50 protein-coding genes (1 of these 50 running past the window's edge) are annotated in these 57,671 nt (G+C 59.6%); 20 read left to right on the top strand and 30 right to left on the bottom strand.

Annotation, left to right across the window (positions count from 1 at the left end):
* The first annotated feature begins 71 nt into the window (after positions 1–71).
* The gene (locus C0V76_RS15910; protein ID WP_101943720.1) at positions 72–524 is read left to right on the top strand and encodes an aminotransferase class I/II-fold pyridoxal phosphate-dependent enzyme; all 453 of its coding nucleotides are present in this window, start codon (positions 72–74) and stop codon (positions 522–524) included.
* A gap of 52 nt (positions 525–576) precedes the next feature.
* On the opposite strand, the gene C0V76_RS15915 is transcribed toward C0V76_RS15910, so the two are convergent.
* Positions 577–882: a DUF2325 domain-containing protein gene (locus C0V76_RS15915; protein WP_101943721.1), complete on the bottom strand. Its 306-nt coding sequence runs from the start codon at positions 880–882 to the stop codon at positions 577–579.
* A 768-nt stretch (positions 883–1,650) separates the two neighbouring features.
* Between C0V76_RS15915 and kdpF the strand changes: the two genes are divergently transcribed.
* From kdpF to kdpE, 6 genes are read left to right on the top strand one after another with little or no spacing between them, the layout of a single operon-like run.
* Positions 1,651–1,743, top strand: a complete 93-nt coding sequence (gene kdpF, locus C0V76_RS15920) for a K(+)-transporting ATPase subunit F (protein WP_101943722.1) — start codon at positions 1,651–1,653, stop codon at positions 1,741–1,743.
* On the top strand, positions 1,740–3,524 hold the full coding sequence (gene kdpA / locus C0V76_RS15925) for a potassium-transporting ATPase subunit KdpA (protein WP_101943724.1): 1,785 nt from the start codon (positions 1,740–1,742) through the stop codon (positions 3,522–3,524). The genes kdpF and kdpA overlap by 4 nt, the downstream gene beginning before the upstream one ends.
* Positions 3,525–3,537: 13 nt before the next feature.
* Complete coding sequence (gene kdpB, locus C0V76_RS15930) at positions 3,538–5,625, top strand: potassium-transporting ATPase subunit KdpB (RefSeq protein WP_101943725.1); 2,088 nt, start codon at positions 3,538–3,540, stop codon at positions 5,623–5,625.
* On the top strand, positions 5,625–6,236 hold the full coding sequence (gene kdpC / locus C0V76_RS15935) for a potassium-transporting ATPase subunit KdpC (RefSeq protein WP_101943727.1): 612 nt from the start codon (positions 5,625–5,627) through the stop codon (positions 6,234–6,236). The genes kdpB and kdpC overlap by 1 nt, the downstream gene beginning before the upstream one ends.
* Positions 6,233–8,905 (top strand): sensor histidine kinase KdpD, encoded by a 2,673-nt coding sequence (locus C0V76_RS15940; RefSeq protein ID WP_101943728.1) that lies wholly within the window; start codon positions 6,233–6,235, stop codon positions 8,903–8,905. The genes kdpC and C0V76_RS15940 overlap by 4 nt, the downstream gene beginning before the upstream one ends.
* Positions 8,902–9,585: a two-component system response regulator KdpE gene (kdpE, locus tag C0V76_RS15945; protein ID WP_101943730.1), complete on the top strand. Its 684-nt coding sequence runs from the start codon at positions 8,902–8,904 to the stop codon at positions 9,583–9,585. Before C0V76_RS15940 ends, kdpE begins: the two co-directional genes overlap by 4 nt.
* Before the next feature lie 284 nt (positions 9,586–9,869).
* On the opposite strand, the gene C0V76_RS15950 is transcribed toward kdpE, so the two are convergent.
* The 7 genes from C0V76_RS15950 to C0V76_RS15980 form a co-directional block, all read right to left on the bottom strand.
* Complete coding sequence (locus C0V76_RS15950; RefSeq protein WP_101943732.1) at positions 9,870–10,262, bottom strand: transcriptional regulator; 393 nt, start codon at positions 10,260–10,262, stop codon at positions 9,870–9,872.
* A gap of 23 nt (positions 10,263–10,285) precedes the next feature.
* On the bottom strand, positions 10,286–10,891 hold the full coding sequence (locus tag C0V76_RS15955; protein ID WP_101943734.1) for a glutathione S-transferase family protein: 606 nt from the start codon (positions 10,889–10,891) through the stop codon (positions 10,286–10,288).
* Positions 10,888–11,163 carry a DUF6156 family protein gene (locus C0V76_RS15960; RefSeq protein ID WP_101943735.1) on the bottom strand — a complete coding sequence of 92 codons (276 nt, stop codon included), beginning with the start codon at positions 11,161–11,163 and terminating at the stop codon, positions 10,888–10,890. Before C0V76_RS15960 ends, C0V76_RS15955 begins: the two co-directional genes overlap by 4 nt.
* Entirely contained in the window at positions 11,160–11,579 is a 420-nt protein-coding gene (locus tag C0V76_RS15965; RefSeq protein WP_101943737.1) for an ArsC/Spx/MgsR family protein, read from the bottom strand. The genes C0V76_RS15960 and C0V76_RS15965 overlap by 4 nt, the downstream gene beginning before the upstream one ends.
* Entirely contained in the window at positions 11,579–12,514 is a 936-nt protein-coding gene (gene draG / locus C0V76_RS15970) for an ADP-ribosyl-[dinitrogen reductase] hydrolase (protein WP_101943738.1), read from the bottom strand. Before draG ends, C0V76_RS15965 begins: the two co-directional genes overlap by 1 nt.
* Before the next feature lie 147 nt (positions 12,515–12,661).
* The gene (locus C0V76_RS15975) at positions 12,662–13,258 is read right to left on the bottom strand and encodes a hypothetical protein (RefSeq protein ID WP_101943740.1); all 597 of its coding nucleotides are present in this window, start codon (positions 13,256–13,258) and stop codon (positions 12,662–12,664) included.
* The gene (locus C0V76_RS15980) at positions 13,242–13,694 is read right to left on the bottom strand and encodes a group II truncated hemoglobin (protein WP_101943742.1); all 453 of its coding nucleotides are present in this window, start codon (positions 13,692–13,694) and stop codon (positions 13,242–13,244) included. Before C0V76_RS15980 ends, C0V76_RS15975 begins: the two co-directional genes overlap by 17 nt.
* A 448-nt stretch (positions 13,695–14,142) precedes the next feature.
* Here C0V76_RS15980 and nifH point away from each other — a divergent pair, with 448 nt between their 5' ends.
* The 3 genes from nifH to nifK all read left to right on the top strand — a co-directional run bounded on the left by nifH (position 14,143) and on the right by nifK (position 18,250).
* Positions 14,143–15,024: a nitrogenase iron protein gene (gene nifH, locus C0V76_RS15990; protein WP_101943745.1), complete on the top strand. Its 882-nt coding sequence runs from the start codon at positions 14,143–14,145 to the stop codon at positions 15,022–15,024.
* A 110-nt stretch (positions 15,025–15,134) separates the two neighbouring features.
* Positions 15,135–16,592, top strand: a complete 1,458-nt coding sequence (nifD, locus tag C0V76_RS15995) for a nitrogenase molybdenum-iron protein alpha chain (RefSeq protein ID WP_101943747.1) — start codon at positions 15,135–15,137, stop codon at positions 16,590–16,592.
* A 101-nt stretch (positions 16,593–16,693) separates the two neighbouring features.
* The gene (nifK, locus tag C0V76_RS16000; protein WP_101943748.1) at positions 16,694–18,250 is read left to right on the top strand and encodes a nitrogenase molybdenum-iron protein subunit beta; all 1,557 of its coding nucleotides are present in this window, start codon (positions 16,694–16,696) and stop codon (positions 18,248–18,250) included.
* A gap of 147 nt (positions 18,251–18,397) precedes the next feature.
* Here the strand turns inward: nifK and C0V76_RS16005 are convergent, their stop codons facing one another.
* A complete protein-coding gene (locus C0V76_RS16005) occupies positions 18,398–20,266 on the bottom strand; it encodes a hypothetical protein (protein ID WP_254048272.1) in 1,869 nt (622 codons plus the stop codon).
* Here C0V76_RS16005 and C0V76_RS20055 point away from each other — a divergent pair.
* Entirely contained in the window at positions 20,259–20,504 is a 246-nt protein-coding gene (locus C0V76_RS20055) for a hypothetical protein (protein ID WP_143707445.1), read from the top strand. The two genes, C0V76_RS16005 and C0V76_RS20055, sit on opposite strands and share 8 nt — an antisense overlap.
* 75 nt (positions 20,505–20,579) lie before the next feature.
* On the opposite strand, the gene C0V76_RS16010 is transcribed toward C0V76_RS20055, so the two are convergent.
* From C0V76_RS16010 to smc, 4 genes are all read right to left on the bottom strand, one after another.
* Positions 20,580–21,350: a DUF6250 domain-containing protein gene (locus C0V76_RS16010; RefSeq protein ID WP_216821774.1), complete on the bottom strand. Its 771-nt coding sequence runs from the start codon at positions 21,348–21,350 to the stop codon at positions 20,580–20,582.
* Between the two features lie 502 nt (positions 21,351–21,852).
* Complete coding sequence (ligA, locus tag C0V76_RS16020; RefSeq protein ID WP_101943752.1) at positions 21,853–24,225, bottom strand: NAD-dependent DNA ligase LigA; 2,373 nt, start codon at positions 24,223–24,225, stop codon at positions 21,853–21,855.
* 9 nt (positions 24,226–24,234) lie between these two features.
* The gene (locus tag C0V76_RS16025) at positions 24,235–25,359 is read right to left on the bottom strand and encodes a cell division protein ZipA C-terminal FtsZ-binding domain-containing protein (RefSeq protein ID WP_101943754.1); all 1,125 of its coding nucleotides are present in this window, start codon (positions 25,357–25,359) and stop codon (positions 24,235–24,237) included.
* Positions 25,360–25,404: 45 nt separating this feature from the next.
* Positions 25,405–28,926 (bottom strand): chromosome segregation protein SMC, encoded by a 3,522-nt coding sequence (smc, locus tag C0V76_RS16030; protein ID WP_101943755.1) that lies wholly within the window; start codon positions 28,924–28,926, stop codon positions 25,405–25,407.
* 133 nt (positions 28,927–29,059) lie between these two features.
* Between smc and dapC the strand changes: the two genes are divergently transcribed.
* From dapC to prmB, 4 genes are all read left to right on the top strand, one after another.
* A complete protein-coding gene (dapC, locus tag C0V76_RS16035; protein WP_101943757.1) occupies positions 29,060–30,244 on the top strand; it encodes a succinyldiaminopimelate transaminase in 1,185 nt (394 codons plus the stop codon).
* Positions 30,245–30,282: 38 nt separating this feature from the next.
* Positions 30,283–31,110 (top strand): 2,3,4,5-tetrahydropyridine-2,6-dicarboxylate N-succinyltransferase, encoded by an 828-nt coding sequence (gene dapD / locus C0V76_RS16040; protein ID WP_101943759.1) that lies wholly within the window; start codon positions 30,283–30,285, stop codon positions 31,108–31,110.
* Between the two features lie 57 nt (positions 31,111–31,167).
* Positions 31,168–32,346 (top strand): PilT/PilU family type 4a pilus ATPase, encoded by a 1,179-nt coding sequence (locus C0V76_RS16045; RefSeq protein WP_101943761.1) that lies wholly within the window; start codon positions 31,168–31,170, stop codon positions 32,344–32,346.
* Between the two features lie 62 nt (positions 32,347–32,408).
* Positions 32,409–33,365: a 50S ribosomal protein L3 N(5)-glutamine methyltransferase gene (gene prmB, locus C0V76_RS16050; protein ID WP_101943763.1), complete on the top strand. Its 957-nt coding sequence runs from the start codon at positions 32,409–32,411 to the stop codon at positions 33,363–33,365.
* Positions 33,366–33,423: 58 nt separating this feature from the next.
* Here the strand turns inward: prmB and C0V76_RS20265 are convergent, their stop codons facing one another.
* Positions 33,424–33,738 carry a hypothetical protein gene (locus C0V76_RS20265; RefSeq protein ID WP_254048282.1) on the bottom strand — a complete coding sequence of 105 codons (315 nt, stop codon included), beginning with the start codon at positions 33,736–33,738 and terminating at the stop codon, positions 33,424–33,426.
* Between C0V76_RS20265 and C0V76_RS16055 the strand changes: the two genes are divergently transcribed.
* Entirely contained in the window at positions 33,643–34,032 is a 390-nt protein-coding gene (locus C0V76_RS16055) for a response regulator (RefSeq protein ID WP_254048280.1), read from the top strand. The genes C0V76_RS20265 and C0V76_RS16055 overlap by 96 nt on opposite strands.
* Before the next feature lie 38 nt (positions 34,033–34,070).
* On the opposite strand, the gene C0V76_RS16060 is transcribed toward C0V76_RS16055, so the two are convergent.
* The 5 genes from C0V76_RS16060 to C0V76_RS16080 all read right to left on the bottom strand — a co-directional run bounded on the left by C0V76_RS16060 (position 34,071) and on the right by C0V76_RS16080 (position 42,348).
* Positions 34,071–36,002 carry a C13 family peptidase gene (locus C0V76_RS16060; RefSeq protein WP_158239258.1) on the bottom strand — a complete coding sequence of 644 codons (1,932 nt, stop codon included), beginning with the start codon at positions 36,000–36,002 and terminating at the stop codon, positions 34,071–34,073.
* A 64-nt stretch (positions 36,003–36,066) separates the two neighbouring features.
* Positions 36,067–40,371: an ATP-dependent RNA helicase HrpA gene (gene hrpA / locus C0V76_RS20270; protein WP_101943767.1), complete on the bottom strand. Its 4,305-nt coding sequence runs from the start codon at positions 40,369–40,371 to the stop codon at positions 36,067–36,069.
* A gap of 235 nt (positions 40,372–40,606) precedes the next feature.
* Entirely contained in the window at positions 40,607–40,867 is a 261-nt protein-coding gene (infA, locus tag C0V76_RS16070) for a translation initiation factor IF-1 (RefSeq protein ID WP_101943769.1), read from the bottom strand.
* 101 nt (positions 40,868–40,968) lie between these two features.
* On the bottom strand, positions 40,969–41,172 hold the full coding sequence (locus tag C0V76_RS16075) for a cold-shock protein (protein ID WP_101943770.1): 204 nt from the start codon (positions 41,170–41,172) through the stop codon (positions 40,969–40,971).
* A gap of 279 nt (positions 41,173–41,451) precedes the next feature.
* The gene (locus tag C0V76_RS16080; protein ID WP_101943772.1) at positions 41,452–42,348 is read right to left on the bottom strand and encodes a LysR family transcriptional regulator ArgP; all 897 of its coding nucleotides are present in this window, start codon (positions 42,346–42,348) and stop codon (positions 41,452–41,454) included.
* A gap of 109 nt (positions 42,349–42,457) precedes the next feature.
* Here C0V76_RS16080 and C0V76_RS16085 point away from each other — a divergent pair, with 109 nt between their 5' ends.
* Both C0V76_RS16085 and C0V76_RS16090 read left to right on the top strand, forming a co-directional pair.
* The gene (locus C0V76_RS16085) at positions 42,458–43,057 is read left to right on the top strand and encodes a LysE/ArgO family amino acid transporter (RefSeq protein ID WP_101943774.1); all 600 of its coding nucleotides are present in this window, start codon (positions 42,458–42,460) and stop codon (positions 43,055–43,057) included.
* 342 nt (positions 43,058–43,399) lie between these two features.
* The gene (locus C0V76_RS16090) at positions 43,400–44,242 is read left to right on the top strand and encodes an SAM-dependent methyltransferase (protein ID WP_101943775.1); all 843 of its coding nucleotides are present in this window, start codon (positions 43,400–43,402) and stop codon (positions 44,240–44,242) included.
* A gap of 4 nt (positions 44,243–44,246) precedes the next feature.
* On the opposite strand, the gene cysE is transcribed toward C0V76_RS16090, so the two are convergent.
* The gene (gene cysE / locus C0V76_RS16095) at positions 44,247–44,984 is read right to left on the bottom strand and encodes a serine O-acetyltransferase (RefSeq protein WP_101943777.1); all 738 of its coding nucleotides are present in this window, start codon (positions 44,982–44,984) and stop codon (positions 44,247–44,249) included.
* Between the two features lie 47 nt (positions 44,985–45,031).
* On the bottom strand, positions 45,032–45,778 hold the full coding sequence (locus C0V76_RS16100; RefSeq protein WP_101943779.1) for an RNA methyltransferase: 747 nt from the start codon (positions 45,776–45,778) through the stop codon (positions 45,032–45,034).
* Between the two features lie 69 nt (positions 45,779–45,847).
* Between C0V76_RS16100 and C0V76_RS16105 the strand changes: the two genes are divergently transcribed.
* A complete protein-coding gene (locus tag C0V76_RS16105; RefSeq protein WP_101943781.1) occupies positions 45,848–46,648 on the top strand; it encodes an inositol monophosphatase family protein in 801 nt (266 codons plus the stop codon).
* A gap of 44 nt (positions 46,649–46,692) precedes the next feature.
* On the opposite strand, the gene C0V76_RS16110 is transcribed toward C0V76_RS16105, so the two are convergent.
* The 9 genes from C0V76_RS16110 to C0V76_RS16150 form a co-directional block, all read right to left on the bottom strand.
* Positions 46,693–47,463 (bottom strand): TatD family hydrolase, encoded by a 771-nt coding sequence (locus C0V76_RS16110; protein WP_101943782.1) that lies wholly within the window; start codon positions 47,461–47,463, stop codon positions 46,693–46,695.
* A 63-nt stretch (positions 47,464–47,526) separates the two neighbouring features.
* Positions 47,527–47,889 carry a PilZ domain-containing protein gene (locus C0V76_RS16115; RefSeq protein ID WP_101943784.1) on the bottom strand — a complete coding sequence of 121 codons (363 nt, stop codon included), beginning with the start codon at positions 47,887–47,889 and terminating at the stop codon, positions 47,527–47,529.
* 118 nt (positions 47,890–48,007) lie between these two features.
* Positions 48,008–50,437, bottom strand: a complete 2,430-nt coding sequence (gene lon / locus C0V76_RS16120; protein ID WP_101943786.1) for an endopeptidase La — start codon at positions 50,435–50,437, stop codon at positions 48,008–48,010.
* Positions 50,438–50,518: 81 nt separating this feature from the next.
* Positions 50,519–51,787 (bottom strand): ATP-dependent Clp protease ATP-binding subunit ClpX, encoded by a 1,269-nt coding sequence (gene clpX, locus C0V76_RS16125; RefSeq protein WP_101943788.1) that lies wholly within the window; start codon positions 51,785–51,787, stop codon positions 50,519–50,521.
* 33 nt (positions 51,788–51,820) lie between these two features.
* The gene (gene clpP / locus C0V76_RS16130) at positions 51,821–52,405 is read right to left on the bottom strand and encodes an ATP-dependent Clp endopeptidase proteolytic subunit ClpP (protein WP_101944027.1); all 585 of its coding nucleotides are present in this window, start codon (positions 52,403–52,405) and stop codon (positions 51,821–51,823) included.
* Between the two features lie 120 nt (positions 52,406–52,525).
* Positions 52,526–53,836: a trigger factor gene (gene tig, locus C0V76_RS16135; protein ID WP_101943789.1), complete on the bottom strand. Its 1,311-nt coding sequence runs from the start codon at positions 53,834–53,836 to the stop codon at positions 52,526–52,528.
* 219 nt (positions 53,837–54,055) lie between these two features.
* Complete coding sequence (locus tag C0V76_RS16140) at positions 54,056–54,358, bottom strand: HU family DNA-binding protein (RefSeq protein WP_101943790.1); 303 nt, start codon at positions 54,356–54,358, stop codon at positions 54,056–54,058.
* 151 nt (positions 54,359–54,509) lie between these two features.
* On the bottom strand, positions 54,510–55,478 hold the full coding sequence (locus C0V76_RS16145) for a TIGR01212 family radical SAM protein (protein WP_101943792.1): 969 nt from the start codon (positions 55,476–55,478) through the stop codon (positions 54,510–54,512).
* A 3-nt stretch (positions 55,479–55,481) separates the two neighbouring features.
* A complete protein-coding gene (locus C0V76_RS16150) occupies positions 55,482–57,455 on the bottom strand; it encodes a DNA topoisomerase IV subunit B (protein WP_101943794.1) in 1,974 nt (657 codons plus the stop codon).
* A gap of 130 nt (positions 57,456–57,585) precedes the next feature.
* Here C0V76_RS16150 and C0V76_RS16155 point away from each other — a divergent pair, with 130 nt between their 5' ends.
* Positions 57,586–57,671 carry the beginning of an HD-GYP domain-containing protein gene (locus tag C0V76_RS16155; protein ID WP_101943796.1) on the top strand. Its footprint extends 1,021 nt past the window's final position, so the window shows 86 of its 1,107 coding nt (coding positions 1–86); the start codon lies at positions 57,586–57,588; the stop codon falls past the right edge of the window.

Here is a 57,671-nt window from a genome sequence, read left to right on the forward strand (position 1 = left end):
TCTTGAACTCTTCCGTGTACCGCTTGCTGCTCATAGACACCTCGACTTGGTCGCCAGTTTAAGGCTACGAAGTGTCTAGGAAGGCCGGGGCGATTCACTGCGTCGCCCCGCCAGCGCTCAGCGCCGAGTTCCGCAAGATCCACCAGTTCCTCGTCTTCGCCGTGAACACCCCGGCCCAGCATGCCTTGGCCGCTCACCTTGCAGATCCTGCATGCTGGCAAGGTCTCTCCGCCTTCTTTGCCGAGCGGCGCGCCTTGCTCGCTCCCGGGCTGAAGTCAGCGGGCTTCAAGCTCCTGCCTAGCCAGGGCACCTACTTCCAGCTCGCCGACTACTCGGCAATCCGGCCGGATCTGGAAGATGTGGCCTTTTCCCGCTGGCTGACCCTCGAGCATGGCGTGGCAAGTATTCCGGTCTCGGTGTTCTACCAGCAACCACCGGCACAGAAAATCGTACGCTTCTGTTTTGCCAAGCAAACGCAAACCCTGCAGGCTGCCAGCGCACGCCTAGCCAGGCTGGGAGCCTGAGAAGCGGCTCCCGATCTGCGTCAGCAGGGTGAAGGGCAGCATAGGAGTCTGCTCAATGCCCACCCCCCAGCACCAGGTCGGCCAGTTTTTCGCGGATTTCAATCAGGGAGTGGCGCGCATAGAGCAGCGGCAGCTCGCGGCGCTTGGCCTGATCTCGCACATTGCGCAGGAGCTGGTGATTGATGCGATCGCAGATCACCACCACCAGACCCGTGCCGCTGGGAATCTTGCGGCGCTCGTCGCCAACCTTTCGGCCAGTCCAGTGTTCCGTCACCGTGAAACCTCTCAGATGAGGATTCTGTTCCAGCTCCTGCCTGATCGGATCCACATGATCCGCGCCGACGATCAATGCCTTCATCACACTCTCCCCAAGCCAAGTCGATGGAACCCAGCTTAGGGATAATCTGCAGCGGGCAGAACCATGAATTTATTAGCTGCTTATGCCAATACCTGGCCTATGAAGCTGTTCGCGATCTTTTGAAAGCCTTGGCCTGGCTGGATGAGGAAAAGATAGTTACAACGGGGCTCCGTTTGCCAACGCCGTACAGGAGAAATTGGGGCGACCCTCGAGGTGGAAAAGTGCAATCAATTGCACACCTTTGCGGTTATGCCTCAGCCTAGATCGTGGAGCGCTCGTTTGCGCGGCTTGAGCAGTCTCGCCGACGCTCGAAAACCGCGGAGCGTCAGCTCAATACCAGCCTCCAGTTCATACGCCTAGCATTCTTGAGCGTGCTGCTGAAAAGATCCTGAGCAGTCTCCCTGGGCGGAAACTGAATAAGTGCAGCTCGGCCACTGCGGTCATTGGTATGACTCCCCGAGACAGGCTGCATTGCAGGACTAAGCTGTCGATCAACATAGATGGCCGCGGCCGGGTCGGTTCTGTATGCGCGTGAATGGCATGCAGCTTCGAGTCGCGCGTCTTTACGCGATCTTTACGCTCGCCCGTTCGGTATCAACACAAGCTTTATTCAGGGCTATCTAGAGTTCAGGGCAAGAGAGAACGCGGGTTCTCTCCCTTGCCGGAGAACTCTTTCATGTCTGAATTCCTATGTCTCGCATTGCTGGCAGGCGCGTTCGCCTGCGTGGCATTGCTGATTGCGGGCTGCCACAAGCTGGAGGGGCTGAAATGAGCGCCCTTTACTGGATCGCTGGCGGCGTCGCGTTGCTGCTCTTCATCTACCTGCTGGTCGCGCTGTTCCGCGCCGAGGAGATGTCATGAACCACTCATCCGTCTTGCAGGTGGGGCTGTACCTGCTGATCCTGTTTCTGCTCGCCTGGCCGCTGGGCCGCTATCTGGCCGATCTGTTCGAAGGCCGGGTGGCCGAGCGCTGTCCGCGTCTGGCGGCAGTCGCCGGGCGTTTCTATCGTCTGTGCGGCGTCCGTGCCGAACAGGATATGAGCTGGTGGCGCTACGCCCTGGCCTTGCTGGTCTTTAATGCCATCGGCGTGCTTGTGGTGTATGCGCTGCAACGTCTGCAGGTCTGGCTGCCGCTCAATCCGGCCGGCATGGCCGCGGTGGAGCCAGGCTCGGCTTTCAACACGGCCATCAGTTTTGTCACCAACACCAACTGGCAGGGCTACAGTGGCGAGGCGACGATGAGTCACCTCACCCAGATGCTCGGTCTGGCGGTACAGAACTTCCTCTCTGCGGCCACTGGTCTGGCGGTGGCGATTGCCTTGGTACGTGGCTTCGCGCGTCGCTCGGTAGCGGGCATCGGCAATGCGTGGGTGGACCTGACGCGGGCCACCGTCGGTGTGCTGCTGCCGTTGTCCACCGTGATGGCGGTCTTCCTCGTGGCGCAGGGCGTCGTGCAGAACTTTTCCGGCCCGACCGAAGTCATGCTGCTGCAGCCAGTCGAATACAGCCAGCCCAAACTCGGCGCAGATGGTCAGCCACTCAAGGATGCCGCGGGCCAGGTCGTGACCGAAACAGTTACTGCCAAGGCCCAGTCGCTTCCCATGGGCCCGGTTGCTTCACAGGAAGCGATCAAGATGGTCGGCACCAATGGTGGTGGCTTCTTCAATGCCAACTCCGCCCATCCTTACGAGAACCCGACCCCGCTCGCCAACCTCGTGCAGATCCTGGCGATCTTCCTGATCCCGGCCGCACTGTGCTTCACGCTCGGCCACATGGTCGGTGATATCCGTCAAGGCCTGGCGATTCTCGGTGCAATGACGCTGGTTTTTCTGGTCATGGTGGCCATCACTATCTGGGCCGAGGGGCACGCCAATCCCTTGCTCACCGCGCTAGGCATGGATGGCAGCGGGGGCAACCTCGAAGGCAAGGACGTACGCTTCGGCAGCCTGCAATCGGCGCTGTTCGCGGTGATCACCACGGCCGCCTCCTGTGGCGCGGTGAATGCCATGCACGACAGCTTCATGCCACTGGGTGGGCTGGTGCCGATGTTGCAGATCCAGCTGGGTGAAGTGGTGTTCGGTGGCGTGGGTGCCGGCCTTTACGGCATGCTGGTTTTCGCCATCGAAGCGGTCTTCTTGGCTGGCCTGATGATTGGCCGCACGCCGGAATATCTGGGCAAGAAGATCGAGTCCTACGAGATGAAGATGGTGTCCGTAGTGATCCTCGCCACGCCGCTGCTGATCCTTGGCGGCACGGCTATTTCGGTACTAGCGCCAGCCGGTGTTGCCAGCATGGCCAACCCGGGGGCGCACGGCTTCTCCGAGGTGCTCTACGCCTTTTCATCCGCAGCCAACAACAACGGTTCCGCCTTCGCCGGCCTGTCAGCCAACACGCCCTTCTACAACCTGATGCTGGGGCTGGTGATGTGGTTCGGTCGATTTACCGTGATCGTTCCGGTGCTGGCGATTGCTGGGCGGCTCGCCGCCAAGCCGCGTCTGGTGGTCACGGCCGGCACGCTGCCCACGCATGGCCCGCTCTTCATTGTGCTGTTGATCGGCACGGTCGTCCTCGTCGGCGCGCTGACCTATCTGCCCGCTCTGGCGCTCGGCCCGATTGTCGAACATCTCAATCTCTTTCACTGAAAGGAAGCATGACATGAGCAAAAAAAATACGCTTCCGCTGCTAGATCCTGCGTTGATTCGTCCGGCCATGCTGCAAGCCTTATACAAGCTTTCACCATGCGCGCAACTGCGCAACCCGGTGATGTTCGTGGTGTGGATAGGCAGTGCGCTGACCACCTTCCTGGCCGTTCAGGCCAGCATCGGTCAAGGCGATGCACCGGTCGGTTTCGTCTGGGCTATCGCCGTCTGGCTGTGGTTCACCGTGCTCTTTGCCAACTTTGCCGAAGCCATGGCCGAAGGACGCGGGCGGGCACAAGCGGAAGCCTTGCGCGGTCTGCGTCGTACCACTTGGGCCAAGGTTTTGAATGAACCACGCTACGGCGCGCAGTGGCAGTTGCGTGAGTCCAGCGATTTGCGCAGTGGTGATGTGGTCGTCGTCTCGGCGGGCGAAACTATCCCCGGCGATGGCGAAGTTATCGAAGGCGTGGCTTCGGTGGATGAATCCGCCATCACCGGAGAATCTGCACCAGTGATTCGCGAGGCCGGTGGCGACTTCTGTTCCGTTACAGGGAGCACCCGAGTGCTGTCGGACTGGCTGGTGATCCGCGTCACGGCCAATCCGGGCGACGCCTTCCTCGACCGCATGATCGCCATGGTGGAAGGCGCCAAGCGCGGCAAGACACCTAACGAGATTGCACTGACCATCCTGCTCGTGGCGATGACCCTGATCTTCCTGTTCGCCTGCGTGAGCCTCTTGCCCTTCTCGCTCTACAGCGTGGCGAGTGCAGGCCAGGGTACGCCGATCAGCGTAACGGCGTTGGTCGCCCTGCTGGTGTGCCTGATCCCGACGACGATTGCCGGGCTGTTATCTGCCATTGGCGTGGCGGGCATGAGTCGCATGATGCAGGCCAATGTCATCGCCACCTCGGGCCGTGCGGTCGAGGCGGCAGGCGACGTGGATGTGCTGTTGCTCGACAAGACCGGCACCATCACGCTAGGCAACCGCCAGGCCAGCACCTTCCTGCCTGCGCCGGGGGTGAGCGAAAAAGCCCTGGCCGATGCGGCGCAACTTGCTTCGCTGGCCGATGAGACCCCGGAAGGACGCAGCATCGTCGTGCTGGCCAAGGACAAGTTCAACCTGCGTGGCCGCGATTTGCATGAAGCGCACTTTGTTCCTTTCACCGCGCAGACCCGCATGAGTGGGGTCGACATCGACGGGCAGGATGCTCAGCAGCATGGCAAGCGCCACATCCGCAAGGGTGCCGCCGAGTCAGTACGCGCCTGGGTGGAGGAACAGGGTGGCGCATTTCCCGCACCCGTACAGCACAGCGTCGAAGAGGTCGCCAAGCGTGGCGGCACCCCGCTGGTCGTTGCGGATGGTCGCGAAGTGCTGGGCGTGATCGAACTGAAAGACATCGTCAAGGGCGGCATCCGCGAGCGCTTCGCCGAGCTGCGCAAGATGGGCATCAAGACGGTGATGATCACCGGTGACAACAAGCTCACGGCTGCCGCCATCGCGGCCGAAGCGGGTGTGGATGACTACCTCGCCGAAGCGCGCCCGGAAGACAAGCTCAAGCTAATCCGCGACTATCAGGCCGAAGGGCGGCTGGTGGCCATGACCGGCGACGGCACCAATGACGCGCCCGCACTGGCGCAGGCTGATGTGGCGGTCGCGATGAATTCCGGTACGCAAGCCGCCAAGGAAGCCGGCAACATGGTCGATCTGGACTCCAACCCGACCAAGCTGATCGAGATTGTCGAAACCGGCAAGCAGATGCTGATGACGCGCGGCTCGCTGACCACCTTCTCGGTGGCCAATGACGTCGCCAAGTACTTCGCGATTCTGCCCGCCGTTTTCGTCGGCACCTATCCGCAGCTGGCGCGCCTGGACATCATGCATTTGGCCAGCCCGGCTACTGCCATCTTGTCTGCCGTGATCTTCAATGCCTTGATCATTGTCGCCTTGATTCCGCTGGCCTTGCGCGGCGTGCGCTATCGCCCACTCGGCGCGGCCATTCTGCTGCGCCGCAATCTGCTGATCTATGGTCTGGGTGGCGTGTTGCTGCCTTTTCCCTGCATCAAGTTGATCGACTTGTTCCTGTCTTCCATGGGAGTCGCATGATGAACGCCACAACTCAATCCCAATCCATCTGGCGCACGCTGCTGGCCGAATTGCGCCCTGCCGCCAGCCTGTTTCTGGCCCTGACCCTGATCACCGGCGCCGCCTATCCATTGCTGATCACGGGCATTGCCCAGGGCCTTTTCCCGCACGAGGCCAACGGCAGCCTGATTCTGAAAGACGGCAAGACTGTCGGGTCGGAGTTGATCGGCCAGCCCTTCAGCGATGCGAAATACCTGTGGGGCCGGCCTTCGGCGACCGGGCCGCAGCCCTATAACGCACTGGCCTCCAGCGGCAGCAATCTCGGTCCGCTGAATCCGGCGCTTGTCGACACGGTCAAGGCTCGTATTTCCGAGCAGCGTTCAGCCAACCCGGCGCAGACCGATCTGGTGCCGCAGGAGCTGGTTACCGCCTCGGCCTCAGGCCTCGACCCGCACATTTCTCCCGGAGCAGCCCGCTGGCAAGTTGCACGCATTGCTCAGGTTCGCGGCCTGCCTGCTGAGCGAGTGCAGGCTATCATCGAGGCATGCACTGAGCAGCCTGCCTTCGGCCTGTTCGGTGAAGCGCGCGTGAATGTGTTGCAGGTGAACCTCGCACTGGATGCTCTGAAGTGACCGACCAAAGGCCCGACCCCGACCGGCTGCTTGCCGCACTGGAACGCGAAAGCGAGCAGGCTGCGCGTGGACGTCTGAAGATTTTCTTCGGCGCCTGCGCCGGGGTGGGCAAGACCTACGCCATGCTCAATGCAGCCCGGCAGAAGCTTGCCGAGGGCGCGGACGTGCTGATCGGCGTGGTGGAAACCCACGGCCGCAGCGAAACGGCTGCGCTGCTCGAAGGCTTGCCGCTGTTGCCACGGCGCGAGGTGGCCTATCGCGGGCGAACGCTTGCCGAATTCGATCTGGACGCTGCCCTGGGCCGCAAGCCGTCGCTGATCGTGGTCGATGAACTGGCGCATACCAACATCGAAGGCAGCCGTCACCGCAAACGTTGGCAAGATGTGGAAGAACTGCTGGCCGCCGGGATCGATGTGTGGACGGCACTCAACGTCCAGCACCTGGAAAGCCTCAACGATGTGGTCGGCAGCATCACCGGGATACGCGTGCATGAAACGGTGCCCGATCAAGTCTATGAGCGTGCAGATGAAGTCTCGCTGATCGACTTGCCGCCCGAAGAATTGCAGAGTCGCCTCAAGGCGGGCAAGGTTTATCTGGGTGATGCTGCGGAGCGCGCCGCCGACAACTTCTTCCGCACCGGCAACCTGATCGCCCTGCGCGAACTGGCCCTGCGTCGCACGGCAGACCGCGTGGATGCGCAAATGCGCGCCTACCGCGCCGACCGTGCAATTGATCGTGTGTGGCAGACGCGTGATCGCCTGATCGTCTGCATCGGCCCCGGAACGGGCGGCGAAACGCTGGTTAGAAATGCCGCACGCATGGCCAGTCATACGCAGGCCGAGTGGATTGCGGTCAGCGTGGAAACGCCCGACATGGCCGGCGAATCCGAATCGCATCGCGGGCGCCGGCGCAACGCGCTGAAGCTGGCGGCCTCGCTGGGGGCCGAGGTGTGCAGCCTGAGCGCCGTGAACGCAGCAGACGCACTGGTGCGTTTCGCCATCAACCGGAACGCAGGCAAGCTGGTACTCGGACGCGCACGACGCGGCGTCTGGCAACGGCTGCTGCACCCCTCTCTGCTGGATCGGCTGGCCCTGCTCGAACATGAGCTGGAAATCGTCGTGGTTGGCCTACCGCATCACGAAAACCGCAAAGAGGCGCCTGAGCGTCGCCTGCCCGTGAACTGGCGCGGCTACGTCTGGGCCATCGTCATCTGTGCCACCACCACTGCCTTTGCCGCCTTGCTCCTGTCGGTGTTCGACCTGGCGAACGTGGTGATGGTCTTCCTGCTCGCCGTGGTGGGCGTGGCCTTGCGCTTCGGGCGCGGGCCCGGCGCGCTGGCCGCCTGCCTCAGCGTAGCGTCTTTCGATTTCTTCTTCGTGCCGCCACGCCTGACCTTTACGGTCAATGACACCCAGTACGTATTCACCTTCCTGCTCATGCTGGTGGTGGCCCTGGTGATCGGTCAGCTCGCGGCCAAGTTGAAGTTTGAGGCTGTGATGGCTGCCGAGCGCGAGCACCGTTCGGCGCAGCTGGCCGAACTATCACGTGCTCTTTCCGCCGCGCTTTCCACCGAGCAGATCGTTGATGTCGCCCTGCAGAACCTGGCGGGTATTTTTCAGGCGCGCGTTTCCATTCTGCTGCCGGACGCGGAAGCCAAGGTCCGACCAGCGCATGCGCCCGACAGCGATTTCGTCGATCTCGCGGTGGCGCAATGGGTCTTCGAGCATGAGCAGGAGGCTGGTCGTGGCACGGCCACCCTGCCGGCGGCCAAGGCGCGCTACTTGCCGCTGCGCGCACCGATGCGGGTACGCGGCGTACTGGGCTTGCTTCCCGGACATGGCCTGGTACTGGACGAACCGGCCATCACCCGTCAGCTGGAAACCTGCATCAGTCAGATCGCCCAGGCGCTGGAGCGTGTGCATTACGTTGAGGTCGCACAGGAGGCGCTGGTCAGTATGGAGTCCGAGCGCCTGCGCAACTCACTGCTGGCCGCTGTATCGCACGATCTGCGCACCCCCCTGACCGGCTTGGTCGGCATGGCTGATACGCTGGCAGCTCGGCCATCGCGGCCACCAGAAGAGCAGGAAATGATTCAAGGCATGCGCGACACAGCCCATCGCCTGACCGCATTGGTTTCCAATCTGCTGGACATGGCACGCCTGCAGACCGGTCGCATCGAAGTAAAGCGCGACTGGTGTGCGATTGAAGAGGTGATCGAAACAGCCAGTCGCCAATTGAGCGTACAACTGGCATCGCATCAGCTCGAAACCCGTATCGAGCCCGATTTGCCCCTATGCGAATTTGATCCGGTACTGATCGAGCGCGTACTGGTGAACTTGCTCGACAACGCCATTAAATACACGCCGGCAGCCAGCCACATCCGCATCTCAGCCGAATTGGCGGGGCGGATGCTACAGGTCAGCGTGGACGATGACGGCCCGGGCTTGCCGACAGGCCCCACTGAACGCCTGTTTGCAAAATTCGAGCGAGGTGATACCGAGTCCGCACAACCCGGTGTTGGCCTTGGCTTGGCCATCTGTCGCGCCATCGTGAGTGCGCATGGCGGCCACATTGAAGCGCACAATCGGGCCAATGGCGGGGCTAGTTTCAGCTTCAGCCTGCCGCTGGGCGAGCCCCCCGAGGCTGCCAACCTGGAGAAGGATGCATGAGCAGCCGAGTACTGATTATTGAAGACGACCCGGTGATCCGGCGCTTCGTACGCGCCTCACTGGAAACAGAAGGTTGTGAAGTCTTCGAAGCGGATTGCGCAGAGCGTGGCTTGATCGAAGCCGGTACGCGACAACCCGAGCTACTGATTCTCGATCTAGGCCTGCCTGATCGCGACGGGCTCGACGTCATCCGCGACGTGCGCACTTGGTCGCGCATACCCATCATTGTGCTGTCGGCACGCACCCAGGAAAGTGAAAAGGTCGCGGCTCTGGACGCTGGTGCCGATGACTATCTGGTCAAACCCTTTGGTGTCCCCGAATTACTGGCGCGTGTTCGAGCGCAAGTGCGCCGCCAGGCCAGTATGGCCGTCGGTGAGCAAGCCGTATTCGGTTTTGGAGATGTGACGGTAGACATGATCCAGCGCCGTGTAACCCGCGCTGGAGAAGAAGTGCATCTCACACCCATCGAATATCGCCTGCTGACCGTGCTCATGCGTGGCCACGGCCGCGTGCTGACGCATAGACAGTTGATGATGGATGCCTGGGGGCCAGGCTACGCCGAGCGTACCCACTACCTGCGGATCTACATGAAGCAGTTACGCGAGAAGCTGGAGCACAGCCCGGCACAACCGGAATACCTGTTGACCGAAACCGGTGTCGGCTATCGCTTGAAAAATTGAACGTACTGCGACAGCAACCAAGTGGATAGCCGCCGCTAGGCGAGAACAATCCCAATGACCGCTTCGGCCGGGCTGCACGCATAGGCTTTGCGGCCGGTTTCAAAGTGAAGCGGTCATCTGAATGACGGGTTCATGGATAAAGCGACAGACCGAACCTGTCCGATACCTGCCTTGAAGTCCATCAGCGTGATGTCATGGCTCGCGCAAAGCGCTCAAGGTCACCCGTGGAGTTTTGGACGACCAAGTCCAACAGATGCTCCACCCACCCTGAAATGCAGAGCAGCTTAGCCCTGCTCTCCCATGAACGCTTCCGCCCAGCGCCCCACGCGCGGCAGGCAGGCGCGCATGGCGGCTTGCTGTTCGGGTATTTCGAAGTAGCCGGCTTCGTGCAGGTAGGGAAAGCGCATGCGGCCGACGTCCTGCGCGTCGTGACCAAGATCGACGAGGCGGCCGGCGATGCGGTTGTACTGGTGTTCGTAATGCCCTTCGATGCTTCCGCCGAAGACGATGCGCATGAACTGGGAGCCGTATTTGCAGGCGCCGGAGAGGTCTTCCGGGCGCAGGGCCTGGCGCTCGCTGGCGAAGGCGCACCACTGGCGGAAGACGAACTCCTTGGCATGGGCAAAGTGCTGATAGTCGTAGGCCAGCAGTCCACAGTGTTCGTCGATGAGGCTCATGGCGTTTTCGCTCGGGCGCACACTCAGCGGTAGCCTTCTTCGCGCAGTACTTGCTGCACGACAGGACGGCTGCGCATCAGGGTGTAATGCGCGGAAAGCCTGAGGGGCAAGGGGATGTCCAGTTTGTCAGCCCAGAACTCAACATAGAACAAGGCCGGGTCGGCAATCGAGAACTCGCCGGCCGCGTAAGGCCCGATAAGCTGGGTGTCGAGAATGGCAAAGGCCTTGTCGACAATCGCCCGACCCTGCTCCTGGAGGACTTCCTTGCCGCTGCCTGCAAAACCCTCAGCATTGAAGAGGCGTGCAAAGCCCTGACCGTGTACGGTGCCCACTACATAGGCAAGGACTTCCATGACCCGTGCGGCAGCCAGCGTATCTTCAGGCATGAGCCGGGCACGGGGATGACGGCGTGCGAGCCAGTAGGAGATGGCGATGTAATCGGTGAGGGACTGCCCATCGTCCAGCACCAGTGTCGGGATGCTGCCTTTGGGATTGAGCGCCAGGTAATCGGGGTGCAGATGCTGGCCGGCCGGGATGCTGATGATCCACGCTTCGAAGGGCAGCCCCAGCTCCTCAAGCAGGATGTGGATACCGGTGGTGCAGGACCCGGGCGCCATGTAGAGCTTCATGCGGAGGCCTCGCTGAAGCGCATGATCTGTGGCTCTTCATCGGCAAAGGTAACAATGGCTTCCTGCAGCCTCAGCTCACTGTCGTATGTGTAACGATGCGTCATTTCTACTTCGCCATAGACGATTTTTTCGACCCGTATCAGGGCGCCCTGTGCATCATATTCGGCGCGGAACCAGGTGTTGCGGTTGCGCAGGGTTGCTTCCGGCAACTCTTCAACGAGTTGCAGTGGCAGGCGTACTCCGGTGTAGGAAAGGAAGAAGCGCGGGCTCATGTTGCCGTTCCGCAAGGGCTCGCCCGCGCCGCACAGCCTTCTGCGGGCGGTGGGGCCGCTGGCGTGGCGGTGAGATGGCCGCGCAGCCATGTTTCATCGAAGCCCACCAGGCAGCAGCCATCTTCCAGGGTCAGCAGTGGACGACGGATCAGGAGTGGTTGGGCCAGCAGTGCGGCAAGGGCCTGTTCGGCCGAGAGCAGCTCCGGCTGGATCAGTCCATCACGCACCGCGGGCGCCGCGCGATTGAACCAGTCGGCTACCGGCAATGGCGCCAGAAAGGCCAGCAGGCGCTCGGGCGTCCAGGCCCAGTGCAGCAGATCACGCACTTCAAGCGTGTGGCCGGCAGCCGTCAGCCAGGCTTTCTGTTTTGCATTGCCGCCGCAGCCCGGCTTTTCGTAGAAGACGATGTGGGCCATCAGCTTCTCCCGCCGATGGGCGTGTGCAGAGAGAGCAATTGTCGCGTTTGTACTTCGATGAGATGGCGCACGTCAGGATCGATGCGGCGGATCCATTGGCGCGGAAAGGCCCGGGTGCCATAACGGGCGCCCGCCAGCATGCCAACGAGGGCGCCAGTGGTATCAGCGTCATCCCCACGATTGACCACGGCGATCAGGCTGTTCTCGAAGTCTTCGTGATTGAAGAAGTGGTAGAGCACGGTCTGCACGGTGTCCACCACATAGCCGGTGGCACGGCCACGATAGGCCTGGATGGAGAAACGTGGCTCGAGGGTAAAGAGCTCATCGGCGATGGCCTGCACGACGGCCATGCCCTCACCGCGCAGGAGGGCGGCCGTCATGCGTGCAAGGGCCACATTGGCCAGATCGGACAAAGGATGGCCGTGGGTGATACGCCCCTGCGCGAGGCTGTAATCGATCAGGGCCTGCTCGTTGTTCAGGAAACCCAGCACCACCGGCAAATTGCGCATGACCGCGCCGTTGCCCGCATCACCTTCGTTGAAGGCGGCCACGAGGCTGCCCTCCTGCATGTAGCGGCGGATACCGCGCCGGCAGGTGTTGCCACAATCCACCGGCTTGCTGCGCAGCCAGCCCACATAGTGCTCGGCCACCTCAGTGAGATCCCAGCCGCGTGCCGTCACAATGGCATCCCCAAGCGCAAGCGCCATGGTGGTGTCGTCCGTCACCTGACCGGGCTTCAGGCGCAGCCAGCCACCACCGATGATCTCGCGGTGGGTGCCGTACTTGGACATGATCTCGCGTGGCGTCATGAATTCCACCGTGGCGCCCAGCGCGTCACCGATGGCCAGGCCCAGATAGGCGCCGAGCGCACGATCGAGCAGGGACAGCGGTGGCGCACCGGCGGCGGCAGATTGATCCAGCAAGGCTTCAGCCATTCATGACTCCTGACTCATGGGGCTGACACATGCGAAGCAAGCATAGCGAGCGGTTCAAGGTCGAAGCGAGGAGCAGAAACGTAAGTGGGTACGTTAATCACCGGAGCTTCGAGATTGAGCCGCGCAGGAGCTTGATTCGCGTGTGTCCTAGACGGGACGGTTTTCGTAGGGATTGCGCACCGGCCCCATGGTGGCCACCAGCTCGTCATACGTGCTCTTGATGAATTTGCGGTCGCCCACGAACTTCACGCCCGCATTGACCACTGCATCGAGCTTGCCGCCGGTGTCCATCTTCTTGAGCTCATTCTTCTCCAGGTAGAGCAGCTCGAGCGTTTCGTTGTACACCGTGGCTTCGTCGATCGGCAGGATGTAGAAGGTGGCGCCGGCATAGTCGATAACGTACTTCTTCGACAGATCGATGTTGTCGCAGAAGAGGATGTACTTGCCTGCCGGCGACAACGCTTCGCCCAGCACTTCGGCAAGCAGCTTGAGGTAGCCGAAGGAGAGCAGGAAGCCGGCAAGAAAGATGAAATGCGGCTCGCCTTCGTTGGCGGCAGCCATGACCTGCTCGCAGCACTTCTCAGGCGGGCGCTTCTCATCGGCCATCTTGGGCTGGAACTCGATGGCGATGTCGCCACGGAAGCCGAAGCGTCCGGGGACGGCCGTAGCGCCCTTGAACACGCCATTGAGCAGGCGTTCTTCGGCTTCGAGCACGCCGAACGCGGTCTTATCGATCGTTGTCATGGTGATTCTCCTGTTGGTTGCGAATGAAATCCGCGGTTTTGAAAAAGGCTGCTTCGAGTTGCGTCTTGAGCTCTGCATCGGTCACGACTTCATTCAGGGCGGCGCGCATGCAGTTCATCCAGGCATCGCGTGCCGCCACTCCGAGCGGGAATTCCATGTGGCGCATGCGCAAGCGCGGATGGCCGCGCATGGCCGAATAGTCTTTGCTGCCGCCCATCCATTCGACGAGGAACAGCTCCAGCACTTTCCTCACCGGAGTGAGATCGGCCGGGTGCATGGCGCGGATGGCAGCCGCCTCGGGCTGCGTATCCATGTGGTGATAGAAGCGCTCAGCCAGCAGGGCGATCGGTTCGGCTCCACCGATACGCTCGAAATGCGTCGCCCGCGCGTTGCCGGTGACCGCTACGGGCTGGATCAGTGAAGGCTGGGCGTGCATTTGGGTTTCCTCTCGACCTGGCTATGCCCTGCCCTCAGCAAGTGTCATACCCGCAGGGCTCAATGCCTGAGTGCGTGCGGCGCGCGTGCGAAACGGAGCACTTCAGATACGACACACAGCGAAATGACACTCCTTTCATTCGAGCGGTGTGGCGGCGTGAATGTCAGCTTTGTCGATATCCGGAAATGACTTCGCCGGCACCACGAAGAACTTCCGAAACGACCATTTGGCAAGCTTTTCAAGAAATCCGTGAAAACTTGGCACGCCAGTTGCTGAATGGTCCTCGCACCGACCATGTCTCGCCAACAAGTCGCTTACTTTGAAGAGCAAAAAAGGCGCGAGGGGCTGCATCCGGGGCACGGTAGATCGACTGCTTGTCCGACGTTCCCAACAGAGGACATTTTTCGATTGCAGCAACATCACTGCTCAACGATTCAGGAGAAACAACATGTCAGACCTTCGTCAGATTGCCTTCTACGGCAAAGGTGGGATCGGCAAATCCACCACCTCGCAAAACACGCTGGCCGCGCTTGCGCAAATGGGCCAGAAAATCCTCATCGTCGGCTGCGACCCCAAGGCCGACTCCACCCGCCTGATCCTGCACGCCAAGGCACAGGACACCATCTTGTCGCTGGCCGCGGAAGCCGGTTCCGTGGAAGACCTGGAACTGGAAGATGTCATGAAGGTGGGTTATCGCGACATCCGCTGCGTTGAATCCGGTGGCCCGGAGCCGGGCGTGGGCTGCGCCGGCCGCGGTGTAATCACCTCGATCAACTTCCTCGAGGAAAACGGCGCTTACGACGGCATGGATTACGTGTCGTACGACGTGCTGGGTGACGTGGTGTGTGGCGGCTTCGCCATGCCGATCCGCGAAAACAAGGCGCAGGAAATCTACATCGTCATGTCTGGCGAAATGATGGCCATGTACGCCGCCAACAACATCTCCAAGGGTGTTCTGAAGTACGCCAACTCCGGTGGCGTGCGTCTGGGTGGCCTGATCTGCAACGAGCGTCAGACCGACAAGGAACTGGAACTGGCCGAAGCACTGGCCGGCAAGCTGGGCACCCGCCTGATCCACTTCGTGCCGCGCGACAACATCGTTCAGCACGCCGAGCTGCGCCGCATGACCGTGATGGAGTTCGCTCCGGATTCCAAGCAGGCAGGCGAATACCGCACGCTCGCCGAGAAGGTTCATGCCAACAAGGGCAACGGCATCATCCCGACGCCGATCACCATGGACGAGCTCGAAGACCTGCTGATGGCCCACGGCATCATGAAGCAGATCGACGAATCGCAAGTGGGCAAGACGGCGGCCGATCTGGCCGCCTGAGGACCGAGAGTCGAGGGTCGGGAGCCTTGCCGCAGGCGGGCTCCCGGCTTCCGCCGGCGTAACAAGGTTCTCTTCCCTCTACTCTCGCATTGCGCACAGGAGATGATGAAATGAGCATGACAATCGACGAAAAGAAGGCCCAGAACGCAGCCCTCATTGACGAGGTGCTGAAGGCCTATCCGGAAAAAACCGCCAAGAAGCGCGCCAAGCACCTTAACGTGCATGAAGAAGGCAAGCCGGACTGCGGCGTGAAATCGAACATCAAGTCCCTGCCGGGCGTGATGACCATCCGCGGCTGCGCCTACGCTGGTTCCAAGGGTGTGGTGTGGGGTCCGATCAAGGACATGATCCACATCTCGCACGGCCCGGTCGGCTGTGGCCAGTACTCCTGGGCCGCCCGCCGCAACTACTACATCGGCGTGACCGGCGTGGACACCTTCGTGACCATGCAATTCACCTCCGACTTCCAGGAAAAGGACATCGTCTTCGGCGGTGACAAGAAGCTGGAAGTCATCATGGACGAGATCCAGCAACTCTTCCCGCTCAACAAAGGCATCTCGGTACAGTCGGAATGTCCGATCGGCCTGATCGGTGACGACATCGAGGCCGTATCGAAGAAGAAGAGCAAGGAATACAACGGCCACACCATCGTGCCGGTGCGCTGTGAAGGCTTCCGTGGCGTGTCCCAGTCCCTGGGTCACCACATTGCCAACGACGCGATCCGCGACTGGGTGTTCGACAAGGCCGATCCGGACAAGCGCCCGGACTTCGTTTCCACTCCGTATGACGTAGCCATTATCGGCGATTACAACATCGGTGGCGACGCCTGGTCCTCACGCATCCTGCTCGAAGAAATGGGCCTCCGCGTGATCGCCCAATGGTCGGGCGACGGCACCATCGCCGAGTTGGAAAACACCCCCAAGGCCAAACTCAACGTTCTTCACTGCTACCGCTCGATGAACTACATCAGCCGTCACATGGAAGAAAAGTATGGTGTGCCATGGGTTGAGTACAACTTCTTCGGCCCGACCAAGATCGAAGAGTCGCTGCGCGAAATCGCCAGCCACTTCGACGACACCATCAAGGCCAATGCCGAGAAGGTGATCGCCAAGTACAAGCCGCTGATGCAGGCAGTGATCGACAAGTACCGCCCGCGCCTGGAAGGCAAGAAGGTCATGCTCTTCGTGGGTGGGCTGCGCCCGCGTCACGTGATTGGCGCCTACGAAGATCTGGGCATGGAAGTGGTCGGCACCGGCTACGAATTCGGCCACAACGATGACTATCAGCGCACCACGCACTACGTCAAGGATGGCACGCTGATCTATGACGATGTCACTGGCTACGAGTTCGAAAAGTTCGTCGAGAAGGTCAAGCCTGATCTGGTCGGCTCGGGCATCAAGGAAAAGTACGTGTTCCAGAAGATGGGCGTGCCTTTCCGCCAGATGCACAGCTGGGACTACTCCGGTCCGTATCACGGCTACGACGGCTTTGCCATTTTCGCTCGTGACATGGACATGGCGATCAGCTCGCCGATCTGGGGCCTGTCGAAGGCGCCCTGGAAGAAGTAAGCCCGTGTGAGGAGTGAGGGGAGAGGAGCGGGACAGAGCCCGCGCAACGCCCCTCCTCACTCCCGCCCCCAACTCCTCACTAAATTTTCAGGAGAACTACCATGCCCCAATCAGCCGACAAGGTCATTGACCACGAGAACCTCTTCCGCGAGCCTGAGTATCAGGACATGCTCGCCAACAAGAAGGCCTTCGAGTTCAACCACTCGGACGCCAAGATCCAGGAAATCGTCCAATGGACGAAGACCGAGGACTACAAGCAGAAGAACTTTGCCCGCGAAGGCCTCACGGTCAACCCGGCCAAGGCTTGCCAGCCGCTGGGGGCCGTGTATGTTGCCAACGGCTTCCACAAGACGCTGTCCTTCGTGCATGGCTCGCAAGGCTGCGTGGCGTACTACCGCTCGCACTTCTCGCGCCACTTCAAGGAACCGACCTCCTGCGTGTCTTCGTCGATGACTGAAGATGCAGCCGTGTTCGGTGGGCTCAACAACATGATCGATGGCCTCGCCAACACCTACAACCTTTACCAGCCGGACATGATCGCCGTGTCCACCACCTGCATGGCCGAGGTGATCGGTGACGATCTGAACGCATTCATCAAGACCGCCAAGGAAAAGGGCAGCGTGCCGCAGGAGTTCGACGTGCCCTTCGCCCACACCCCGGCCTTCGTTGGCAGCCATATCACTGGCTACGACAATGCGCTCTTGGGCGTGCTCAAGCACTTCTGGGATGGCAAGGCCGACACCGCACCGAAACTGACCCGCGTGCCGGGCGAAGCCATCAACTTCATCGGCGGCTTCGATGGCTTCGTGGTCGGCAACATGAAAGAGATCAAGCGCATCATGGATCTCTTCGGGGTCGAGTACAACGTCATCTGTGATCCGTCGGAAGTGTGGAACACCCCCACCGATGGCGAGTTCCGGATGTACGAAGGCGGCACCACCAAGGAAACCGTCGAGCGTGCGCTCAACGCCAAGGCTACGATCATCTTCCAGGAATTCTCTTGCGAGAAGACGGCCAAGTTCATCGGTGAGCATGGCCAGGAAGTCGTAGTGCTGAACAGCCCGATCGGCGTGGCCGGCACCGACCGTTTCCTGATGGAGATCTCGCGCATCACCGGCAAGCCGATCCCGGCCCAGCTGGAAAAGGAACGCGGTCTGCTGGTCGATGCAATGGCTGATAGTCAGGCTCACCTGCACGGCAAGCGCTACGCCCTGTACGGTGATCCGGACTTCCTGCTGGGCCTCTCCGAGTTCCTGCTCGAACTCGGTGCCGAGCCCGCGCATGTGGTGGCGACCAATGGTGAGAAGGACTGGGAAGCCAAGATGAACACCCTGTTCGCCAGCTCGCAATACGGTGCCGCCTGCAAGGCCTACCCGAAGCGCGATCTGTGGCACCTGCGCTCCCTGCTCTTCACCGAGCCGGTGGACTTCCTGATCGGCAACACCTACGGCAAGTACCTTGAGCGCGATACCGGCACCCCGCTGATCCGCATGGTCTTCCCGATCTTCGATCGTCACCACTACCACGTGCGTCCGATCTGGGGTTACGAAGGTGGCATGCGCGTGCTGGTGGATCTGCTCGACGAGTACTTCGAAACGCTGGATGCCAACACCATCGTCGCCGGCAAGACCGACTACTCCTACGACATCATCCGCTGATCACAAGCGGCGCAAAGCGCCGTTTGCCTGAAGCGTTAAAAGCGGGCTATCCATCCGGATAGCCCGCTTTATTTATGACCTGACGCCTATGCAAGACAGTCTTCATTGAGCAAGACTTTGCCAGCGCCCTGCCCTCATCGCATGGGCTCAGCGTGCGATCCGGATCGCCGGCTGGGGCGGCTGCGTCATGCCGTAGCCCAGGTAGTAATCCACGAAGGTGGATTGCAGGTAGCCCCGCACGGTAAGGCTCAGCCGGTACTCCGGGTTGTGCGCCAGAGTGTAGAAGCGCTTACTGCTCGGCGTGGGGGTGCTGTAGAGCCGCAAGGCGGTGCGATCACTGGTTTCGAGCAGGATCTCTTCGCGCCAGTCGCCCAGCACATCGCCATAGAAGGGCGGAGCCGCTCGCCAGGAGAGGATCACACCGGTCGGGTCGAACAGATGTTGCACCGATTCCGTGGCCGGATCCCACTTGCCGACGTAAGCCGCGCCCTGCTGCGCGCCATCGAGCAGCTCCGATCCTTCATCACCATCCCACCAGATTCGGAAGTTAGCGCCCGGGGCCTTGTAGGTCAGGCGCTCGCCTTTCACGTTGAAGAGACCGGACGATGGCAGTGTGCTGTCGGTAAGGCTGGTCCAGAATTCATAGCCCGGATGATTCGGATCGATGTCTGCTGCGGAACCACGCGCCACGTCATAGGCAAGCTCGGCCACATAGGGCGGATGCTGGCCCGTGATCAGACGGGTGCCGGACGAAGCATCGTAGAAGTACCACGGGAACTTGCTCCAGATGCCCAGCTCGGATTGCTGGATGCCGAAGCCTTCCAGCCCCGCGTGAGAGGGATCGAAATCACCGATCTGGAAGCGATCGCCGTGACCCACGCCGTCAACAACGTAACGCAGCGTGCCGTCGCTGTTGAGCGCGTAATTGCCTCCGATGAACTCATCCTTGCCGTCACCATCAAGATCGACCACGCGGATCTGGTGAAAGCGCTCCGGTACGGTGGTGACGGTTTTCTCATTATCCGCAAACCATTTCCAGCGACTGCTCAGTGTCTTGCCATCAAAATCCCACGCCGCGACCATGAAGTGGAAGATCCCCTTCTTGGCCGGCAGGCCACGCGTGGTCAGCTGGGTGACCAGACTCGGATGGACTCCGTCCAGATAGGCAATACCGAATTGCCCGCCGGCCGGACCGTGCTCCAGCAGATCGGTGACCGGCGTGCGCGTGATTTCGGTACCGCTGCTGCCACGGATGACCGAGATGAACTGGTCACTGGCTGCCGTGGAGGTGATCGTACTGCCGTCGGCATAGGTCGTACCGGTAGCGGTACGCACCAGCACTTCTGCTTTGCCATCGCCATCCAGATCGAACACGGTCAGCATGTCATCGTTGCGGTAGCCGGCGATATTTCCAAAGCCACTGATCGAGGCTGGCGGCGAATCATTGGCACCGATGCCGGCCGCCTGGGTATAGGAATTCACCCCCATATCCACCCGCCACAGGAAACCATTTTCCAGCGAGTAGGCCTCGACATAGCAAGGTAGCCCTGACTTGTCGTTATAAGGCAGACGCGCCACGACAAACTCATAGCGCCCGTCCCCATCCAGATCCGCCGGCCACGCGTGCTGCACGTAATAATCGGCCGGCACTCCGGTCGGTACAGCCTTGAGCGGAATGTTCAGATAGCCGTTCTCGAGCTTGAGGGCGGGCTTGCTAGCTGCCAGCACGCGACGCGAATCAAAGATCGCCCGTACGCTGTAGTTCCCTTCGCCAGCAGTTTCATCCAGGAAGTTGGTGCGGTCCGTAATCGGAGCGGAGTTCAAGCGCTGGCCGTTCTTGTAGACGTTGAAAGCCACATCAGCGCCGTACTCCGTGCCAAGCAAACGCCACGAAAGCTGCCACCCGGTGCCGGAGCGAACCGCTACCAGGCCGCGATCAAGTTTCTCCACCAGACGCGAGCTGGCGCGCTGATAGATCGCGCCTGTGGTTTCGCTCTCAACGCTGTCGTTGTACACCAGCGCGGCCGATGAAGCGCTGCTGGAAGAGATTTCTGAAGTACCGGAAGAGGATGTGGCGGCGCTTGAAGAAGAAGCCGTCGAGCTGCCGGAGGCGGCTGCTGAAGTGGCGGCGGAAGTGCTGGCAGCTTCTCCGCTGGTCTTGTCTGTCGTGCCCCCACCGCAAGCGGCCAGCAATGACGAGAACAAGACGGAAACAAGGAGAGGTCGGGAGAGTGGATGCAGGCTCATGGTATGAATCTCAGGGCAAATAAAGTCCCGGGCAGCCTGGCGAAGCAGGCTGCCGGAATGGATACAGCGGGAGTTGGCGCGTCTAGCGGGCGACGACCGAGAAGCCGGACAGCTTCCAGTGACTCACGGTGGTGCGGAAACCGAACCAGCCGGAGAGGAAGGGCGTGGCGTCTGCGTAGCTGAATACGAGCTTGTCATTGGCATACCACTTGAGCGTTGCCGGATCGCTGGCAGTGGCGGCACGCGACACCACACGCACCTGGACCGGGGTATTGGCGACCAGGCTGGTGGCGGCAGTCATGTCACCAGCAGTGTCGTCGGCGGTTCGGCTGGCAGCCGTGGCATAGCCGGTGATCTGCGGTCGGGTGGCGGTTCCGTCATAGCGGCGCAAACGCGTGGTGGTATTGCTGTTGGCGCCGAAACCAACGTAATACAGCGTCAGCGGGTTATAGGAAGCCAGCTTGCCATCCAGCGTCAGATGGGTCGGGTCCGGATCACTACCGGTGGGCACAACCGCGTTCCAGAACATGTTCAGATCGGAAATGCGCTCCGTGTAGGTTTTGCCATTCACCGTCACCGTGTAAGGAATCGGCGTGGCCGTAAAGCGGATCTCATAGTCACCCGAGAATTTCTGTTTGAACCACAGCGTGGCTCCGGCAGGCTGGACAATATCAAGCACGCCATTGGCGGCGGTCACCGTACCGGTAGCGTCCTCCTGCTCCACCTTCCACAAACTCAGGCCCTGGGTGAAATCATCCGAGGCCAGCACGCTTACCGAGTTGCTGGATGAGGATAGACTGCTCGACGCTGTGACGCTGCTGGCGGCTGAAGAAGAATTGCTGCTAGACGCCACGGATGCGCTGCTGGCAGCCAGACTTGAAGAGGATGACGACACAGCTTCCGGACTCCTTTCATCACTGCCGCCACCGCACGCTACAACGCTCAGGCAGAGAGAGGAAATCATCAGAATTTTTGCAAGGAATACAGACTCCCTGGATAAGGACATTACCAACCTTTCGAAGATTTAATAGTCAGAAACAAAATCAAATTGAATCGACATTTAAACCCACGAAAAAGCCAGCACTAAATACTTAAAGAATTGAAAGATATTCAATCCATGGGAGCTTTATCCATATTCGAATAAGCATTTATCCATTTACATGGATGAGCGTGATTCAGGAGTGAATATTCAAGAAAAGAAACTCCAGCCAGCTTTGAAAGCGTGGTGCCCGAGCGGGAGGTCGGAGATGTGTACAGGGACAGGATCGAAACCCGAATCCATAACTCGCCCAGTGCAAGCCGTGTTGATACACAGCCAATGCGCAGGCACGGCATCCAGGCCGGTCGCCGAAAGTTCAGGGCGCTGGCACGCCCAGCAGCGTCAGCAGTCCGTTCTGATCAAGAATGGAAACACCCAGCTCCTGAGCCTTGGCGAGTTTGGAGCCCGCTTCGGCGCCGGCCACAACGTAGCTGGTCTTCTTCGATACCGAGCCACTGACCTTGCCGCCCTGCGCTTCGATCAGAGCCGTGGCCTGCTCACGGCTCAGTGTGGGCAAGGTGCCTGTCAGTACGAAGGTCTTGCCGGTCATGGGCGCTACGCATGCATCCTGTTGCGGCGCTGCCGCTAACATCCGGCTGCAATAAGCCTCAAGCGCACGCAACTCATCGGGCTTGCCGGGCATGGCCAGCCATTCGGCGAGCGCTGCGAGTACATCAGCCGGCAAATCCAGCGCAGCGAGCTCGATCGGCGTCAAAGCAGCCAGCGCAGACAGGCTGCTGACCTGGGCTGCGAGCTGCTGGGCGCGCACCGGGGTCAGACGGCGGATATCGAGACGCGTCAGCAACTCGATCATCGTTAATTGCTGAGCCAGGCGCGCCGAGGGCGGGTGTTCATCAACCGGCGTTACGCCAGCACGCACCAGCTCGTCCAGCACGCGTTCGTTATTGGGCTCGGCGAAGAATTCATGCAGGGAATCCGCCACTACCCCACCAATGTCCGGCAGGCAGGCAAACACCGCACGTGGCGCACGGCGCACGTTCTCCAGCGAACCCAGCCACTCAGCCAGAGTCTTCGCAGTGGACTCTCCGACATGCCGGATTCCCAGCGCGAATAGCAGGCGCGCCAACGGCGGCCGCTTGCTGGCGGCAATCGCATCAATCAGGTTTTCGGCCCACTTCGTGGCAACCTTGCCCTGCTGCACGGTTTCTGGTGTCACGCCATCGCGCTCGTCTGCGCGGCGTTTCATCTCAAGCAGATGGTCGAGGGTCAGGGCATAGAGATCAGCAATCCGCTCGATATAGCCCAACTCAACCAGGGACTCGATGTAGCGCTCACCCAAGCCGTCGATATCCATCATGCGGCGACCGGCAAAATGCATGATGGCCTGGGCACGCTGGGCGCGGCAGGCCAGGCCGCCGGTACAACGCGCGATGGCTTCGCCTTCTTCGCGCACCACGTGGCTACCACAGACCGGGCAGTTCGTCGGCATGATGAACTCGCGCTCGGCGCCACTGCGACGCTCGGCGACGGACATGACCACTTCAGGGATGACGTCCCCAGCCCTGCGCACGATGACCCAGTCACCGATCTTCAGATCCTTGCGTCGCAACTCGTCTTCGTTGTGCAGCGTGGCATTGGTGACGGTCACACCGCCCACGAACACCGGCTTGAGGCGGGCGACCGGCGTAATCGCGCCGGTACGGCCAACCTGCACCTCGATATCCAGCAGCTCGGTAAGCTCTTCCTGCGCCGGGTATTTGTGGGCCACAGCCCAGTGAGGCTCGCGATTGCGAAAACCCAGTTCGCGCTGCAAGGTCAGGCTGTTGACCTTGTAGACGATACCGTCGATGTCGAAGGGCAGGCTGTTGCGTAGTGCTGCGATGCGGGCGTGAAAAGCCACCAGACCTGCCGCGCCACTTGCCACACAGCGATGCTCACACACTGGCAGGCCAAAGCTAGCTAGCGTATCGATGAGTGCGGCATGCGTCAGCGGTGCATCCTGCCAGCCTTCAATCGCGCCCACGCCATAGGCAAAAAAAGATAAGGGGCGCTGTGCGGCAACATACGGATCCAGCTGCCGCACCGCACCAGCGGCGGTGTTTCGCGGATTGACGAAGGTTTTTTCACCCAGCTCGCGCTGGCGAGTATTCAGGCGCTCAAAGTCGTCACGCCGCATGTAGACCTCGCCGCGCACTTCCAGCAAGGCGGGCGGCCGCCCCTGCAGGCGCAGTGGAATACAGCCTACCGTGCGGATGTTGTGGGTCACGTCTTCGCCGACCTCACCATCCCCACGCGTGGCAGCCTGTACCAGCACACCATGCTCATAACGCAGGTTGATCGCCAGCCCATCAAACTTCAGCTCGGCGGCGTATTCGATCGCAGCCTCATGCGCTTCAAGCCCCAGCTTGCGCCGCACACGACCGTCGAACGCCTCGGCGCCTGCCGGAGTGGTGTCGGTTTCCGTTTCGATGGAAAGCATCGGCACGGCGTGGCGAACAGGGGTGAGTTCCTTCAGTACCGGACCACCCACGCGCTGGGTGGGCGAGTCGGGCGTACGCAGTTCGGGCTGTGCACGCTCGAGCGATTGAAGCTCACGGAACAGGCGGTCGTACTCGGCATCCGGCACCAACGGCGCATCGAGTACGTAGTAGGCATGGGCGTAGCGGTTGAGCTGATCGCGTAATTCGGCTGCGCGCGCCGCGTCGTCAGCCTGCGAGAACAGGTCCATCGAAACGCCTCAGGAAAACAGGCGCAGGGCGATCAGGCTGCCAGCCGGCATGGACTGGCGCTCCATCTGCAGCTCGAACTGGCCGATCTGGCTGCGGATCAGCTGAATCGAGCGTTCGGTAAGCGGATTGCGGTTGTCATCGACCAGCACACCACCAAGGGAATCCGCCAGATGCTGGGCAAGACGCACCATGCGCTCGAAAGTGGATGCTGGGTTCAGGGCGCGCGGCACGTCCAGCACAAGAGTCAGACCCGGTGTTTGCAGATGCTTCAATTGCTCCACCGAGAACAGCGTGTTTTCCTGGTTGGCCAGTACGAACTGCCCGAGGCCTGCATCATCAAGGGCGTGATAGCACCCATCGTTGCCCAGTTGCAGACCAGCAGCTTCGGCCAGACCGCGAATCTTGGTGCCGGCAAAGGGGGCTGCCGCGCTGACCACATTCACCGCGATCTGGATATCTACTTCGGAGCTGAACTGGTCGATTTCATGAGCGCGGGCCAGTGTGTCGGCCTTAGCCGGCAGGCGTGGCACGGCCAGGAACTGATCGCAGACACGCGCCAGGCGTTCATTGAAACGATCCAGCTCTTTTTCCGTCAGCGCGCCGCGGCGGTCCGCCAGTTGCAGGGTGACGCAGGCGCGATTAATGCTGCCCGGCGTGCGCGCGTCGATCTCGAACCATTCGTTGTCGTTGTCATTCCAGCCGAACCAGGCCAAGTTGCGCTGGTTGCCGGAGAGCGCTTCCTGTTGAGCGGTATACAAGGCAGAGGCGGAAACTCCCGCGGGCGCCTCTATGCTCACGGCGCAGTCAATGGCCTGCAGTTCCCAGGGCAGCGAAGGCTCTTGCTGACGCGGCAGTACCGATGCTCGGGCAGCCATGGCGGGCGTATCACTGCCGCGGCTGGCCGCGCTGGGAATATCTCTCTGCAGACCGGGTTCCATACGCCCCCCGGGCGCTGGTGGAATCACGGCTTCAGCATCACCGTCGAGCAGCACATCGTGATGGGTCGAGCGGAAGGCCTGCTCGGCAGTCTTGCGGGCGCGGCGCTCCTGCCACAGGTTGTAGATCACCAGGGCAAGAATGGCGATTACGCTGAGACCGATCAAACCGTATTGCAGTTCGTTTCCAGACATCATGAAGGCTTGGCTGTTGGTTTGTGCAATAAGGGCGGCATTATCGCATCAAGCGGCCGCGGGCTGGGCAAGCTTGAGCGCCTCTTCCATGTCCACTTCGACCACCCGGGAAACGCCCTGCTCCTGCATCGTGACCCCGACAAGCTGCTGGGCACGCTCCATGGTGATCTTGCTGTGGCTGATGAAGATGAACTGCGTAACGGAAGACATGTGCCGCACCATCTCGCAATACCGTTCGGTATTGGTATCGTCCAGAGGGGCATCCACCTCATCGAGCATGCAGAACGGAGCCGGATTGAGCTGGAACATTGCAAACACCAGCGCAATCGCGGTGAGCGCCTTTTCTCCGCCGGAGAGCAGGTGGATGGATGTGTTTTTCTTGCCGGGTGGCTGGGCCACGATCTGCACGCCAGCGTCGAGAATTTCATCGCCGGTCATCACCAGTTGAGCCTGCCCACCACCGAAAAGGCGCGGGAAAAGTTCGCTGAAGTGCTTGTTGACCGTGTGGAAGGTGGCTTGCAGCTGCTCGCGGGTGTCGCGGTCGATGCGGCGGATGGCGTCCTCCAGCGTACCGATGGCGCGCATCAGATCGTCGTACTGCAGATCAAGAAAGTGCTTGCGTTCGCGTGAGGACTCAAGCTCAGCCAGCGCAGCGAGATTCACTGCGCCCATCTCGGCAATTTCGCGCCCGAGCCTGCTCACTTCGCGGCTCAGCGCGACTTCCTTGATGTCAGCCATGACGGCTTCTTCCAGTGGCAGGATTTCGGCGCCCAACTCCCCGAGGCGCTCTGCCGCCTGGGTGGAACCCAGCTCAGCCGCCTGGTGCTTCAGACGCAAGTCGGCCAGCTGTTCTCGCAGCGGCCCCAGCGCCTGTTCGCAGCGCACGCGAATTTCGTCCAGCTGCTTGATGTGCTGCCCGGCACGCTCCAGCTCCTCACGGCGCAGCGCAAGCGTAGCTTCGCGCTGGCGGCGGAGGTCCAGCGCGGTCTGCAGCGATAATTGCAAGGCTGCGTCATCAAGGTTTTCCTGCTCGGAACTCAATTGCAACCGTTCCTCAGCCAGCTTTTCAAGCTGCGCCAGAGCCAGCTCGGCATTGCGGCGCTGCTCATCGAGACGGGCGTTGCTGTCGCGCGCGGCAAACTCGGCTTCATGCCGCAGGCGCTGCGAAGCGGCAAGCTGCTCGCGTGCGATGCGCAAGGCTGCCTCCGCAAGGCTGCTGCGGGTCGTCGCTTCCTGCAGCGAATCCTGTTGGGCAAGCAAGCGTTCCTCGGCCGAGGCACTGGCAAGTTCGGCCTCTTCCAGATGGCTATGCTCGATACCTTCCTGTTTGAGCAGTTCGGCCGCCTCGAGCGCCAGCTTTTCCATGCGTTCGGTATGTCGTGCCTGTTCCTGCTGAGCCTTGACGAAGGCCAGCTGGCGCTCATGCAGACGCGATTGCAGACTCTGAACGGTGCGACGTCCCTCACTCAACGCCTGCTGCAGCGCCTGAAAACGCACTTCTGCCGCCTGCTGTGCAGCACGAGCAGCCTCTTGCGCGGCTTCGGCGGGCTCAAGCTCCGCCTCCAGCAACTCGATTTCGCGCTGACGTTCAATGGCACCGTGGGTCCGCGCATCCGGCGCAAACAGGCTCAAGCTACTGCTGGAAAGCATCTGCCCAGCAGGGGTCACCAGGGTCACCCCCGCCGGCAGCACAGAGCCGGCAGCCAGCCACGTATCGAGTGCCGGCACGGCATAGGCACCATCCAGCCAGTGCGAGAGCAGCGCTGCAAGCTCCGGGCGCTGGCTGCGCAGCTTCTCTTCCAGCAAGGGGGCATCGAACAACGGTGCCCGCGGTGCAGGGGCTTGGCCAGCCGCCCGCAATAGCGTTACCGGCGCAGGCACCGGGGGGCTGAGCAGGCGACAAAAGTCCAGATCGAGCGGGCCGATCGCGCCAATACGCTCACGCAGAACAGCTTCAACAGCCAGCTCCCAGCCTGGCTCCACTTGGAGGGAGTGCCACAAAGGGGCCTCATCGGCAAGCCCTGCTTCGCGCAGCCAGCCCGCCAGGTCACCTTGATCACGCAGGCTCGACTGCAGGCCGCGCAGCGCATCCAGTCTGGCCCGCTTTTCCGTCAGGCTGCGGCTGATGCCTTGCAATGCATGGCGACTCGCCTGCACAGCGTTTTCAGCGTCACCCTGCTGAGCCTGCACCTCTCCCTGCTGCAGTTCGGCTTCCTGTTGCTGCGCTATCAGCTCGGCCACCTCTGCTTCAAGGGCGTTCAGCGCGGCCGCATCTTCGGGCAGCAAAGCGCCGCGTTCGGCCTCCATGCGCGCCCGACGCTGGGCAAGGGATTCCAGCGCACGCTGGCTTGCCAGGCGCCGGGTCTCTTCCACGCGCAGTTGCTGCTCAATCAGGCTCAGATCGCGGCGCACGGCATCCTGGGCGGCAAGCGCTTCACGCCAGCCTTCCTCCGCTTCGGGCAAACGCTCCTCGGCCTCGGCTACCTGCAAAAGCGCCAGCTCCAGCCTCTCCTGCGCGAGCACGCCTTGTTCGGTGAGAACTTCCTGCTGCGTCTGGGCCTGCTGCTGACGGCTGCGCCACAAACTTTCATCCTGCAGCAACTGGCTACCACGCTGCGAGAGGCGGGTATGTGTGTCGCGCAGATTCTTCAGCTCGGCTTCAATACGGCTAACTTCCGCCGTGATGGCAAAAAGCTCAGCCTGCGCCGAACTCACCGCCTCGCTCGTCACCACATGCGCTTCACGAGCGAGGGTGATGCGAGTCTCGGTTTCGACCAGCTTGTGCTGAGCCTCTTCAATGGAACTTTGAGCCTGAGCAATCGTTTCGGCCAGACGGAACTGCTCGACCTGGGCAGTCGTGTGCTTGTAGCGCCACAGCAGAACCTGTTTCTGGGCCAACTGGGAAGTCAGCTCCTTGTAACGCCGAGCCACTTCAGCCTGCACTTCAAGGCGGTCGATCTGCTGGCCGAGTTCGGCCCGGATGTCTTCTACCCGGGCCAGGTTGTCACGTGCATCGGCGAGCCGGCCTTCGGTTTCGCGGCGGCGCTCCTTGTATTTCGTGACGCCTGCAGCCTCTTCCAGGAAGGCACGAACCTCTTCAGGACGCGCCTCGATCACCCGCGAAATCATGCCCTGCTCGATGATGGCGTAGGCACGCGGCCCCAAGCCGGTACCGAGGAAGAGATCAATCACGTCCTTGCGGCGCACCGCGACGTTATTGATGAAGTAGTCCGAACCGCCATTGCGGTCCACCTGGCGCTTGACCGAAATCTCGGCGTACTGGGACCACTGGCCTGCAGCCTTGCCATCGGCATTGTCGAAAATCATCTCGACGCTGGCGCGCGACACGGGCTTACGCGAGGTAGATCCGTTGAAAATCACATCCTGCATGGACTCACCCCGCAGGGCCGAGGCCCGCGTCTCGCCCAGCACCCAGCGCACCGCGTCAATCACATTGGATTTTCCACAGCCATTGGGACCGACGATCCCCACCAGCTGACCCGGCGTCAGGATGGTTGTCGGATCGACGAAGGACTTGAAACCGGCGAGCTTGAGCTTGGAGAGGCGCACTTTAGGGAGCGTAACGGAAGGCTAAGGACGGATTCAGGGCGGAACGGCGGGCTATAATAGCACCCGCTCAAGGCTCGCCCGCCTCCAGCCGGCCGGCCTCTCCATCAGACCAAGACCCACTGGCGAAACAATCTTGAACCCCCTGCTCGACCTGCTCCAGCCCTACCCTTTCGAGAAACTGCGCGCCTTGTTCAATGGCGTGAAACCAGTCGATCTACCGGCAATCCGACTATCCATCGGCGAGCCGCAGCATGCCACACCGGATCTGATCTTCAAGGCCATGAGCGACGCTTTCTCAGGGCTGGCGGTATATCCCACCACGGCGGGCACGGACGCTTTGCGTCAGACAATTGCAGACTGGACCATGCGCCGCTATCGACTGCCGGCGCTGGATTGGGCAACGCAGGTTCTGCCGGTCAATGGATCGCGCGAAGCCCTGTTCAGCTTTGCCCAGGCCGTGGTCGATGCCAGCAAGCCTGCAGCGTTGGTGGTGTGCCCGAACCCGTTCTATCAGATCTATGAAGGCGCCGCCCTGCTTGCCGGCGCCCAGCCGGTGTTCCTGAATCAAACACCGGAAAACAATTTCGGCTTCGATCTGGATGCGCTTTCGGCTGACGAATGGGCGCGTGTGCAGCTCTTCTACGTGTGTTCGCCGGGCAATCCGACGGGGCGTGTGCTATCGCTCGATGAATGGAAAGCGCTGTTCGAGCTGTCGGATAAATACGGTTTCGTGATCGCTGCCGACGAGTGCTATTCCGAAATCTACTTCGACGAAGCCCTTCCTCCGCTGGGCGCGCTCGAAGCGGCCCATAAGCTCGGGCGCAGCGGTTTTCCGCGTCTGGTGGTGTTCTCCAGCCTCTCCAAGCGCTCCAACGTGCCGGGCCTGCGCTCTGGTTTCGTGGCGGGCGACGCCAAGGTTCTGGCCGGCTTTCTCAAGTACCGCACCTACCACGGCTGCGCCATGAGCACGACCGTGCAGGCAGCCAGCATCGCCGCCTGGAAGGACGAGGAGCATGTTCGCGCCAATCGCATGATGTACCGCGAGAAGTTTGATGCGCTGGTCCCCTTGCTTTCTCCTGTGCTGGAAGTCAGCCGTCCGGATGCCGGCTTCTATCTGTGGGCGCGCACGGCGGGAGACGATGCCGAATTCGCGCGCGACCTGCTCGCCGCCACCAATGTCACGGTCCTTCCGGGACAATATCTTGCAAGGCAGGCACATGGCCGCAACCCCGGCCAGGGCTTCATCCGCATCGCATTGGTTGCCACCGGGCAGGAATGTCTGACCGCTGCGCAGCGCATCGTGGATCACCTCAAGTAATTTCGTTTACATACACCCTTCACCATCAGGAAAACGCAATGTCCCAACATCCGCTGCAGCCCCTCATCGAAGAAGCCTTCGAACGTCGTGCCGAAATCACCCCGACCGCCTGTGATCCCGTGCTTGCCAAGGCCATCGAGGAAGTGATTGCCGAGCTGGACGCTGGCCGCCTGCGTGTCGCCGAGAAGATCAACGGCGACTGGGTGACTCATCAATGGCTCAAGAAGGCCGTGCTGCTCTACTTCCGCACCCATGACAACGCGGTGATGGACGGTGGCGATGCCGTGCGTTATTTCGACAAGGTGCCGACCAAATTTGCCGACTATTCTGAGGCTGATTTCCGTGCCGGCGGTTTCCGCGTGGTGCCGAATGCCGTGGCCCGTAAAGGCAGCTACATCGGCAAGAACGTGGTGCTGATGCCGTCCTACGTGAACATCGGCGCCTATGTGGATGACGGTGCGATGGTCGACACCTGGGCCACCGTCGGCTCCTGCGCCCAGATCGGCAAGAACGTGCACCTCTCCGGCGGCGTCGGCATTGGTGGTGTGCTTGAGCCCTTGCAGGCCAACCCGACCATCATCGGCGACAACTGCTTTGTCGGCGCCCGCTCCGAAGTGGTGGAAGGTGTGATTGTTGAAGACAACTGCGTCATCTCGATGGGCGTATATATCGGCAAGAGCACCAAGATCTACGATCGCGCCACCGGCGAAGTCACTTATGGCCGTATCCCGGAAGGCTCGGTTGTTGTCTCCGGCAACCTGCCTTCGGCTGATGGCAAGTACTCGCTTTACTGTGCTGTGATCGTCAAGCGTGTGGATGCTCAGACCCGCTCCAAGACTTCGATCAATGAGCTGCTTCGCGACTAAAATGCTGTAAAAAGCGGGAGGCCCGGCGGGCCTCCCGGTCTATCCGGGAGAGGCTTCATGATCTTCGACAAGCTGTTCCAGCTGATGGCCGAGCGCCATGCTTCCGATATTTTTGTATCGGCCGGCGCCCCCATCCATATCAAGATTGACGGGGTTGTCATCCCGATCAATCAGCAGCACATGGAGCCAGCGGTCATCCAGCGCATGGCTTACGAGATCATGAACCCGGAGCAGATCGCGATCTTTGAGCGAGACCGGGAACTCAACATCTCCTTCTCGCGCCGTGGGCTCGGAAATTTCCGCATCAATTTCTTCTGGCAGCGCAACAGCGTTTCAATCGTGGTGCGTTTCATCCAAGGTGAAATCCCCGCCCTGGAAAGCCTCAACCTGCCGCCAGTTCTCTACGACATCATCATGGAGAAACGCGGACTGGTACTGGTGGTTGGTGCAACCGGCTCCGGCAAGTCGACCACCATCGCGTCGATGCTGGACTATCGCAACACCCACGTTTCGGGGCATATCCTGACCGTGGAAGACCCGATTGAATATCTCTTCCGCCACAAGAAATCCGTAGTGAATCAGCGTGAGGTCGGTTTCGACACGCATAGCTGGAATGATGCGCTGAAAAACGCCATGCGACAGGCGCCGGACTGCATCCTGATCGGTGAAATCCGCGATCTGGAAACCATGAAAGCGGCCATCTCCTATGCCCAGTCAGGGCATCTGGTGCTGGCTACCCTGCATGCCAACAACGCTCACCATGCACTGAACCGCATCACCAGCTTCTTCCCGCTTGAAAACCGGCCCCTGCTCTTCCTGGATCTTGCCGTCTCCCTGCGCAGCGTGGTGTCGCAACGTCTCGTCAAGAAGCCGGATGGTTCCCGCGTCCCGGCCGCTGAAATCCTCATGAATACGCGCCACATTGCTGAGCTCATCGAGCGCGGTGAGTTTGGTGACGTGCGCGAGGCCATGGAAAAATCCCTGGCGCCCGGTTCACAGACTTTTGAACAAGATCTCTATCGTCTCTATCGCTCAGAGGTCATTACCCTCGAAGAGGCGCTGGCCAACTCGGATTCTCCGACCAACTTCTCCTGGCTCGTGAATAATGCGCCAACGGAAGAGGAAGCCGCCAAGAAGCCGCTCATGCAACTCGACAGCATTGTTGAATTCGAGCCTGCCGAAGACGATGGCGCCTCCTTCAGTTCGTTTACCCTGCACATGGACGAAACGAGCTGAGTCTCGCCCCACCCGAAACCTTGCGGCGCCCCGGGGCGCCGCACGCATTTTGAAAGTACCTCATGCAAGAGCACGACTGCGGCGATCACTGCGATCATCACGACCACGAAGAGCATGACCACCACCACCATGGCCCGCTGGAGGAGTTGGTGACCGTCCGCGATTTGATCCGCTACGCCACCAGCCACTTCAATCGCGCCGGTCTCTTCTTCGGTCACGGCAGCGTAGATGCCTATGATGAGGCGGTGTACCTCGTGCTGCGCACGCTGCATCTGCCCATCGATCGCCTGGAACCCTTTCTGGATGCATGCATCCCGACCGCGGAGCGTGCGGAGGTGTTGGATATTCTCCAGCGCCGGGTTGAGGAACGCATCCCTGCAGCCTATCTGACCCACGAAGCCTGGCTGGGCGACTTCCGATTCTATGTGGACGAACGCGTGATCGTGCCGCGCTCTTTCTGCTTCGAGCTCCTGCGTGAGGGCTTTTCACCCTGGCTTCAGGAAACAGAATCAGTCTCGCGTGTACTGGATTTATGCACGGGTAGCGGTTGCCTGGCCATCCTGATGGCCCATCATTTCCCCAATGCAGCAGTGGATGCCATTGATTTATCAAGCGATGCGCTCGACGTTGCACAGCAGAACGTAGTGGATTACGGCCTGCAGGATGTAGTGCGCTTGATCAAATCGGACGTTTTCGACGCCCTGGCTGACGAACGCTATGATCTGATCCTGAGCAACCCGCCTTATGTTACCGAAGAATCCATGCAGGCCTTGCCCGGAGAGTATCTGCACGAGCCGCGTATGGCGCTGGCCGCGGGCGAAGACGGCATGGACATCGTACGCCGCATCATTGCCGGTGCTCGCCGCCATCTGACGGATGAAGGTATCCTCGTAGTCGAGGTTGGTCACAATCGTGATTTGGTTGAGGCTGCTTTCCCGGCACTTGAGTTTGTCTGGCTGAGCAGTGCCAGCGAGGAAGAAAAGGTCTTCCTTCTGCGCGCTGATCAGCTTCCTGCCTGACCCTTGAGCCGGGAGCAAACCGCGATCACCCCGGCCCCTTTACGTAGAAATAAGCGCTTCACCCCGGACTGCCCGAAAGTCGCCGCACTGGATCAGATGAATCAGGCAAACCGAATTGCTTCAAGCATTGCATTCTGCTGCCGCTAGTAATCGCAGCATTTCCGCAAACCGCAGCAACTGATCCGGTACCGGCACCTGTGTGCCGCCGGGAGGCACGATGGCAACAGATCGACCAATCCTCCTCGTAGAGGACAATCCAGACGATGAAGCGCTCACCCTGAGGGCCTTCAACAAAAACAAGATAAGCAATCAGGTTATCGTTGCCAGAGATGGTGTCGATGCCGTTGATTATCTCTTCGGCATGGGCCGACATGCCGGGCGAGACACCTCTGTCATGCCCGCAGTAGTCTTTCTGGATCTGAAGCTACCGCGCATTGACGGGCTGGAGGTGTTGCGCCGCATCAGGGCGGACTCACGCGCCAACCTCCTGCCAGTCGTTGTGCTGACCACCTCCCGCGAAGCAGACGACATTCAGGAAGCCTATCGTCTTGGCGCCAACAGCTATATCCGCAAACCCGTCGATTTCGAACGCTTCCTGACCATCGTAGGCCAATTGGGCCTCTACTGGCTGGAATACAACGAGTTAGCCGAGTCTCGCGCCGATTGAGCCAGCCAAGCTGCGGCTAGATGCTCTTAGCCACGCATTTACAGACCTCCGGCACCAGTCTTCTCAAGCGTATTCAGCAGAGGCTGAATTGCTGCTCCAACAGAGATCTGTGGCTCCGAGGCCTCTAAGCCCTCTTCTTTCTCCCGCCGTTCAACACTCTGGCGCGCTTGCTCAAAGGCCGCAGTGAAAGAGTGGCTCTGCCGCAATGCCTCGTCGAAATAGGCCTTGCCAAAAAAGGTCCAGTCAGCCGCATGACTGCAGCCATGTGAATTGCGATCAGCGCGTGATGCAGTCATGACCAGCGTATGTGCGTCCTGCAAGGGTTCAACGAAGCCCCCGGAATAGCAGGCCGAAACAACAATCACCCGGTTCTGGATTCCCGCCTCGTCAAGCGCTGCGCGCAGGCTTTGCGGCGTTAACTCTCCGAAGCGAAATGGCCACAGATCAAGCGAAAAATGATGGTCGGCCGCGCCATGTGAAGTCATGAAGAGGAACAAAACATCTTCCTCGCGATTCATCTTGCGACCGATATCACTCAGCGCCCGCTGCAGGGCGATTGTGCTGGCTACGGGCCGCTCCTGAACGGTCGCAGGATTGTTCAGTAACACCACACTTCGACCCTGCGTGTTGAAACGCTCTGCAAACAGGGCTTCGACGCTCTCAACCTCACGCCGGAAAACATCCTGTGCGCCATAACCACCAAGCGCCAGCAAATAGAGTTCAGGCACCCCGGCACGTCCGGGGCGAATGGCCGCCAGAGCCCGCTCCAGCAATGCGGGTTGAGCGTAGAGTACTCCCTCATCAGTAGTAGCCTCCCAGCGATTGGTGGCGTTGGCATTTTCCTGTCTGGAATAGTCTGGCACCCACAGACGAACCTGCCCCAGATTCAAGCTCAAGGCCACGACGTACATGAAGCTCACCCCGAGCACTGCCCCCATGCGCTGGTCGGCAGACAATTCCAGAGTGCGTACCAGTGCCACGATGCTGACCAATGCCATCCACACTAAGACGATTCCGTTTAGCGCCTCCAGATACTGTGCCGCGGGGGTACTCTGCAATAACGCGAAAGCGAGCAGCATAGGAGCTTGAATGACTAACCCGGAAGCAAGCAAGGCCAGAACAGCCGCCGAAATCCTGCCTTGCAGGGTGCTGCAGTTCGATACAGCCCAGGCACACAGCAATACGCAGAGCACGCTAAAGGACTGATAAGGCAGCGCATAGGCGTTCAAGCTCCCATCAAGTCCAACCATATAAAGGTCGTAAACCAGGCCTATCAACAAGCCCAGGGCCTGTAGCAGCACAATCTGCAGGATCGAGACGCGCAGACTGGCCACAGCCTTGCTATGAAAAAAAGCGAACAGGAGGCCCGCCTTAAGGTTCTGAGCCAGATCTTCCAGCGCGCGCAAACCGCGCTTTTCCGGCAATGACAGTGGCAAAGGAGGTGATGCGCTGGCCTTGAGGCCACTAGAGGACTCCACACTGCGCAACCAGGCTGAAAAATCTGCATCGTCCGCAAAGCTGCGCCGAGGCACAAAAAATGCGCGATAACCCTTCTGGTAGATCAGCGCTCCTCCGCTATTACACTCGATTCCCTGGAGCGCGGACCAAGGGATATGGCTATAGCCAAGCTGCGTGTCGATGACGACGCCCTCTTCCTCCAGCGCCAGCCTAAAAGTCGCTGGCAAATCTGCCGCCAGCCGCTTCATCTGCAGACGCATCACCAGAAACTGCAGCCCACATATCAGCAGGGCGAAGATAGTCAAGACCTGGCCATTCACTCCGGCGAGCAATCCCTCTTCATCAAAGAGCCATCCCAGAAGCACCCCCAACGCGAGCCACACAGGCAGTAGAACCCAAGGGCGACTGCGTGTCGTTCGCTGCAGACGCACTGTACAGGCACCCACAAGCTGCATGCGTTCAGCGGAGTTGTTCTCTACCCTGATCCAGTCAGGGGAAGTCGTATCACTCATTGGCATCAGATCCGGTTATTCCGCATGCATGATGCGGGCTTTCGAGCTGCCCGGCAAGTCAAGGTCAACGCGGCCTTGATTCCCAGATCTTCTGTAGGCGCTTTACGCTGACCGGCATCGGCGTCTTCAGCTCTTGCGCATAGAGCCCCACGCGCAGCTCCTCCAGCAGCCAGCGGAATTCTTCCAGCTGCGGATCGATCAAGCCGCCACGTTGCGTGGCGATCCATTCGCGCTCCCACGGCCCGGCCAGCGATTTCCACTCAGCCATCAGCTGCACATCGCGCGCGGGGTTGTTGCGCATTTTTTCGATGCGCACGTCGATGGCCTTCAGGTAGCGCGGGAAGAGCGCGAGCTTCTCGAAGGGATAGGCGATCAGGAAGTTCTTGGGCAGCAGCTTGCCGATCTGCCCTTGCACGTCGGCCAACAAGTCAGGGAAGCCCTTGAGGTTGGCGAAGCGCTTCTGCAGCGAGGCGTGCTCCGTGAGCAGCGTTTGCACGAGGCGCATCAGTTCCTGCGCGACCAGGCTGACGCGGGTCTTGGCCTCCAGCACGCGCTGGTTGAAGTCGGTGGGATTCACCGGCAGTGGCGCCATCAGGCAAGTACGGATCAACGTGGCTTCGATGAGCTGGGCTTTCAGCTCGGCCTCAGTGCCGAAGGGCATGAATTGCAAGGACAGCGGGCGCAGGCCGGGCAAACGCTCGACCGCCTTGACCTGATCCTTAAGGTTCAGCGCAAAGAGGCGCACCAAGCCTTTGCGATGCACGCGGGCGGCTTCCTCTTCGGTATCGAAAGGCCGCAAGCTGACCGAATCGCCATCGTCATGCAGGGCCGGAAAGCCGATCAGGTTGCGCTTGCCGATCTTCACTTCCAGCAATTCCGGCAGCGGGCCGAAGCTCCAACTGGTGATGCCGGAGAAGGCCGTGTGCTGGCCGTCTTCGTCGAGCATTTCATTTGTAGGGTGCGCATTGCGCACCGCCGTTTGCCCTGGCGCATCCGCGTGCGCAGTGCGCACCCTACTTTCGTCATCTTGCGCAGGCTTGCCCTGCACATTCAGAGCAGCCAGCTGCGCCCCCATCGAACCCTCGATCTGCGCGGCGCGGAAGGCAGCGGCGGCCGTGTCCTTGAGCTTCAGCCGCAGCTCGGCGAGATCGCGCGACTGGTCGAGCACGCGGCCGTGCTGGTCGATCACGCGGAAATTCATGAAGCAGTGCGGGTTCAGGTTCTCAAAGCGGAAGCTGGCCATATCCAGCTTGTAACTCACCCGCTCCTCGACAAAGCGCTGCAGCGCGCGCACCAGCGGCTCGTCTGGCTTGTACTCACCCGCCTCGATGGCATCGAGAAAGGCGCGAGTGCTCTCGCCAATCGGCTGCAGGCGGTGGCGATGGCGCTGCGGCACGGTCTTGAGGAGCGCAGTGACCTTCTCCTCCAGCATGCCCGGCACCAGCCATTCGCAGCGATTCGCCGGCACTTGATTGAGCATGGCGACCGGCACGGTCAGCGTGACGCCATCATCGTTCGCGCGCGGCTCGTGCACATATGTGAGCTTGAGGTGCTGACCCATCACTTCGAACTCAGCCGGGAACTTGTCGCTGCTCGCGCCTGCGGCTTCGTGGCGCATCAATTGCTCGCGCTCCAGATGCAGGCACTTCGGATTCGTCCGCTCAGCCTGCTTGCGCCACGCTTCGAACATGCGCAGATCAGTCACTTCGGCTGGAATCTGCGCGTCGTAAAAGGATTCGATCAACGCGTCATCGACCAGCAGATCGGGGCGGCGCATCTTCTGTTCCAGGCGCTCGATCTCGGCAATCAGGCGCCGGTTGTGCTGGAAGAAAGGCATATTGCGCGCCGCCGCTTCATCGATCTCGCCCGCCACCAGACCATCACGGATCAGCAGCTCACGGCACAGCGCCGGATCTTCCTTGTCAAACCCGCAAGGCCGGCGCGGATAGAGGGTGATGCCATGGAGCACGCCGCGCTCCCAGGCGCGCACGGCGCCCTTGGCTTTTTCCCAGTGCGGCTCGTAGACGCTCTTCCTCACCAGATGCGCGCCGACATCCTCCAGCCATTCCGGTTCGATTTTGGCGATGCAGCGCGCGAAGAGTTTGCTGGTGTCGATCAGTTCGGCCGCCATCAGCCACTTACCCACGCGTTTCGCCATGAAGGAACCCGGATGCGGCCAGAACTTGATGCCGCGTGCGCCGTTGAAAGCCCCCACCCAAGGCCCGCTCGCATCCTCGATCTTCACCCCGATATGCCCGAGAAGCCCGGCCAGCAAGGCTTTGTGGATAGCCTCGTAGGAAGCGCCCTGCCCGCCTGGTTTGGCAGATTTCTCCAGAGCAGGCTCAACTTGCTGAATCTGGCCCTTGAGCTTGTCGAAGGACTTGCTGCGCAACGCAGGCGCGGCGGACTTGGCCTGGGACTGGATTTCGGGCTTGCTCTTGGCCGGCGCAGCCGCCTCGGCAGCTTCGCCCTTTGGCGTCTTGTGAATCCAGCCATGCTCCGCGCACAGCTCGTGCAACTGGGTGTGGATGTCGCGCCACTCGCGCATGCGCAACCAGGAGAGAAAATGCGTCTTGCACCAGGCCTTCTGCTTGCTGGAGCCTTCGTGGCGCCATACTTCGTCGGCGGCCTGCCACAGATTCCAGTACCAGAGGAATTCGCTCTTCGGCTCGGCCTTGTCATCCGGCGCAACGCGGAAACGCGCATGCGCCTGATCGGCGGTTCCAGGCTGCTCGGGCGGGCGCTCGCGCGGGTCCTGCACCGACAGCGCGGCGGCGATCACAAGCACCTCGCGCAAGGCGCCGCGATCCCGCGCGGCGAGTATCATGCGGCCGATCTTCGGGTCCAGCGGCATCTTGGCCAACTCGCGGCCAATCGGCGTCAGCTCATTGTCATCATCCACCGCGCCCAACTCATTGAGCAGCTGATAGCCATCGGCAATCATCTTGCCGCTGGGCTTGTCGATGAAGGGGAAGTCTTCCACCGCGCCGAGTCGCAGCGACTTCATGCGCAGGATCGCACCGGCCAGTGAGCAGCGCAGCACTTCCGGCTCAGTGTGCGCGAGGCGGCGATTGAAATCGTCTTCGCTGTAGAGGCGGATGCAGATGCCGTCCTGCACCCGGCCGCAACGCCCGGCGCGCTGCTTGGCCGCACTCTGGGCAATCTTCTCGATCTGCAGCAGCTCGACCTTGTTGCGGTGGGAATAACGGTTCAGCCGCGCCAGCCCCGCATCCACCACATAGCGGATGCCCGGCACGGTCAGCGAAGTTTCAGCCACATTAGTGGAGAGCACCACACGGCGACCATTCGAGCGACTGAACACACGCGCTTGCTCCGCCGCCGACTGGCGCGCAAACAACGGCAGGATCTCGGTACTCGGCAGATGGTCCTTGCGCAAGGCTTCGGCGGCTTCGCGGATTTCGCGCTCACCCGGCAAAAAGACCAGCACGTCGCCCAGCCCCTCGCGCTGCAGCTCGCTCACAGCCTCGACAATCCCCTCGTAGAGATCTCGATTCGGATTACGGTTTTTCGGCGCGGTCGTGCGCACACCGGCGCGCAGCAAGGGCTTGGAGGTAATCTCCTCTTCGTCCTCAATCGGGCGGTAGCGCACTTCGATGGGATACAGACGCCCAGACACTTCCAGCACCGGTGCGAGCTTGTCGCCCTGCGCGAAGTGCTTGGCAAAGCGCTCGGCATCCAGCGTGGCGGAGGTAACGATCACCTTCAGATCCGGCCTGCGCGGGAGGAGCTGGCGGATATAGCCGAGCAAGAAGTCGATGTTGAGGCTGCGTTCGTGCGCCTCATCGATGATCAGTGTGTCGTAATGCGACAACAGCGGATCGCCCTGCGTCTCGGCGAGCAGGATGCCGTCGGTCATCAGCTTGATGTAGCTGTCGGCACTGGTGTGGTCGGTAAAGCGCACCTTGAAGCCGACGGTGCTGCCCAGCTCGCTTTGCAGCTCTTCGGCAATCCGCGTGGCGGTGGCACGCGCAGCAAGACGCCGCGGCTGGGTGTGACCGATCAGGCCGGCTTCGCCGCGCCCGAGCTCAAGGCAGATTTTGGGAAGCTGGGTCGTCTTGCCGGAGCCGGTCTCGCCACAGATGATGACGACCTGGTGCTCGCGGATCGCCTTGGCGATCTCGTCGCGACGCTGATTGACCGGTAGCTCAGCGGGAAAGCTTGGTTTGGGCAGTTTCTCGCGACGGATAGCGCGCGTTGCGATGGATCTCTCTACACGCTCACGCAAAGAGTCAGGAAGATCGGCAACCTTTGACGCACGAACTTTCAGCTCCCGCAGTTGGCGACGCAGGGCCGGCCGGTCACGGGTAAGAACGAGATTGAGCAGATCGGGCAATTCCGGGAAAGACATCAAGGCACGCCAGCAGGCCAAAGGGCCGCTATTTTAACCGCTGCACACTTATCGGCCGGACTACTTGTAGATGCTAGAGAAATGCCCGGCAGGATCCGGTCAAAACGGATCACCGCCGATCACGCAAGCAATACAGCGCGTGTTTCGCCTGGATACGCCAAGCAGAACGACCTATACCGCCAAGGCAGTACGCAACTGTTTGCAGTTCGCCCACGCAGGACGAAGCTGGATCTGATTAGCGGCGACGCTGAGGTGCCGGGCCACCAGGACCACGACCTTCGATATGACGGAAGGTAATACGGCCCTTGGACAGATCATAGGGCGAAAGCTCCAGCGAAACCTTGTCACCCGCCAGAATGCGGATGTGGTGCTTGCGCATCTTGCCCGAGGTGTAAGCCACGAGTTGGTGTCCGTTTTCAAGCGTAACGCGATAGCGCGAATCCGGCAGCACTTCGTCGACCGCACCATTCATTTCGATGAGTTCTTCTTTTGCCAAAGGGAGTCTCCTGAAAATATCGGGAAAAAGAAAAAGCCCGGCACAGGCCGGGCTCTTCCGGTGGAGCCTTGCAGCGCACATGGCGCTACATCGGCCCCTGCTTATTCAGCGCGAATGTTCGAGGCTTGCTCGCCCTTCGGGCCGGTGATGATGTCGAAGCTCACGCGCTGGTTTTCCTGCAGCGACTTGAAGCCACCGCCTTGGATAGCGGAAAAGTGAGCAAACAGATCCTTGCCACCACCATCGGGGGTGATGAAGCCGAAACCCTTGGAATCATTGAACCACTTCACGGTACCAGTTGCCATCTCTTGAATCTCCTGAAAAAAATTAAAAATAAGGGGATGCCCCCAGAGCGCGGTTAAAAACCAGATGCTCTGCGAAGCTCAAGACAGCGGGGGTCATGAAGGGAGGAACTACCGGAGAACCGGGGATTACGCCTGACAAAACTGAGCATTACTTGAAAATCGCGTGACTACTGTGCCTGTTTATTCCCGCTTTGGCAAATGTTTTCTTCACCCCTGCCCAATAGTTTGCAGTATCTGTCGCGCAGAGAGCGTTAGTGACAAGGCCATTCAGCCTTCGGACTAAGGCAGAGCATCCAGGGCTAATGCCGCACCTGCTACCAACGCCCGGCCGAGACTGCCAATCAATTCGGATTCGAGTTGCCATGTGTGCCAGTAAAGCGGAACCGCCACCGGCATCTGCGGGGTGACATTCACCAGAAGCCCATCCTTCAGTGCGGCGCGACATTGAGCCAGCGGTGACATACCGTAGCCATAACCAAGAATCGCAGCTTCCAGATAGGCCTCGTAAGCTGGCACAAAGTGATGCGGAAAGCGTGGCTCAGCCCAATCCAGACAGCGCGCCAAATGATCAGCTTGGAGAGCATCCCGGCGGTTAAATACCAGAGCGGGAGCACGCTGCGCAGCAGCAATCGTCAAGCCACGCGGGAAATAACGTTGCGCAAACTCCGGTGAAGCGACGCACACATAAGGCATCTGACCCAGCGGCACAACCAAAAATCCCTTTGTCGCTCTCCCCTCAGAACCAATAGAGCCCAGCACCTCACCATTACGTAAACGCGCCTGAGTCTGAGTCTGATCGTCTACCACAAATTCCAGAGTCAGCTCCGGATGGGCGTGCACCCAATCCTTCAGCGCTGGCAACACCCAAGTTCCAAGGCTGTCGCCATTGACGGCAATTCGCAATTGCCCCTGGGTTGCAGCCGCTTTCATCTCCGGCCACACCTCCATAGCCAACAAGCGGGTTTGTCTCGCAAAGCGCAGCAGCGGCTGAGCGGCCGGCGTAGGCCGCACCGGTCGGGTGCGAAACAACAACGGGGTTCCCACCTGAGACTCAAGTGCACGAATGCGCTGCGACACCGCTGACTGAGTAATTGCCAGCGTCGTTGCGGCCTTGTCGAAGCTACCCTCGGTAGCAACAGCCTCCAGACACTCCAGTAGCGAGAAATCCAAGCTCATTAGAAACCCTTATGAAACATGATGATTATTCAAGATGCTAATACAAAACGCTATCTCACCTTTAGATTCCTGCTTGGCCGCCAAGAGGGACGGCTCTGGGAGAACACAAATGAACAGCTTCATGCAGGGATTCACAATCAGCGGCGGTTTGATCCTCGCCATCGGGGCCCAGAATGCGCATGTTCTCAGAATGGGCCTTACCCGCCAGCATGTACTGCCAACAGTGTTGATTTGCGCTATTTCAGACGCTTTGTTGATCGGTTTGGGAATAGCAGGCATGGGCGCATTGCTGGATAAATGGCCGCATGCTGTCCAACTGGCAACCTGGGCTGGCGCAGCATTTCTGGCTTGGTACGCGATGAATTCGCTTCGTGCGGCCTTTTCACGCCGTCACATGAATGTAGCCCCAAAAGGAGAGCCGATCACTCTGCTGCGCGCGGTCATGTTGATACTTGCTTTCACTTATCTCAATCCCCATGCCTGGCTGGACACGGTGGTGCTGATCGGCTCAATCGGGGCACATCTGGCCGGTGGCGAGCGCTGGATATTCTGGCTCGGCTGCATCACTGCGTCGGCCACCTGGTTCACCTTGCTGGGCTTCGGCGCAGCCCGCCTGACGCCATTGTTTGCCAAACCAACCTCCTGGCGCATACTCGACGCCGTCGTCGGAGTGGGTATGGGGGCCCTGGCCTTCAGCTTGGTGCATTGAAATCACGGGTGGGACGCGAAGTTTGGAAAGGTATCCAAACCGATGCGCTAACTGGGCACAAAAAGCGTGCAGGTGGGTATGTGGCTCAACATAAGGATCGGGCTGCCAGAGCGGGCGCTCGTTCATCACTTGCTCGTGCGCGAGGGGCGGTAATCCCCAGACTGCATTTGCCATCACTCTTTGTCGACAACGTGTACCTTGCGGGACAGGTTGTTGCCCCCACAGGGCATACATCACCTCTTCGACGGAATTCCGGAGCCCAGGGACAGAATTCCCCCACGAGGCAGAAAAGGTCCGTTCTACACTGCGATGTAGAATGCGCGACCCTTGCGAGCCCACATCATGAACACCAAGACCTACGACATCCGCCCTGGCCAGTCCGTTGAACTACTCAAAGCGCTGCACATCCTCACACGTGACGGCAAGATGAATCAGGACAGCCGGCGCAAACTCAAACAGGTCTATCACCTCTTCCAGTTCATCGAACCCCTCCTGCAGGACGCTCTCAATCACGGTCACGATCTGACCTTGGTAGATCACGGAGCCGGCAAGAGCTACCTAGGGTTCATCCTGTTCGATCTGTTCTTCAAGGAACACGCGCCTCAAGGCCGGATCTGGGGTATCGAAACGCGCGATGAGCTGGTCACAAGCTCGCGCGAGCTGGCTAAACACCTGGGTTTCGGTGGTATGGAGTTTCTGAATCTGTCTGTTGCGGACTCGATCGACTCCGCTGCCCTGCCTGCGCGAATCGATGTAGTGACTGCCCTACATGCCTGCAACACCGCCACGGACGACGCAATCCGCTTTGCGCTGGCACGTGGCGCCCGCCACATTGTGCTGGTTCCATGCTGCCAGGCCGAGGTCGCTGCCACGCTGCGCAAGAACAAGGGGCAGATGCTGGGGAAATCCGCACTCACCGAACTGTGGCGCCACCCGATCCACACCCGCGAATTCGGTAGCCAACTCACTAATGTGTTGCGTTGCCTGCAACTCGAAGCGCACGGCTATCAGCTAAACGTGACCGAACTCGTAGGCTGGGAACACTCAATGAAAAACGAACTGATCATCGCCAGCCATACCGGCCACGGCAAACGTGCGTCAGCAACCCGGTTGGGCGAAATTCTGGCGACGACCGGACTGGAGGAGTTACGCGAACGCTTCTTCGTACCGGACGCCACACACTGAACGATTAATCCACGATGCGGTTCAGATAGTCCAGGTCGAGTGGTTTCTGGCAGTCTGCCTCGTCCGCACATAAACCGGCTTCCTTCATGCGCGAGGCCATCGCCGCGAGGCGCTTATCCTGGTCAGCCACATGGTCAAGCAAGGCGTGCAGAGCCTTGGAGACTGGATCATCCATATTGCGTGTCACGCCGTAGGCGGAAAAATCGGGTTTATCGCCACGTTCATCTTTCGGCTCCAGAACATGGGCCGGATTTCCCACGGCCGTCGCCCCCGCCGGTATCGGCTTAACCACCACTGCGTTCGAGCCGATCTTGGCTCCTGCGCCAACCGTAAAGCCCCCCAGCACCTTGGCTCCAGCCCCTACCACCACGCCAGCCTCCAGTGTTGGATGACGCTTCACACCCCGATACAAGGAGGTGCCCCCCAGCGTCACGCCTTGGTAGATGGTGCAGTCATCACCTACTTCAGCGGTTTCCCCTATCACAACACCAAAACCATGATCGATGAACACGCGTCTGCCCAAGCTTGCTCCAGGGTGGATCTCGATCCCTGTCAGCACGCGTGCGATATGCGACACACAGCGCGCCAACAGAAAGAGCTTTAGCTGCCAGAAGCGATGCGCCAGTCGATGCAGGAAGAGCGCATGCACGCCCGGGTAGCACAGCATGACCTCCAAGCCGCTGCGGGCGGCAGGATCGCGCTGGAGAACACTGGCAATATCTTCTCGGAGATGAGCAAACATGGGGCAGTCAGGAAAACACTTGGAGGTTGATGGTAAGCCGGTGCGACTTAATCAGGTTTGCGGAAACGCTCCGGAAACTGAAAACTGTTCAGCATGCCGCGAAGAATGTTGACTTCGTCGCGCTCGAGGCGAATGCGCCCGAACATGCGGCGCAAACGCGGCAACAAACGCTTGGGGTTATCCGGATTGAAAAAGCCACTGGCCGTCATGGTCTGCTGGAAATGGCCGATCATCTGCTCGACTTCATCCACCGTCGCCAGCTCGCCAAAACTTGCCGGCGCTTCGCCCGGCGCCACCACAGCCATGCGCAATTCGTAGCACATTAGCTGTACCGCCGCCCCCAGGTTCAACGAGCTGTATTCGGGATTGGTAGGAATCATCACGGGCAATTGACAGATCGCCAGCTCGTCGTTGGAAAGGCCGTATGTTTCATTGCCAAACACCAGCGCGACGTCTCCGCCTTGATTAGCGGCTTCACACAAGGTGCCCGCGGCCTCACGAGCCCACTGCATGGGCAACGACAATTCGCGGCGCCGTGCGGTAAAGGCCGCAGCCATGCTTACCCCGGTCAGCGCCTCTTCGAGAGAGTTGCAGACCGTTGCGTTAGCGAGCACATCCACGGCGCCCGAGGCACGCGACTCAGCTTCGGGGTGAGGAAAGTGCTTGGGATTGACCAGATAAAGGCGCGACAAGCCCATGGTCTTGAGCGCCCGTGCAGCAGCGCCGATATTCCCCGGAATGCCGGGTCGTGACAAAACCACACGAAATCGATTCAAAGAGAGGGCTTCAGCCATATATAATGTGCGGTTTCCTTTAGCGCACGCAGCGTGCCACCTGGCTTGCTGCAACGAGACCCGACGCACATGCATCCAATCCTGAATATCGCCGTCAAGGCTGCCCGCCGAGCCGGCACCGTCATCAACCGCGCCTCGATGGAGCTCGATAAGATCGAAGTCCGCTCCAAGCAGCCGAATGATTTCGTGACCGAGGTGGATCGTGCGGCCGAACAGGCCATCATCGAAGTCATCAGCGACGCCTATCCAGAGCACGCGATTCTAGCAGAGGAGTCCGGTGACACCGGCGGTGAGAGTGACTTCCAATGGATCATCGACCCGCTGGATGGCACCACCAATTTCATTCATGGTTTCCCGCAGTATGCCGTGTCCATCGCCCTGGCCGAGCGTGGCATCGTGCAACAGGCTGTGGTCTATGACCCGGCCCGAAACGAATTATTTACAGCCAGCCGTGGTCGTGGTGCCTTTCTGAACGATCGCCGCATCCGCGTAGCCAAGCGCACCAAGCTACAGGAGAGCCTGATTGGAACAGGCTTCCCCTTCAAGCGCATGGACAATGTCGATGCCTACCTTGCCATGTTCAAGGATCTGGCCGGTAAGACTGCCGGCCTGCGTCGCCCAGGCTCAGCCGCACTGGATCTCGCCTGGCTGGCCTGTGGTCGCACGGATGGTTTCTTCGAGATGGGTCTGATGCCCTGGGATATGGCTGGCGGCGTACTGCTAGTGACGGAAGCTGGAGGACTCGCCAGCGATTTCGGCGGCGAAGGCGACTATCTCAAGACGGGCAATCTGGTGGCTGGCTCACCTAAAATCTTTACCCAGTTGCTGCAAGTGGTGCAATCGCACCGAACCGTAGCACTGATGGCCTAATTTCTGGCGAAACAACAAAAGGCGACCGATTGGTCGCCTTTTTTTCATGCCCGTGCGCGCTGAAACAATCGGAAAAAATTGTCGGTACTGGCATTCGCTACTTCGTCGATGCTCAGGTTACGCAAGCGCGCCACCTCAGCGGCTACATGCGGAACAAAGGATGGTTCATTGAGTTTGCCGCGGTGAGGGACGGGAGCGAGATAGGGCGAATCCGTCTCGATGAGAAGACGCTCAAGCGGAATGCTGGCAGCAACCTCCTTGATCTGACTAGCATTCTTGAAGGTCAGGATGCCGGAAAAGGAAATATAGAAGCCTAGAGCAATAGCAGCTTCGGCTACTACGAGGTTTTCTGTGAAGCAGTGCATCACTCCACCCACTTCCTGTGCCCCCTCCTCCGCAAGAATGTGCAGAACATCCTCTGCCGAATCGCGGGTATGAATCACCAAGGGCAAACCGGTCTTCCGCGCCGCCCGGATATGCACGCGAAAGCGCTCACGCTGCCATTCTGGACGATCTTTGTGCCAGTAGTAATCCAATCCAGTTTCACCAATAGCGACCACCTTCGGATGCGCAGCTAGCAATTGCAGGCGTTCCAGATCAGGCTCCTCACCTTCCGTATTCTCCGGATGCACCCCAACACTAGCGAAGACGTTTGCACGAGACTCCGCCAGAGCCAGTACGCGCGGCAGATTCTCGAGCGTCACGCCAATACATACGGCATGACTGACCTTAGCGCTGGCCATACGCTCGAATAAGGCTTCGCCCTGAACCGCAAGATCTTCAAAGTCGATATGGCAATGTGAGTCCACGAACATATTTGGCCTACCGTTAAACTGAAACCGGGCTTACGCCCGGTCAGAAAATAAAATGTCGAGTACTTACAAGGTATGTGTCGGGCGACTGGACCCTATCGCACCGCCAAGGATCTGTTCAATTTTGATCTTCACCGCAGTACCGCCTTCATCCGGTGCGAACTGCACTCCCACCCCCTGAGTCTTGTTGTTCTGGGCGTTGGCAGGCGTCACCCATACAACCCTACCCTTCACAGCTAGACGCTGCGGATCATCCATAAGCTGCAGCAACATGAAAACTTCATCGCCCGCCACATAAGCCCGGTTGGTCGGAATGAAGAGGCCGCCGCCCTTTACGAAGGGCATATAGGCGGCATACAAAGCGGACTTGGAGTTGATATTAAGGGAGAGAACCCCAGCCCGAACGCTCGCCTGTTGCTTGGCTTCCATGAAGAATCCTGAAAATAGTCTGAGACAATGGTATCAACAAGCCAGCATCCATCGCCAGCCCGGGCGACGACTGCGCCCCATGCGAAGAGGCCCGGTCACTAGACCGGGCCTCTCATCATCAGTGCGTGATCAAACCATTACCTGACAAATCCTCATCAGGCTCCACCGGCACTGCTGCCACAGGAGCAGCAACTTCGGCAGTTTCCGGCAAAGGCTCTGGAAGACGCTCAAGGGTCTGCTCGAGCACCTGATCAAACCACTTCACAGGCACGATCTCGATGCGATCCTTGATATCGCCTTGAATGTCCGCCAAATCTTTCACGTTTTCCTGTGGAATCAGGGCCTTGCGAATTCCACCACGCACCGCCGCAAGCAGCTTTTCCTTGAGACCACCAATCGGTAGCACTTCGCCGCGCAGCGTGATCTCACCGGTCATGGCTACATCGGCACGCACCGGGATACCTGTCAGCACCGAAACCAGTGCCGATGCGATAGCAATGCCCGCAGAAGGTCCGTCCTTCGGCGTAGCTCCTTCCGGTAAGTGAATGTGGATATCACTCTTGGCGTGAAAATCTTCCGGAATACCGAGCTGGCGAGCACGCTTGCGTACGACAGACAACGCTGCTTGAATCGACTCCTGCATCACTTCACCAAGCTTGCCGGTGGTAATGATCTTGCCCTTGCCCGGCAGATTCACAGCCTCGATGGTCAGCAGTTCGCCCCCCACTTCGGTCCATGCCAAACCCGTGACCTGACCAACCTGGTTGTCTTTCTCGGCCATGCCAAAGGAATAGCGACGCACACCCAGATACTTGTCGAGATTTTTGGCGTTGACGACGACCTTTGATTCACGCTTCTTCAGCACCAGCGCCTTAACGACCTTGCGGCAGATACGCGAGACTTCGCGCTCCAGGCTGCGCACGCCGGCCTCACGCGTGTAGTAGCGGATGATGTCGCGCACCGCTTCTTCGGTGACCGTCAGCTCGTTGGGCTTCACACCATTGTTCTTCATCTGCTTGGGAAGCAGATAACGCTGGGCAATGTTTACTTTTTCATCCTCGGTGTAACCCGAAAGACGGATGATTTCCATCCGGTCCAGCAAGGGGGCAGGAATATTGAAGGAGTTGGCAGTCGCTACAAACATCACTTCAGAGAGGTCGTACTCCACCTCGATGTAGTGATCGACGAAAGTCGAGTTCTGCTCCGGATCAAGGACCTCCAGCAGTGCCGAAGACGGATCGCCGCGAAAATCAGCGCCCATCTTGTCGACTTCGTCGAGCAGGAACAGCGGGTTACGCACCGCCACCTTGGTCATGTTCTGCAGGATCTTGCCTGGCATGGAACCGATATAGGTGCGACGATGGCCACGGATCTCGGCTTCATCCCGGACGCCACCCAGCGACATACGCACGAACTTGCGATTGGTGGCCTTGGCAATCGACTGGCCGAGCGAGGTTTTGCCCACACCAGGAGGGCCAACCAGACACAGGATCGGCGCCTTGAGCTTGTCCACGCGTTGCTGCACGGCCAGATATTCCAGGATGCGTTCCTTGACCTTGTCGAGACCGAAGTGATCCGTATCAAGGACTTTCTGGGCTTCAGCCAGATCCTTGCTGATGCGAGACTTTTTCTTCCACGGTAGGCCGGTGAGCGTTTCGATGAAGTTGCGCACAACCGTGGCTTCTGCCGACATAGGCGACATCAGCTTGAGTTTTTTCAGCTCGCTTTGCGCCTTGGCCAACGCTTCCTTGGAGAGGCCAGCCGTCTTGATCTTCTTTTCAAGCTCTTCTAGATCGGCCCCTTCTTCGCCCTCGCCGAGCTCCTTCTGGATCGCCTTAACCTGCTCGTTCAGGTAATACTCACGCTGACTCTTCTCCATCTGGCGCTTGACACGGCCGCGGATGCGCTTTTCCACCTGAAGGATGTCCAACTCGGTTTCCAGCTGTCCTAGCAGGCGCTCAAGACGCTCACCGACATTGAAAAGTTCCAGCACAGCCTGTTTCTGCTCAAGCTTGAGCGGCAGGTGCGCGGCAATGGTATCTGCCAGACGGCCAGCCTCTTCAATGCCTGCCAGTGAAGTCAGGATCTCAGGAGGGATCTTCTTATTCAGTTTTACGTACTGATCGAACTGACTGATGATCGCACGACGCATCGCCTCAACTTCATGCGAGCCGCGCTCATCGTTGCTGATCGGGCTCACTTCAGCCACAAACAGCGCCTTCTGCTCTTCGACACGCTCAAGACGAGCGCGCTGCGTACCTTCGACCAGGACCTTAACAGTCCCGTCCGGCAGTTTGAGCATCTGTAGGATATTGGCAATACAACCGATGTCGTAGAGATCGTCAGCCGAAGGCTCGTCCTTGGCCGCAGACTTCTGGGCCACTAGCAGGATGCTCTTGCCTGCTTCCATGGCAAGTTCGAGAGCCTTGATGGACTTAGGGCGCCCCACAAAGAGCGGGATCACCATGTGCGGGAAGACCACCACGTCACGCAGTGGCAGCAAAGGGAGTTCAATGACTTCGGGGGGGAGTTCGGGCTTGTTCGACATGTTGTTTTCCTGAGGACCGCACTCAAACTACATTGGGGCTGTCTGGCGGGATTCAAGCCTTGAAGGCAAGAATCCCGGCTTTCAGTTGGAGCCTGAAACCTTGGCCTGCTCCGAATAAATCAGGAGCGGCTGTGCGCCAGTATCGATGGTGTTCTCATCGACCACCACTTTCTCAACATTCTCCATGCCCGGCAGCTCGTACATGATTTCGAGCAAGACGGATTCCAGGATGGAACGCAAACCACGGGCACCCGCGCGGCGCTTGATCGCGCGACGTGCAATTGCTTGCAGCGCTGCAGGCCGCACCTCAAGCTCCACGCCTTCCATTGAGAAAAGCTTGGCGTACTGCTTGACCAAAGCATTCTTTGGCTCGATCAGAATCTGAATCAGGGCTTCTTCATCCAATTCCTGAAGGGTAGCCACGACCGGAAGGCGCCCAATGAACTCAGGGATCAAACCAAACTTGATCAGATCTTCCGGCTCACACTGACGCAGGGTCTCAGAAACCTTGCTGTCATTCTTGCTGCGCACTTCGGCACCGAAACCGATACCGACAGTCTCGGTACGATTACGAATAACCTTTTCCAGTCCGTCGAAAGCTCCACCGCAGATGAACAGGATATTGGCCGTGTCGACCTGAACAAAATCCTGATTCGGGTGCTTCCGCCCCCCCTGGGGAGGAACCGAAGCCACCGTACCTTCAATCAGCTTGAGCAGCGCTTGCTGCACGCCTTCGCCAGAAACGTCGCGCGTGATCGAAGGATTGTCGGATTTGCGCGAAATCTTGTCGATTTCGTCGATGTAGACAATGCCTTGTTGGGCCTTCTCGACATCGTAATCACACTTCTGCAGCAGTTTCTGGATGATGTTCTCGACATCCTCCCCGACATAGCCCGCTTCAGTCAGCGTGGTGGCATCAGCCATTACGAAAGGAACATTCAGCAGACGGGCAAGCGTCTGAGCGAGCAAAGTCTTGCCCGATCCGGTCGGCCCAATCAGCAAGATGTTGCTCTTGGCCAATTCCACGTCATCAGCCGTACGCGATTGATGACGCAGCCGTTTGTAATGGTTATACACCGCCACTGCCAAAATGCGCTTCGCGGCACGCTGCCCGATCACATACTGATCGAGAATCGTGGCTATTTCTTTCGGCGTAGGCAGATCGCCCTTGTCGACGCGGGCAGATGCATCGCTGCCGATTTCATCGCGAATGATGTCATTGCACAGGTCAATGCACTCATCGCAAATGAATACGGAGGGCCCTGCGATCAGCTTGCGGACTTCGTGCTGACTTTTACCGCAGAACGAACAGTAGAGCAGCTTCTCGCTGCCAGACTTTTTGTCCGTCATATTCAGCCTTCCTTCAAGAATAAGTGTGTGTGATCAAGCCGCCGCTACATCTGCGCGGCTGGTGAGCACCTTATCGACCAGACCATAGGCTTGCGCCTCGGCAGCCGACATGAAGTTGTCGCGATCCGTATCCTTCTCGATCCGGTCCACCGACTGACCCGTGTGATGCGCCAGCATGTCATTAAGCTTGGCACGCAGGGCCAGAATTTCCCGGGCATGGATCTCGATATCTGAGGCCTGCCCCTGAAAACCACCCAGAGGCTGGTGAATCATGATCCGCGAATTGGGCAGCGAAAAACGCTTACCCTTTTCTCCTGCAGCCAGAAGAAACGCGCCCATGCTCGCTGCCTGCCCGATGCACAGAGTGCTTACATTGGGCTTGATGAACTGCATCGTGTCGTAAATCGACATACCTGCGGTAACCGAGCCACCTGGCGAGTTGATGTAGAAATAGATGTCCTTATCCGGATTTTCGGACTCCAGGAATAGAAGCTGCGCCACGATCAGGTTGGCAGTCACATCGTTGACCGGCCCAACCAGAAACACGACACGCTCCTTGAGCAGGCGCGAGTAGATGTCGTAAGAGCGCTCGCCACGACCGCTTTGTTCCACCACCATCGGCACCAGGCCAAGGCCAACCGGATCCCAATCAGAATGCTGCGTGCTTGAGAATTTCAAAGCCGTCTCTCCATCTTCATCATCAAAAAGTGCCGGCGAGGGTCGCCGGCACCGCCATCATCAGGCCTGCTGAGCTTGCTCCATCAACTCTTCAAAAGTAAAGCCTTTGTCGCTCACCTTCGCTTGGCCCAGCACCCATTCGACCACGTTATCTTCGACCACGGCATCTTCGATGTCACGCAGATGCTCGGGCTTGGAGTAATACCAGCGCACCACGTCTTCCGGCTTTTCGTAGGTCTGCGCAAGATCGTCAACGCGCGCACGAATCTGTTCCGGTTTGGCGTTCAGGCTGTTCTTGCCCACAACCTCAGCAACAATCAGGCCAAGCTTGACGCGATTCGATGCTTGCTCGGTAAACCAGTCCTTGCTCACCGGCACATTCTTCACATCCACACCACGCTGAACCAGATCACGCTTGGCTGCTTCAACCATGCGGCCAGCTTCGCCATCGACAAGAGCCTTCGGTACATCGAAGGCACACGCCTTGGAGAGAACTTCAAGCGCTTGATCACGTACGCGGGCACGAATGCGGCGAGCAACTTCACGCTCAAGGTTTGCCTTGATCTCTTCGCGCATCTTGGCAGTATCGCCGTTAGGCACACCCAAAGCCTGAGCAAAAGTTGCGTCGACCTCTGGCAATACCGGAGCTTCAACAGCCTTCAGGGTGATTTCGAACTGCACGGTTTGACCAGCCAAGTTTGCGGCGTGATATTCGGCCGGGAAGGTCAGGTCGAAAGTCTTGCTGTCGCCCACATTCAGACCACGCAGTGCGGCATCGAAATCAGGCAACATTTGCCCGCCGCCGACCACTACGGGGAAGTCGCTGGCCTGACCGCCTTCAAAGACCTCACCATCCTTGCGGCCGGTGAAATCGATCGTCACGCGATCTCCCTCCTGCGAGGCGCGCTCAGCCTTGACAAAGGTAGTGCGCTGTTTACGCAGCACTTCAATCGTACGATCCACTTCAGCATCGCCAACAGCAAGGCTCGGGCGCTCAATCTCGCTAGCAGCCAGATCACCCACAGCCACTTCCGGAAAAACTTCAAAGGTCGCCACGAATTCCATCTTGCCTTCAACCGAAGTTTCCTTCGGTACGATGTTCGGATAACCCGCAACACGCAAGTTCTGTTCCTGGACGGTCTTGCTGAAGGCCGCTTCCACGGCATCGCCGAGCACTTCGTTGCGCACTTGCGGGCCGTAGGACTGCTCGACCATCTTCAGGGGCACTTTGCCCGGGCGGAAACCGGCCATTTTCACGGTACGGCCCAGATTCTTCAGACGAGCAGCCACCTGAGCTTCGACTTCAGCCAGATTGACAACCAAGTCGATACGGCGCTCCAGCGCGCCCAGCGTCACTTCATTCGTTTGCATGCAGAATTTCCTTGGAACAGAACGGAGGGGCGCGCTGCAGCGATGCCTGTAAATCCGACGCGAAGTCGGCCAGACCTTTTTGTTGCGGCAGCGCCCGGCTAGACAACCAACAAACCCGCGATCCTATCACACTCGCCACTGCCTCCGAGCCTTGCGGGAGGCGCAAAAACAGACAGGGCGCCCGCAGGCGCCCTGTCTGTGCATTCGCGGAAAGCCTGATTACTTCTTGGCGGCCTTCTTGACCTTGCTGGTAGCAACCTTGGCCTTGAAGCCAGCGCCAGCGGAGAAACGCGGCACGGTGGTCGCGGCGATCTTGATCTTCTCGCCGGTCTTCGGGTTCTTGCCTTCACGAGCGGCGCGGGCAGCAGCCTTGAAAGTGCCGAAGCCAACCAGGGTCACAGAATCGCCAGAAGCAACTGTTTCTTCGATCACGGCAACAGCGGCATCCAGGAACTCGCCCGTGGCAACCTTGGACTGATTGGTCTTCTCAGCAATCGCTGCGATCAGATCGGTCTTGTTCATGCGTTATCTCCGGTTAAATTTGGGTGTGCATTTCTGCAGGGCCGAGTATAGAGCCAAGTTTGCTGCTGTGTAGCCCCTCTGGCCTACAAACGGCATTTTTTTGTCCGATTCCCGCACTGTTTGGGTTTTTCGCCCACAACGCTTTGCCCAATCAGGCATCTAGGGGCTTCGAAAACAACCGCCCCTGCCAAGTCTCACGCTCCGCCAAGCGCACATCCAGGCGCTTTGGAAAGGCAGATAGACGCATCCCCCAGTCCGGCGACAGGCGCAAGCGGGGCGGCACTTCGCTCCCTAGGCGCTGCACCTTGATTGAGGACGGCAGCAGTTCCAGCATATCGATGACACGATCCAAATAAAGTCCGGGCTCAAGCAGGGGGACACTCTCAGGTGCACGCTGGTACTGAATCGCCAAGCGCGTATGACGAACGATCTGCAACTGATGGAATTTCAACGCATCGAGTGGCAAACGCGACAATTGACGGGCTCCCGCCAGTAGACTCTCGCGCGTTTCACCTGGCAAACCAAGGAGCAGGTGGCCGGTGAGGAACAAACCGCGCGTTGCGGCGCGACGAATGGCATCCTGGGTACAGGCAAAATCGTGACCACGCAGGCATTCGGCGAGCACGGCGTCCGAACAAGACTCTATGCCGATTTCCAGTTCAATGGTTTTACTTCGGGCCAGCGACGCCAGATGATCAAGCACCTCATCAGGAAGACAGTCCGGCCGGGTACCAATGACCAAGCCTCCTATTTCAGGATGATTCAAGGCTTCGGCATAAATCGCCTTGAGGTGATCAAGATCGCCGTAAGTATTTGAATAAGCCTGGAAGTAGGCAAGAAACTGCTTGGTTTCCGGATAGCGCCGGCGCATGAAGCTTAGGCCGGTATCAATCTGATCAGCCAAGAGAACTTGCTCGCGCAAATAGGAGGGCGTGAAACCTTCGTTGTTGCAGAAACTGCACCCTCCCTGCCCCAACACTCCATCGCGATTGGGGCAAGTAAAACCTGCGTCGATACTGATTTTCTGCAGACGACCGCCGTGCGTGCGCTTCACCCAGTCGTTGTACGCATGGTAACGACGGCCTGCATATTCAGCCGGAATGGCGTTTAGCGCAGACACGAATTACAGATCCGCCTCGACAAGGTTGCCCTTGAGCTCCATCCAGGCTCGACGACCCGAGGCTTCGCCCTTACCCATTAACAGATCGAAGAGCTTTGAGGTCGCAGCCGTAGCCCCAGCATCGAGGGTGACAGGCAGAACGCGTCGAGTAGCTGGCTCCATGGCCGTTTCCTTGAGCTGGGCCGGCTGCATTTCACCCAAGCCCTTGAACCGACCGACCTCCAATTGATCGGCGCGATACCCCTCCTTGGCAAGGCGATCGCGGATAGAAACCAGTTCATGTTCGTCCAGCGCATAAAAACGACGCGCCGGACGCTTTTTACCTTGTGCAGGCACATCAATCCGGTACAAAGGTGGCAGAGCGATGTAAACATGCCCAGCCTCGACCAGCTTGGGAAAGTGGCGCAGAAAAAGCGTGAGCAACAGGGTCTGGATGTGCGAACCATCGACGTCAGCATCAGCCATGATGATGACCTTACCGTAGCGCAGATTGGTCAGCACTGAAGCTGCGGCTTCGGGCGTATGCGGATCAACACCGATAGCAACGGATACATCGTGGATCTCTGCATTCGCGAACAGGCGATTCGGATCAATTTCCCAAGCATTCTGAACCTTGCCACGCAGCGGCAAGATGGCCTGAGTTTCGCGGTCGCGAGCGAGTTTGGCGGAGCCACCGGCAGAGTCGCCTTCGACCAGATACAGTTCGTTGTCGACGATGTTCTCAGACTCGCAATCGGCGAGCTTGCCGGGCAGCACGGCCACACCGCTACTCTTGCGTTTCTCGACCTTCTGCGCGTCTTTAAGCCGCGACTGAGCCTGCTTGATCGCCACCTCGGCAATCGCCTTGCCATGCTCGACATTCTGGTTCAGCCAGGCTTCGAAGGGATGCAGCAGCATGCTGGAAACCAGCTTCACGGCTTCGCGTGAATTGAGCTTCTCCTTCACTTGCCCCTGAAACTGAGGGTCGAGGATGCGTGCCGAAAGCACGTAGCTCATCTTGCCGCAGACGTCTTCCTGCTGCAGTTTGACACCTTTAGGCAGCAGGCTGTGGTGCTCGATGAAACTCTTCACCGCTTCAAACACCCCGGCACGCAAGCCGGATTCGTGAGTGCCGCCAGCCACGGTGGGAATCAAGTTGACGTAGCTTTCGCCCAATTGCTGGCCGTCAAACCAACCAAAGGCCCAGGCAGCGCCTTCGCCCACGGCGAAGTCTTCGTCCTCGCCGGCGTATTTCTCAGCCGAGTAGATCGGTGCAACCGATTCAGCCCCAACCATCATCTCGCGCAGGTAGCCCGGCAGACCTTCCTGATAGCGCCAATCCTGTTTGATGAAAGAGCCGTCAGCCTGCTCGATCTCCAGATAGACACGCACACCCGGCAAGAGCACTGCCTTGGAGCGCAAGAGACGCTCCAGCTCATTCATCGGCACCTTGGGGGAGTCGAAGTACTTGCCATCAGGCCAGACCTTGACGCGAGTGCCGGTCTGGCGACCACAGCTACCGGCTTCGACAATCTGGCCAATGTCACGACCACCGTCAGCAAAAGCGATCTGATAGATCTTGCCTTCACGGCGCACTTCGACTTCCACACGCAGCGACAAGGCGGTAGTCACTGCCACACCCACACCGTGCAGGCCGCCTGAGAAAGCATAGGCGGAATTGCCGGACTTCTTGTCGAACTTCCCCCCCGCGTGGAGCGCCGTATAAGCCAGCACCACGACCGGGACTTTCTCCTCCGGATGAAGGCCTACCGGGATACCGCGGCCGTCATCGGTCACGGTGATCGAGCCATCGCGTAGCATCAGCACATGAATGTTCTTGGCAAAACCTCCCAGCGCTTCATCGGCCGCGTTGTCGATGACCTCCTGGATCATGTGGCAGGGCGAATCGGTGCGGGTGTACATGCCGGGACGCTCACGCACCGGCTCCAGCCCCTTGAGGACACGGAAGGAAGATTCGTCGTACTGCTTCTGGCTCATGGCGACTTGGCAAGAATGAAACGAGGCACGCATTTTTCCATATCGGGGCGCGCTTCGCTGGGCTTTATACTGGGTTCAAGTTTGCCTTGCAGGATCACGTTAATCCGGTAATAACCGGAATCCGGAAATCATGCCCAAGCACCGCATCCACGCCCGCCAGTTGCTGATCAACGAAGACCTCCCCTGGGATGTCTATGACGAATCAGGGCAACTACT

Origin of the sequence: Uliginosibacterium sp. TH139, assembly GCF_002855595.1 — a bacterium.
Classification (GTDB): Bacteria; Pseudomonadota; Gammaproteobacteria; order Burkholderiales; family Rhodocyclaceae; genus Uliginosibacterium; species Uliginosibacterium aquaticum.

What these genes read in the sequence shown, in the direction of transcription:
- C0V76_RS16090 (WP_101943775.1), top strand. Translation starts at nt 43,400, where the DNA reads ATGAACACCAAGACCTACGACATCCGCCCTGGCCAGTCCGTTGAACTA.
- nifK (WP_101943748.1), top strand. Translation starts at nt 16,694, where the DNA reads ATGCCCCAATCAGCCGACAAGGTCATTGACCACGAGAACCTCTTCCGC.
- kdpF (WP_101943722.1), top strand. Translation starts at nt 1,651, where the DNA reads ATGAGCGCCCTTTACTGGATCGCTGGCGGCGTCGCGTTGCTGCTCTTC.
- kdpB (WP_101943725.1), top strand. Translation starts at nt 3,538, where the DNA reads ATGAGCAAAAAAAATACGCTTCCGCTGCTAGATCCTGCGTTGATTCGT.
- C0V76_RS15960 (WP_101943735.1), bottom strand. Translation starts at nt 11,163, where the DNA reads ATGAGCCCGCGCTTCTTCCTTTCCTACACCGGAGTACGCCTGCCACTG.
- C0V76_RS15955 (WP_101943734.1), bottom strand. Translation starts at nt 10,891, where the DNA reads ATGAAGCTCTACATGGCGCCCGGGTCCTGCACCACCGGTATCCACATC.
- dapD (WP_101943759.1), top strand. Translation starts at nt 30,283, where the DNA reads ATGTCCCAACATCCGCTGCAGCCCCTCATCGAAGAAGCCTTCGAACGT.
- ligA (WP_101943752.1), bottom strand. Translation starts at nt 24,225, where the DNA reads ATGGACCTGTTCTCGCAGGCTGACGACGCGGCGCGCGCAGCCGAATTA.
- C0V76_RS16025 (WP_101943754.1), bottom strand. Translation starts at nt 25,359, where the DNA reads ATGATGTCTGGAAACGAACTGCAATACGGTTTGATCGGTCTCAGCGTA.
- C0V76_RS16140 (WP_101943790.1), bottom strand. Translation starts at nt 54,358, where the DNA reads ATGAACAAGACCGATCTGATCGCAGCGATTGCTGAGAAGACCAATCAG.
- C0V76_RS15965 (WP_101943737.1), bottom strand. Translation starts at nt 11,579, where the DNA reads ATGGCCCACATCGTCTTCTACGAAAAGCCGGGCTGCGGCGGCAATGCA.
- nifH (WP_101943745.1), top strand. Translation starts at nt 14,143, where the DNA reads ATGTCAGACCTTCGTCAGATTGCCTTCTACGGCAAAGGTGGGATCGGC.
- draG (WP_101943738.1), bottom strand. Translation starts at nt 12,514, where the DNA reads ATGGCTGAAGCCTTGCTGGATCAATCTGCCGCCGCCGGTGCGCCACCG.
- C0V76_RS16100 (WP_101943779.1), bottom strand. Translation starts at nt 45,778, where the DNA reads ATGGCTGAAGCCCTCTCTTTGAATCGATTTCGTGTGGTTTTGTCACGA.
- cysE (WP_101943777.1), bottom strand. Translation starts at nt 44,984, where the DNA reads ATGTTTGCTCATCTCCGAGAAGATATTGCCAGTGTTCTCCAGCGCGAT.
- C0V76_RS16150 (WP_101943794.1), bottom strand. Translation starts at nt 57,455, where the DNA reads ATGAGCCAGAAGCAGTACGACGAATCTTCCTTCCGTGTCCTCAAGGGG.
- C0V76_RS16060 (WP_158239258.1), bottom strand. Translation starts at nt 36,002, where the DNA reads ATGAGTGATACGACTTCCCCTGACTGGATCAGGGTAGAGAACAACTCC.
- C0V76_RS16115 (WP_101943784.1), bottom strand. Translation starts at nt 47,889, where the DNA reads ATGGAAGCCAAGCAACAGGCGAGCGTTCGGGCTGGGGTTCTCTCCCTT.
- kdpE (WP_101943730.1), top strand. Translation starts at nt 8,902, where the DNA reads ATGAGCAGCCGAGTACTGATTATTGAAGACGACCCGGTGATCCGGCGC.
- kdpA (WP_101943724.1), top strand. Translation starts at nt 1,740, where the DNA reads ATGAACCACTCATCCGTCTTGCAGGTGGGGCTGTACCTGCTGATCCTG.
- C0V76_RS20265 (WP_254048282.1), bottom strand. Translation starts at nt 33,738, where the DNA reads ATGTCGGCCCATGCCGAAGAGATAATCAACGGCATCGACACCATCTCT.
- C0V76_RS16110 (WP_101943782.1), bottom strand. Translation starts at nt 47,463, where the DNA reads ATGTTCGTGGACTCACATTGCCATATCGACTTTGAAGATCTTGCGGTT.
- kdpC (WP_101943727.1), top strand. Translation starts at nt 5,625, where the DNA reads ATGAACGCCACAACTCAATCCCAATCCATCTGGCGCACGCTGCTGGCC.
- clpX (WP_101943788.1), bottom strand. Translation starts at nt 51,787, where the DNA reads ATGACGGACAAAAAGTCTGGCAGCGAGAAGCTGCTCTACTGTTCGTTC.
- nifD (WP_101943747.1), top strand. Translation starts at nt 15,135, where the DNA reads ATGAGCATGACAATCGACGAAAAGAAGGCCCAGAACGCAGCCCTCATT.
- C0V76_RS16085 (WP_101943774.1), top strand. Translation starts at nt 42,458, where the DNA reads ATGAACAGCTTCATGCAGGGATTCACAATCAGCGGCGGTTTGATCCTC.
- C0V76_RS16075 (WP_101943770.1), bottom strand. Translation starts at nt 41,172, where the DNA reads ATGGCAACTGGTACCGTGAAGTGGTTCAATGATTCCAAGGGTTTCGGC.
- clpP (WP_101944027.1), bottom strand. Translation starts at nt 52,405, where the DNA reads ATGGTGGTGGAACAAAGCGGTCGTGGCGAGCGCTCTTACGACATCTAC.
- C0V76_RS16080 (WP_101943772.1), bottom strand. Translation starts at nt 42,348, where the DNA reads ATGAGCTTGGATTTCTCGCTACTGGAGTGTCTGGAGGCTGTTGCTACC.
- tig (WP_101943789.1), bottom strand. Translation starts at nt 53,836, where the DNA reads ATGCAAACGAATGAAGTGACGCTGGGCGCGCTGGAGCGCCGTATCGAC.
- hrpA (WP_101943767.1), bottom strand. Translation starts at nt 40,371, where the DNA reads ATGTCTTTCCCGGAATTGCCCGATCTGCTCAATCTCGTTCTTACCCGT.
- lon (WP_101943786.1), bottom strand. Translation starts at nt 50,437, where the DNA reads ATGTCGAACAAGCCCGAACTCCCCCCCGAAGTCATTGAACTCCCTTTG.
- C0V76_RS15950 (WP_101943732.1), bottom strand. Translation starts at nt 10,262, where the DNA reads ATGAGCCTCATCGACGAACACTGTGGACTGCTGGCCTACGACTATCAG.
- C0V76_RS15915 (WP_101943721.1), bottom strand. Translation starts at nt 882, where the DNA reads ATGAAGGCATTGATCGTCGGCGCGGATCATGTGGATCCGATCAGGCAG.
- C0V76_RS15980 (WP_101943742.1), bottom strand. Translation starts at nt 13,694, where the DNA reads ATGCACGCCCAGCCTTCACTGATCCAGCCCGTAGCGGTCACCGGCAAC.
- prmB (WP_101943763.1), top strand. Translation starts at nt 32,409, where the DNA reads ATGCAAGAGCACGACTGCGGCGATCACTGCGATCATCACGACCACGAA.
- C0V76_RS16045 (WP_101943761.1), top strand. Translation starts at nt 31,168, where the DNA reads ATGATCTTCGACAAGCTGTTCCAGCTGATGGCCGAGCGCCATGCTTCC.
- C0V76_RS15975 (WP_101943740.1), bottom strand. Translation starts at nt 13,258, where the DNA reads ATGACAACGATCGATAAGACCGCGTTCGGCGTGCTCGAAGCCGAAGAA.
- C0V76_RS16105 (WP_101943781.1), top strand. Translation starts at nt 45,848, where the DNA reads ATGCATCCAATCCTGAATATCGCCGTCAAGGCTGCCCGCCGAGCCGGC.